Raw genomic sequence first — 57,671 nt, 5'->3', positions numbered from 1 at the left:
AACAAAAGCCCCGTAATCATACATCATCTGCAAAAGATTATTATGGGCATGCATTTTCCCCATCGCTCCAACTTCAGACCATTCGCCATTACCAAACAAATTTAACTGTCTCAGGTACACTTTCCATACTTCATCCCTGCCGCTCAGAAAAAAATTAATTCCTCTCCCAGAAAGTTTCTGGGAAATCCGTTGCAACAAAGGTAATTTTTCACCTGCTGCATATACATGCATAGATAAAAAAGTGTTATCTGACAACAAATACAAATCTCCGGGAAGTGAAACAGCTGTATTTAATAATCCTGCCACTTTCATAAGACACCATTTTCCTAAAGTTACCATTAATACAACATTTAATATCAAAAGCCCCAAATTTATAATTCTATTCTTCCTGTAGTTTTTTTCTTTCCTGCTTTTTGACATTCGCCATAAGAACAAAAGCCATTCAAAAATATATACCGTTGTTCCCGTAATACTCTGAGTCAGCAGAAGAAAACAACACACACTGGCAATTCCTGCTCCATTTCTCATCATCCTCCCACATTTCAGGTTCTTTTCATTAAGTCCAGTTGCCGCGTAATCCAGAAACACCAGATTCACAGTCACAAGAAATCCCGCAAAGGTATTTGGATTATTAAATATTCCCATATAACGATTTCCAATGGTATATGGCCGGCAAAAGATGCAAAAGATACAGGCCAGCCAGTAAAACATCTCCAGAGCTTTTTTTAAATCTCTCAACCATTTTTCGGGATGTTCCATCTGATTCCAGGAGAGCAGCAATGGCCCCACTGCTGTCAGCATAAAAATTCCCACATGGCTGAAAGATTTCTTTACAAGAAAATCAGATATAATACAGAGTATCCACTGGATAAACCAGGCATATACCAATGGATTTTTCCAGCATACAGAAAATTCCCTCTTTTCCCAGGATAACGCTGCAATCAGAAACAGACAGATCCCCAATAACAATACCATTTTGTTCTGAGTAACCGGCCGCCATCTCCATCGTAAAGTTACCATAAGATACAAAATCAGATAACAGACAAAAAAAAGAACCGTACGGATTCGAACAATGGCTTTACAGGAAACTTTCTGACGCAAACATGCTCCCTGGTTCAGTATGGAACTATAAATTTTCTGCACCTCTTCTATCCACAGGCCTTTTGGCTGTTCAGTCTTCTTCCTTTTCCAGAACCGTCTGTATAATTGAATGATTATCAGGTACAGGACAGAAACAACCGCAAACACCATCCAGAATTCTTTCCAGCCAAAGGTCTGCTGTCTTTCACGAAACTGCATCTTCGGAATGGAAAAGGTCAGCCCTTTCTGATTTGTAATCACAATATTGATGGCATAAATTTCTTCTTTGGGAAGTTCCAGAATATTCAGACCATTTTTCACAGGCTGGCTGATGACACCGGTGGCCTCATAATCTGCATTTAAAAACTGAATATCCCAGTCAGACTCCTCCTCCAGTTCATCCAGTTCCAGATACAGATAATTCCAGTTCTTCTGCTGAACCGTAATGGCAAACATCTGATTTGCAGCATCATCTAAAATATTGATACATCCGGTACTATTATCATACACCCAGTTGTTTCCTGCATAAGTGCGCTCTGTTTTCCCCACATCATAAATCTCTCCCACGTCATAAAAGCAGTTCAGATTAATGCTTTTCGTCAGACACATCAGGGTGATTATCACACAGACCATAAGCCCAAACAGACAGGCCATACTGTTTTTTACACTCCATTTTACCGTCTTAATCATTTCTCACTCCAAAAAAACAGTTTCAAACTGGTACAGATCCTTCATATAGGTTCCCTGTTCTCCAAACACATCCATGTCATCTTTATGTTTCCCGGATACGATTATTTTATCACTCAGAAGAAACAGGATTTTATGGCGGAATGAGCCGTATGCCAGGACTTTTCCGTATTTTCCGGCTTCTTTTACTGCAGGACAGGATTTCTCTGAGACAAAATACATGCGTGTTCCTGCTTTACGTTTTTCCGACAGATACTGAACTGCCGGAACGGGAGATTCCTGACACTGGCTGAGATTATCGGCTGCTAGCCAGATTTCTTTCTTCTTTAATTCTTTCAAAAGCATATACCACTTCCGGAATGGAATCAGGTTTTTCCTGCCCGTCCGGGCCAGCGTGGACTGGTAAGCCTTCTCATACTCCAGACGTTCCCGCCGTCCCATATGTTTACAGATTAATCTTTTTTTATCTTTTCTGATCAGACAGAAATTCTGATAATAATAAGAGGTTTCCTCGTCATTCAGGGGAATGGTGCTGTCAAAAGCAAATCGGACTTTTTTCCGATAAATATTACGGTACCAGATACTGAAGGTCAGGTCCCATTCTTTTTTGCCCACAGGGATTTCCAGCCGGAATCCCCTGCCTTTATGGCAGACTCCGTCCAGTCCCATTTTATCAAATTCCTTTAAATCAAAGCAGGAAAGAGGGCTTCTCTTACCTTTGACTTCCGTATAAATTTCGTAATCCTCCTCCGGAAGCCAGGTGTTTACCCTGCCTTCCAGGCAGACGGTCTGGTCTTTCACTTCCATGGAGGTAAGGATGATAATATTGGAAGTCTGGGACAGGTTCAGCAGTTCTATATTGTGGAACAACAGTTTTCCCATATCGTAAATGATTTCTTTGCGGATATCTCTGTCATATTTCAGGGAAAGAGCATAAATCATGGCGTCTTTATACATGATTCGCTGATTCATAATAACCCGTTCCTCAATATACTGCAGGATTTCCTGAATATGCTTTTTATAGGATTCTGCTCTGTCATCGGTCACATAAGAGCGGATATCTTTGCGGATGCGCCAGCCCAGATCATACATCACAGCGTACTGAATGAATTCCGGCACGGTTTTGTACTGCTCCAGCGATTTTTCTATCAGGGCTTTATGATAATATTTCGGTGAATTTACATAATAGCTGTCTGATTTCAGCTCATTCTGCAATGCTGATGTTTCGTTTTTACGTTTCCGGTAATAATGCAGCGCTTCACATACCAGACCCAGCGTGCACTTTTCCAGCAGCACTTCATTGATAAAAGCAGAATCTTCCCCGTACTTCAATTCCGTACAGAATCTGTGACGTTTAAGAACTTCGGCTTTTACAAAGGACGAGGTCACGTCAAGCTGCACATAATCGTACTGAGTCTGCAGATATACCACTTTTGTGGTTTCAAATTTATAGTCAAGATGATGGTAGTCATTCCGTCCTTCAAAAAAACGTTTTCTTGCTCCCACCACATCTGTTTTGTTCTGATTTTTTTCAAAAAAAGGATATATGATTTCAAAGGCATCTGCTGCCCATTTATCATCGGAATCCAGAAAGTTCACGTATTTTCCCTGAATATGGGGAAATGATTCGTTTCTGGCGGAACTGACACCGCCATTTTCTTTTTTCAGATATATAATATTGTCCGGATATTGTTTCTGATACTTCAGACAGATTTCCTCACTGCGGTCGGGACTTCCGTCATTGACCAGTATCATCTGGATATTTTCTTCAAATCCGATGGTCTGGTTTAAAACTGATTCAATAGTTTCTTCCAGATATTCTTCCACTTTATACACAGGCGTGACCACAGTAAATTTATACTGGTATGCTTTTTGTGCTTCCATTGCAATAATTCCTTTCTCTCTATGTATACAGCCGCTTTCTTCTGAAGTAAGATGAAATTTTTGCACGTAATGCAACAGGGAATCCTTTCCCCTGACGGAGCAGTCTGTCCATTCCGCCAAAGGGAACGAAGATTCCCCATTGTTATACTTTCTTACGGCAGTACCTGCCCGAAATTATTTTACCACTGTTTCTGCGTATACGGTATTTCCGCCTGCAGCTGCTGCCTGAACTTTTAATTTTGTTCCTTTTTTCAGCTTTGCAGTTTTGATGGTATAGCTTCCGTTTCCGCCTGCTTTTGCACTGTAGGTTTTCTTGCCGATTTTAACAGAAACTTTTGCATTGGAAGGAGCAGAACCCTTAATACTGGTTCCATTCTTCTTTGCTGTGCTGATGGTTACCGGCTTCACATCGCCCACATTGGATGTGGAACCCTGAATGCCAATCTCTTTTGGTGCAGCCGGATTGCTCAGGGTGTTTTTCTTAATATTCTTACATGTAGAACCGGGATACAGAACAATTCCGTATTTTTTGTGTCCCGTAATGGTGTTTTTCTCTATTTTAGTAACAGAGGCTTCCTTGCAGTAAATACCGTATTCACCATTATTCTTAATCTTATTGCCGGACAATTCGGACACTTTTGCCTTTGCCTTTATCTGAATTCCGGAACTCTTATTGCTGCTGATGGTGCAGGACTGAACCTTTGCTTTTCCGCCCTTGATATTCATTCCGTAAATTTTATTTTTGCTGATATTGACTTTTTTTACGGTAACATCAGCATTTTTATCTGTCACAACCCCACACTCTTTATTGGACTGGAGCTTACCTCCGGTAATGGTGGCTTTGGACTTGTCATACACATAAATGGCATTCTGTCCGGATTTGCTGATGTTATTATTCTTAACAGTAGCTTTAGATCTTACTCCAACACAGATTCCGCACTGTTTGTTGCCGCTGATTTCATTGTTCTCTATGTTCTTTCCGTTACTCTTGTCGTTTACCATGATACCATGATTCTTATTGTCTTTAATGGTATTTCCTTTTACTGTGAGGGTAACGGATTTTCTTCCGCCTATGCCATGTCTTCCGTTGTCCTGAATCACACATTTTTCAATGGTGGCAGAAGTGCCGGCACCAAAAGGAGACACACCGCATACGGAATTGTCTTTCATTGTGGCCTCTTTTAACACCAGTGTTGCTCCTGAGAACACACCTACGCCATGGCCGGATTCTCCTTCGGAAGAAGATTTGGGATTACGTCCGTTCTTGCTGTAATTACCATATTTAATCGTAACTTTGGAGTCTTTTCCGGTAATGGAAACACCGCTCCAGTCATTGTTTTCCACTGTATTGGCAGTCTGTTTCGTACAGGCCATATCCACTACGGTATCGGAAATGGTAACGCCGTGCCCGCCATTGTAAGTAACTTTGGAATTTTTGAATACGCTTTCGCCGCACTTGGAAAAAGCAATTCCTGTGCCTTTATTTTTCATGGTGGTAAGGCCTTCAATCACTGCCTTGCTCTTATCACCGGTAATGGACACCCCGTTTTTAGTATTGCCCTCTGCTGTGGCGCCGGCAATTTTTATCTGGGAATCTCCGGTAACAGCAATTCCGTGTTCTTTATTTTTTTCTGCCTTCACACCGACAATATTGTTGGCCTTTGCCTTGTTATACACTGCCAGCCCATGCTCTCCGTTTCCGGAAAAAACAGTATTGGACAGTTCACTGACGGTAATTCCGCTGGCTGTCATTCCGGTGGCTCCGTTAGAAGAAATGGTACATCCCTTTATGGCAGAAATCACCGTATTTCCAGTGGCATAGATACCGCTGCCGGCATTTCCGCTGACGGTACAGCCTTCCACAAGGGTGATACTACTGTCCCCAATCCGGACACCGTTCCCTTTTCCGTTATTTACCGTACAGTTTTTCAGGGTAATATTTTTACCGGTGTAAAATATGAATCCGCTCTCTGCCTTTTTCCCGCAGTTCCAGGTTCCGCCTTCCACCGTAACGTTTGATGTATTTCTGCCGGAAACTGTCCGCAGCATGGTATCTATGTTTGCAGAAGCATTGATTGTGGCTCCCGTTGCTACAATATTTACATTGGATACCAGGCTGACAGCCTCGTTCCATTTATAAGTACCTGCAGGAATGACAATGGTGGTCACTTCTGTGGTTCCGCTTTTTTCCACTTCTTTCAGAGCAGCCTCCAGAACTGCCGCTGCATCTGCGTTCTGTACCGGATTCAGAGTAACTGTATTTGCTCCTTTTACGTCAGTCATGACCGCTTCCGGAGCATTTTCTGAAAATCTGGAAATTTTCTCCATTTCCAGAGTCTCCTCTGTACTCTTTGCAGCCTCTTCTGTCACTTCCGGCTCTGCCTGCCGCGGAAGAGTGATCTCTTCCTGTTCTGTCACTTCCGGCAATACAGTATTTTCAGGTTCTGCTGCCTCTTCATCTGCTGTTTCTTCTGAAGCATCCTCTGTTTCCACGTCAGAAATATCTTCCTGTTCCGGAAGTTCCTCTGAACCGGAAATCACATTTTCCTCCGTCTGTTCCGGATTCACCACAGACGCTTCTGCCACCGGTACTCCCATTGGTCCTGAAATTCCCACACTGATACACAGTAAAGCAACCAGCACACGCTTTTTCATAACCTGTTTCTCCTTTCACTATACAATCTTTTTCTTTACCAGTTTCTGGTAAATCCGCGTCAGATTTTTCCCGTCGCTGAATTCATTGATGGTCTGATAGCACGCTTCGTCTCTGGAAGTCCGCGCTTTATCCAGAATAATCCTGCCATCCTGAATAATATTCTGCAATGTCTCCTCCAGAGCCTTCAGGTCAAACACTCTGGCACCAATGTATTCGTCATCTGAGGGAATCAGCCTGCCGCTTTCCATTTCATATAATTCCAGATCAGGCTGGTAAAATACCACCCCGGCACCCTGGTAAAATACATTATAACATACGGAAGAATAATCTGTCACTAAAAGTTTTGTCACACCCAGAACTTCGGAAATGGGTTTCTTCCACACAGAATCTTTCATATCCGTATGGGCCAGCAAGTCCATTACCTTTGGATGGGGCACAATAATAATTTTTGAGGGTTCCAGATATTTGCTGAGAATCTGATAAATACGGATTACATTTTTATAGTATTCCGACTGTTCAAAATCCTGCAGATGCTCCTCATAGGTTTTCCAGGTCAGCATAATTACTGCGGTATCCTGAGAATCCTGACTGATGTGTTTGTAATCTATTTTGCTGAAAATCGGCAGACCTGTGTTCCAGATTCGTTCTTCCGGCAGTTTCAGCATATCGCACACCGCATCTTTCTCTTTCTCGCTTCCCACAATAATATACTGAGGCTCTCCTTCCTTCCCTGCCACAAAAGTGGAGGTTGGGCCCTGACATTTCAGGTAGGTAACCCCGTGCTGCAGAAAGATAAAGGGATGTTCACAGGTACTTTTCCGAAAATATTTGTTGTTTGACCGCAGGAGATTCAGATGGGCCGGGGCTTCTGTGGAAATATAGTAATTTACCCGGTACAGCAGCCAGTAATATTTCAGAGAATATTTCCGAACCACGTTCTTTTCCCCTCTGATCCGCTGATAATCTTCAGAGTGCTCGTCAATGATATAGTAATTTCGGGAGGATTGGCTGTCTCTGGCCATAAGAAACAAATCAAAAGCTCCTTCCTCCGCCTTTTCTGAAAATTTTTCATAAAACAGGTTCACATTTTTCCCATGTTTCCCCCGCCATTTTCCCAGGTGATACAGAAGCCAGGAAATTCCTCTGCTCTCCATAATTTTAAACCAGAGACGTTTTTCCACTTCCTCTTTGGGCCGCTTTACGATAGAAAAATTTCCCCGGTCCGTTCTTCTGACATGAACGGCAAAGTCTTTCAGATACCGGCTTTTATAAGGTGCATAATAATGACGGATATTTGCCAGGCGGTTTCTGAACTTTTTGCCCAGACGGTAATCCAGTTCCAGCCCGTCCACTTTCAACATAATATTCAGCATATTGTTTATCTGGGTATCCTCTGACAGCAGAGAATCCAACGGGATTTTAAAATGTTGGAAATTATGCTGCAAAAGCAGCTTCCATTTAGGAATCAGAGCTGAATCTGTCTTCATGGTGGATTCCTGATAATTGTTTTCGTCAATATAAAACCGCTGACCCTGAATGGGAATCTCAGATCCGGTCTGAAAATATCCAATCATCCAGAGAGACAGATATCGTCTGCTCAGCCCCAGATAAAGGACTTTATAAGAAAACTTTATAATTTCCTTGTATACGCTGCTCCTCAGAAGATAACCATAGTAAATATATTTGTCATTGGACCAGACCGCCAGTACCGATACATCCTTTGCGCCTTCTGCCAGTATGGGCAGGCTGGCAGCATTTTTCACTTCAATCTGCACCGGCTCCATATAAAAGATTTTATTTTTCTGAGATTTGTTTCTGACCGGCATATTGGTTCTGTACTTTCTGCCGAACTCGATCCCATTTACGCTGACAGTCTCTGTATCCTCCGGGGTTATCCTGGTTCTGACACACCGGATTTTCAATACATTATCCTGAAATTCCACACAAATTTTACTCAAAATCTCTTCTCCTATAGCTCAAAACCGGATTTTTCCGGCAGCAGCTTCTGAAATGCCTCCTGCACTTCCCGTTTCTTCTTCTCAAAGTCTTCCGTATAAATAGTATCGTTGATGCAAATCAGTTTATATCTGCCTTCCCGCACCGAATCCACAGCCAGATCATAATTTCGTTCTTTGATATGGAAGCATCGGCCGATTTTCATGGAACGGGGAATAAAGTTTCCGCTGGCAAGCTGCCAGAACTTAATCAGCCACTGGTTGACATTTGACTTGGTGCGGAATTTATCCATACAGGTAGCCCGAAGGGTCTCCTCTTCCAGCCCCCATACCTCTTTGTAGGTACTCTTCAGAAAATTACTGGGAAGGTGACTGTAATAAAATCCCGGAAACCAGGGCCAGATCATCAGCATGGTAGTGCGGACCAGGCTTTTCCATCCATTGATGGGATGATACCATTTCATGAAATTCTTTTTGAAACATTCTTTTTTATCAAAGTGAATATTAATCAGCTCCAGATCATTCCCGTTAAAAAATCCGGCGCTTTTCTTCCCGAAATAAATGCAGTTTAATGCAAATACATCACAGGGCACCCCGTTTTTGAAAAAGTCCTCCGGTTTCACGTGGTCTGTGATAAACATATCATCATTGAAATAGACAAATTGTTCTGCCAGCCCTTTGATTCTGTGAAGATTCATTTCAATGGTATTGGCATTAAAAGTAGGCAGAAATTCCTCCGGAATGTAATCTTTATGATTCACAATATGGAGTTTTGGGTGGTTCACATTCAGCCAGGGAGGCAGATGACCCCAGGTGACAAAATGGATTTTGTTGACCCAGGGCGCAAATTTTTCCACACCCCGGAACCAGTACTGGAGATTATCCCAGCTCCGGTAACGGATGATGGTACTGTCGCCCTTATCATTGCTTTCGTCGTATTTATTCTTTTCTTTCTGCCATTCCGGATCGTTGCCGTCCACCCAGATAAGCACAAAATCAATTTTCCTGCGCTTCGCCGGTCTCTTTGTCGTCTTCGCTGTCTTCGTCCTCTTCGTCTCCTTCATCAGAACCTCCTTCCTGCTCCGGATACACATAGGTATACTTGTTCACCCAGCCATCTTCATAAAAAGCCACAAAGTTCTCATAGGCCATGTCCCATTCCTGGTAGCCTTCCTGTCCCCGCTTATCCGGAAAATGGTATGTGTCGTTCAGATATTTTGAAAAATATTCTGTAAATTTCACCGCTCCTCTGGAATTCAGATGGTGCCGGTTATACAGATCTTCAGAAAAGTTGATACCGATTTCCTCATACATCTCTTCCGTATTATAATTGATGACTTTTGCTCCCTGTTCCTCCAGATAAGCAAGGGCTGCATTTATTTCCGGCTGTTCCTTCTTGCTGAGCTGGGTGGGAGATGCAATAAACAAGATCTCCAGATTCGTCTCTTTCCCGTATTGCAGAATCTCATCCAGAATACCTGTCTGAAGTTCGTTCAGGTCTGCCTGTTCCGTAACCACATACGTGGGATTCACTTCTTCTACCGTAAAGGGAGTATTTTCAAAATCATAAACCCCTTTCATGGTACTTTCAATGGTATCGGTACCCACAAAATCAATTTTCCGAAGGCCCGACTCCCATCTGGAATGATATTTCACAAAAGGAACATGCATGGCCACTGCATCCAGGGGCTCCGGTACCTCTTCTTTATTTTTTTCCAGTTTTTCAAGCACTTCTTCGTTACTGTAATATGCTTTGTGGAACTGAATGCCTTTATTCACAGCCTCCCACTGGTTAGCGGAAAACTTCATACAGTCCGTCACCCTTCGGATTCTGACCTCGTCAGGTCTCAGAGAATTCATTTTGATTCCCCGGACGTCCACCACAGCCAGTTTGATGTCCTGTGTCTTACGCACTTCCGTTAATACATTTGTGGTAAGATACAGAGGCTGCACATCGGTATTCATGGCATACACTGTCATACCGTAATTTTTCCAGGCCAGAGGCGCAATCCATTCCCGGTCCACACAGCTTGTTCCCACCATCACGCAGTCCCAGGTATTTTCCGGCTCTCCGTAAAACTCATTATAACGTTTTTTGATACCAAGGGTATCACCCTCTGCCGGAATCTGAAAGATACCCAGAAGGGGAAAGAAAAGAATGCCCAGAATCAGCAGAAATAATACAATTTTTAATCCCTGTTTCTTTGTCATACCGTGTTCTCCTTAAAACTGCTGATAGATAAATTCGCTGGCGGAATAGCCGCCTCCGTAATAGCCGAATACCAGCAGCGTAAGCACTGCTCCCAGATAAATAACCCAGCGGAAACAGATATGCTGTTCTGCAATTTTTTCTCTGATGTGCATACCCCGCTCCTGCATGATTCCAACTACCAGCAATACAAGAATTGAAATAAAAATCACATTATAATCCTTATAGGACAGGCCGAAATTCAGAAAACCATCATTGAAAAACACCCACGGATTGGGAAAAGCCAGGGCACGTACAAACATGTCAATGGCTTTCATGCATGTTTTTCCTCTGGAAAAGAAACGGCCAAAGCTGCACAGTACAAAGGTCCGGAACATCTGGAAAAATTTCCACCCGGCAGATTCCGTGTCAATGTTAAATTTCTGAGCCATTTTCTGATACACAGGCTCCAGAAGAATACTCGACACAATAATGACTCCGTTCCAGATTCCGTAAGCCACATATTTCCAGCTGGAACCATGCCAGACGCCCACCAGTAAAAACACAATAAACATGGACAGAAACGTGGGCAGTTTCTTTCCGATATAATTGCCGAAAATCTTTCTGGTCCGTTTACCCAGATTCGCAAAATTTTTGGACAGGGACAGGGGATAAAATACATAGTCCCGCATCCAGGAACCCAGTGTAATATGCCATCTGCGCCAGAATTCCTCCACCGATTTTGCAAAATACGGACGCTCAAAGTTCAGGGCAAGCTCGATCCCCAGCACCTGGGAAATTCCCCTGGCAATATCCATGCCCCCGGAAAAATCTGCATACACCTGCAGTCCGTATCCGGCTGCGGCAAAGAACAGAATAAATCCTTCATGGGGCGCCGGGTCATCAAAAATAAAATTCACCGCAACAGCCAGCCGGTCTGCCAGAATCAGTTTCTTCATATATCCCCAGAGAATAAGCTGAAACCCCTGAGTCACTCTGGTGTAATCAAACTTATGGGGTTCATACAGCTGGCTGGCCAGATGGTCATATCTGGCAATGGGCCCCTGTATTATCTGAGGAAAAAATGACATAAACAGGGAAAACTTCAGGAAATTCCTGTCAGGCTGATATTTTCCCCGATACAAATCCACAATATAGGCAATGGACTGCAGGGTATAAAAAGAAATTCCCAGCGGCAGCAGCAGATTCAGCAGCGGCACTTTTTCTGCAACCTCAAACTGCGAAAGCACAAGATTAATATTTTTGGCAATAAAATTAAAATATTTCAGAAAAATCAGGATACCCAGATTTACGATTACGGTTCCTGCCACAATCCGCTTTTTGCGCAGTGATATCCGGTTTTTATACTGCTTTTTCTCATCTCTGGACAGCTCTGTCTTATGTTCTTTCAGATACTGCGAGGACTCCTGATTGATATCCCCCAGCTTCCTGCCGCTTACAAAGGTCACCGCTGTGGTAAAAATGAGGAAAATCATCAGTTTTATCCCGGAAAATGCATAGAAAACATAGCTGCCTGCCAGCAGCACCATCCATTTATACTTATCCGGTACAAGAAAGTAAAGACAAATCAGTATAAGGATAAATATCATAAATGTAACTGAAATAAAATCCATCTTTCATTTCCCTTCAAATCAGTGGTTTTCTTACTGTTCACTCCCTGAACAGCACCAATGTTTCTAGCCTTCCTCCTGCAGCTTTTCAAGTAATTCCATCATGGCCTGAACTGTATTGAAATTCACCGGCTCTAAATCCATCACGTTGATCTCCACATCAAACTCGGAATTCAGCTCAGATACCAGGGAAACAATATCAAAGGAATCCAGAATTCCATCGTCAATTAATTTTGTTTCTTTTTCAAATTCCACGTCCGGTCTCAAATCATTTAAAATCTCCAGTAATTTCTCTTTCATTTGTTATTTTCCTCCATTTTTTTCATCTTTTTCAGTGTAATCAATTTTCCGTCTTTCCGGATGCAAAGCTCCCGCTTTGTCTCATCGTATCTGGTTTCCTCCGGTCCTTCCTCCTCGGAAATTTTCCAGGCTTTCCATACATGGACGCCTTCCGGCAGTCTGACTCTGGGTTTTCCAAATACATTTATTACTCCATAATCCATGGCACGCAGAAACCGGCTGATCTGTTCCGGGTTCCAGGACAAATCCAGCCATCCGTCATTGGGAATGTCTTTTGCAAGGTGCGGCTTTCCGGTTCCTGTCCCCTGGGAATCATCAGCCTTATGCTCTTTAAAATCTCCCTGCAGCAATTCCTCCAGCCCTTCCAGGGCCGCTTCATTCAGCTTCGACAAAAGTTTTAATGAAGTCATACGGCTGTCAATTTCCACTTCTTTCTGAAGATAAACAGCTCCTGTGTCAATTCCGGCGTCTACTTTGTGCCAGGTAATTCCGGCTTTCTCATCTCCCTCATAAATAGCCCAGGCTTCCGCATTTCTGCCGCGATGGGCAGGAAGCAGCGCATGGTGAAGGTTTACCACCAGAAGGCAGGGATTCTCAAGGACTTCTTCCGGAAACAGCCAGGGATTCATTACGGATAATACCAGGGTTTTTTCTGTCTCCTGTTTCAGCATGTCCATCAGCTCTGATTTTTCAGAAACCTGATGACAGGGAAACTCTGTTTCTCCTTTTCCAAAACCGTTCTGATTACAGAAATATAACTCAATTTTCTCTGCCCGGCCGCTTTTTTTCAGCATGTCTGCTGCCTGATACAAAAGTCCGGTTCCCCCTGCAATGATTCCCTTCTGATAAATTTCCATCTTTTCCATTCCTTCCCTTACCGTTTCACTTACAGTTTTTCCTTCAACAGGGTACGGTCAATTTTGGCATTTTTATTCAATGGGAGCTTTTCAAAATATTCCAGCCGGTTGGGAAACATGTATTTCGGCAGAGACTGTCCCAGGCTTTTCAGAAGTTCTCTGTCACATTTTTCCGCCGCCTGATAAAACAGGACAATCTTTTCCTGCTTCTCATCGTAAATACAGCAGGCAGCCTCCACAAAGGGCAGCGCATTGATGGCCACCTCAATTTCTCCCAGCTCAATCCGATGGCCCATATGTTTAATCTGGTAATCTTTTCTGGAAATAAACATCAGATTTCCGTCTTCTGCATACCGCCCCAGGTCTCCGGTACAGTAAATCAGCTCCGGATAATCTGAATTCAGAGGATTCTGGATAAAGGCGTCGGCTGTTTTCTCTTTATTGTTATAATATCCCAGTGCCAGGGATGTGCCCCGCACACAGATTTCTCCCGGCTCTCCCGTCGGAACCTCTGCCTTCCTCTCATCATCCAGCAGAAGAATTTCCGTATTCTCAAATGCAATGCCGATGGGCAGCACTTCCTCATCCCGGAAACTTCTGTCTACCTTGTAATAAGTACAGTTGCAGGTGATTTCCGTGGGCCCGTACAGGTTCACATACATTACTTCTTTCAGATAGTTTCTCCAGTAATTCAATACTTTATTAGACATAATTTCCCCGGAAAACATTACTGTTCTCAGGTATTGGGGCAGCATCTGGGAAAATACGTTCAGATTTTCAATAATCCGCAGTGCGGAAGTCGCCCATATTACGGTGTTGATTTTATGACGGTTCAGTGCGTCAATAAGTTTTCCCGGCATGGAAAACATCACTTTGGGCAGCACATACATGGTACCTCCGTTTTTGATGGTGGAGTAAATGTCTTTTACTGACACATCAAAGTCGAAGGGGGCCTGATTTCCCATAATAATGGTGTCGTCAAAGCCAAATTCTTTCTGAAAATTATCAATCAGATCTATGACGGAACGGTGCCCTACCAGCACTCCTTTCGGCACTCCGGTGGATCCTGAGGTGAAAATCGCATACAGGGGATCCGTATCAATTTCCCTGCGGGATATGTCATTCAGCACTTCCTCCTGCACCGGGGTTTCTTTCAGTTCTTCCAGAGCCAGAACCGGCCCTTTAAATTCCACCCTGTCCATGATCTTCCGGGTGCTTTCCGTGGTAATCACTGCAACAGGTTTTAAGGTATCAAAAATCAGCTCAATTCTTTTTGCGGGCATCTGACAGTCCACCGGAACGTAAAAATTCCCACTGTAGATTACGCCGAAAAATCCAATCAGGCTCCTGATGTTTCTTTCTATAAACACTACCACCGGTTTCCGCCGGGCTGTCTGTGATGCTTTTGCCAGCCCTGTGGCCACTGCTCTCGCTTCCTTCCGAAAATCCCGATAGGTGATTTCCTCTGCCTCGTCTGCAAATACAATTTTATCCGGAAATTTCTCTGCGGAGTTTTCCAGATATTCCAGTACACTTTTCTGCATGTTTCCGCCGCCTTTCCCATTCAAAGTTTATGACATGAATTCTTCATAAGCCTCCAGCACTTCACCGGGGCTTCCCTGCATCTTTATCTTTCCTTCATGAAGCCATAAAATACTGTTGCACAGCTTATTCAGGGTATCATTGTTATGGGACACGATAATTACCGTCCGGTCCTCATTGGTGATAAGCTGCTGCATTTTCTTATAACTTTTTTTCTTGAATTTGGAATCTCCCACACTCAGCACTTCATCTATGAGAATCACTTCCGTCTCCAGAATGGCTGTAATGGAAAATGCCAGTTTGGAATACATACCGCTGGAGTATGTTTTCACCGGCCGGTTGATAAAATCTCCCAGTTCCGAAAATTCTATAATTTCTTCTATCTTACTGTCTATCTCGTCTTCCGAAAATCCCAGCAGCATACCAGAGAGATATATATTTTCCCGGCCGGTAAGTTTCTTCTGAAAACCTACGCCGATGGACAGAAGGGACACGGAATGTCCATGGAGGTCAATACTTCCCTCATCCGGTGAAAACACCCCCGCAATGGCCCGCAGCAGGGTGGATTTCCCGCTTCCGTTCTTTCCCACGATTCCCATAATTTCTCCTTTGGGAACCTGGAAGGAAATGCCCCGCACTGCCTCAAAAATCTCGATTTTACTTTTTTTGAGGCTCAAAAGGCTCTTTCGGATTGACATTTTATTCAGACAGCGATAACGGATTTTTAAATCTTTTACGTCAATTACAATATTATTCTCATTACTGTTCCTGCTGTTTTCCATATTAAATCACCTTCACATAACTGTTCTCGTATTTATATATGATTCTTATTCCGATGGCAGATACCAGACAACTGGCCAGAAACCAGAACAGCAGCAGCTTCCGGTGGGGCGTCTCGCAGTACAGCATGGATGCCCGCAGGTCGTCTAAAAACAGGGCCATGGGATTCAGTTTCAGCAAAAGAGAACCGTAAGGCTCTTTCACCCGGTTGCTGATGGAATAAAAAATTCCGGACATATAAAATACCAGCTTTAACAACACATTGATTACATTGGACAGGTCCTCTACAAACACTCCGAAATGCAGCATAATGGTGCTGGCGCCGAAGGTAAACATAATCAGGGTGATAAATATGGGTATAATATAGAGAATATTCAGGCTGAGGGGCACCCGGTAAACAAACATCATAATCACAACCAGGACAAAGGAAACAGCCATTTTAAAGCCATTGGCATACATTTTTACAAAAATCAGAATATGCTTGGGCAGATATACCTTGGACACAATGGAGCTGTTGGAACTCACCAGCTTCACACTCTGTTTGACCGTTTTTTCAAAAAACTTCCAGCTGGACAGGCCGATAAATACAAATACCGGAAAATAAGGCTCTGATGTCCGGAATACAATCACAGATATAAAGGTATACACCATCATAAAGAGCAGGGGGTCTAAAATCCACCACAGCCAGCTCAGATGGGAATTGGCAATTTCTGATTTCAGCTCCGACTTTGCGGAATAAACACTGTATTTGTAATGCTTCTTAAAATCTTCAATAAATCTTTTCATCTCTCACCTCTGCACCCCGGCTTTACAGTTTCCTGATGGCCTGGTAATTCCTCTCACAGTTTCCGGCGTCAAAAGTCTCGTAAAACTCCTCCGCACGCCTTCGGTATGATTCCTCCATTCTGAAATCTTCCTCCAGAATTTTCTCCATTTCCTGAAACAGAAGTTCCGGCGTCCTGCAGACTTTGCCGAACCCATCTTTTTCATAACTGAAGTATCCTTCCGGGTAATGTCCCTTCCGGTACATCTCATAATCAAACTGGAAATAGAGCAGGGGTTTCTTCATATAGGCAAAATCCATGGCAATACTGGAATAATCCGTAATCAGAAGACCAGATTCCTTTAGCAGTTCCTGTACATCGTACTCCGGCCACTTCGCCACTCTGATTTTCGGATGCTCCGGATAAAAATACGCTGCATATTTCTGCATTTCCCTGTGGGGATAAAAAACTAATTCTGCATTAAATTTTTCAAGCATTTCCCGGAGTACAGGGCTGTTCAGAAAACCATTCCAGTTCTTATAATATTCCGTACTGGTGAAATCATCCACGTTTTCATACTGATAGGACTTCGAGGTGGTAATTCCGATCCAGTTTCTCCAGGTTGGCATCACCAGAATCTGCCGCTTTCCCTCACTGGTATCTCTCAGATTGTCAAACCGGCAGAAGCCCAGTTTCCGTACCCATCCCTTTGGATACCCAAACCGGCTTTTCACATATTGATATTCCCGCTCCACGGCACAGACAAACAGACGCATTCTGGTATGTTTATAATACAGAAACTCCATATCATCCTTGGTGATTCCGTGCTGCAGAAAAATTCTGGTATTCTTATAAAACCCGTAAACCTCCAGAAAGTAGCAGACTGCCGCATTGGGCTTTCCGCTCTTCTGGGAACTGATATTTTTTTCTGCCGATAAGTAATATATCCAGTGGGTAAAACTGCCAAACTGTATGACTTTTCCCAGTCTGGCCACCCTTCGATAATCCGGAGAACGCCTGTTGATAGCATAGACCACCGGCTGCTCCGGATGGTGTTTCACGATATGGCGAAACAGCCAGTACCCGTTATCTCTGGCCTCATTTTCACTGTCGCAGATCAGCCACATGTGTCTGTGGAATCTCCGAAATACCAGTGAAACCGGCAATGCCAGCAGAAATAAAAGGATATGCCGCAGGTCTTTCCATTTCACTCTCTGCATTTTCTGCCATAAAGTCTGTTCCATTTTTCTCCTTTCACATTATACATGCCCGTTTTCAAATATGCAATACTTTTATGAAATGAAGAATGCGGCCTCAATCCTGCTTATTCCCTGCCCGAATCATACCTGTTTTCGAAATTACACGCCTGTTATTGTAGCGGGTAAATGTGATGGAAGTTTGAGATTACACTCTTCTTTTTATCGCGTTTAAAATATAGTGACTGAAATAATAGCTGCTTTTTATCAGGGACAGATGTTCGCATTCCCGATACATTTTCCAGGTTCCCCAGGCTGCATCCAGCTTGTTGGAAGACCTGCTGCCCGGATATCTCCGGTAAACAGACAGAGGTTCGTCAATTCCATAAGCCACATACCCATGCCGCAGAATTTTCCACCAGGTGGCCGTATCCTCTCCTCTGGCATTCAGAGGCATGGTCAGCACATCCGTGGGAATCTGATTCCGGTCAAACATAACGGTTATAGTGGAAATTGTGGTGCGCTTCAACGCCCCTTTATAGTCAATCTTTTTGGGAACATGAACCACTTTTCCATTCCGCACTCCATCCGGGCCTGCAAATTCATAACCGGTAAAACAGAATGCACAGCCGGTCTTTTTCATAAACCGAAGCTGCTTTTCCAGTTTGTCCCGGTCACACAGATCATCTGCGTCCATATAGGCCAGATACCGGCCGCAGGCTTTTGCAATTCCCTGATTCCTGGTAAAGGCAGGCCCCATGTTCTGTTTATTCCGGTACAGATGCATCCGGCTGTCCCTGGCCTGATGGGATTCAATAATCTGAACGCTTCTGTCCTTTGAACAGTCATCCACAAAAATAATTTCCCAGTCCGGACAGGTCTGCGCCAGAATACACTGAATGGTTTCTTCTATATATTTTTCTGAATTATAAACAGGAATTACGATACTGATTCGGTCATCCTTCCATTCTTTTTCCGTACGCTCCATGTTCGCCATGTGTTATCTCCATGTGTTCTTTCTGTTTCAGTTCTGCCTCCGAATGGCTGTTTTCTGCTTTTTGTCAATTCCTTCCGTATTTTCCTTCTGGAAAATAATCTTAAAGGTCATCAGCATCAGTTTGATGTCCAGCCAGAAGGAATAATTCTCGATATATGTTAAATCCAGTTTTAACTTATCATAAGGAGTAGTGTTGTATTTTCCGTAAATCTGGGCATACCCCGTAAGTCCCGCTTTGACTTTCAGGCGGAAACTGAACTCCGGTATCACCGTCTCATACTCTTTCGCAATAATTTCCCGCTCAGGTCTGGGACCTACAAAAGACATTTCCCCTTTCAGAATATTGAAAATCTGAGGCAGTTCATCAAAATGAGTTCTGCGGATGATTCTGCCCACCGGCGTAATCCTGTCATCGTCTTTCCTTGCAAGCTGCGCTCCTTCCCGCTCGGAATCCATCCGCATACTGCGGAACTTGATAATCCGAAATACTTCTCCGTCTCTGGTCAGCCGCTCCTGTGTGTAAAATACCGGGCCTCTGTCGTATAATTTGATACTCAGGCCAATCAGAAGCAGCACAGGTGAGGAAATCACAATGGCAATCAGCGACAGAACAATATCCATGGCCCGCTTTACAAACCGCTGTTCAATGGGCAGCCCCCGGTTTCTGGACAGCATCAGGGGCGAGTCAAAGAGATGAATCTGCTCCGTACCCGTGAGAATAATGTCTGAAATCTTCGGCGTAATATAGGTCCGTTTGTTCTGATCAAAGCAGAATTTCAGAATGGGATTGCGCATACTGGTGGGCAAATCACAGAGCACCACCGCCTCATATTCCAGAATTCTCAGATAGAGCTCCTCATATCCCAGATACACGCTGGCTGTGGCACATACATTGTACTTGTCTTTCCGGGCATTGATTTTATCAATCAGTTCCTGGGGAGAATGCTCTCCGTAAATCACAATCATTTTTCTGGGCGGATAAAGCCTGGTGTAAATAAATCGCACCAGATATACGCCCGGCAGTATAACCATCAGCTCCGTCCCGGTCAGCATCAGCATGGGATGGGCCGGCATATAGTCGTTTGCCACCAGACATACCTGCAGATAGCCAATCACATTGGCGCAGAAAATGGAAAGTATCTGGGACAGGCAGATATCGGTAATCCGCAGATAACCGATGCGGTATCCCCCAAAGGTTCTGGTAAAAAAATACAGAATCAGCATGTAGATCCCGATTACCGCCCAGTTTCCCCTGTGCCAGGGCCGGTTGGCTTTCTCCAGCATGGGATAATAAATCTCATACCACAGATATCCAAACATAACCGCTTCCAGAGCCAGCATTATGCAGTTTGCCGCCAGATTCAATAAATGCTTGTACTGTTCTCGTCTTCTCATACCTTTATCCTTTTGCAGTTTACTCTGTTACAGATTCTCTCTTTAAGGTTCCTGCCCTCTGAGCAGACCCCGTACTTTCTTTTTCATCCTTCCCCTGGTGTTCAGTCTGTCCATAAGCATCCATGCCGTTTCCTCCTCCAGAACACTGATACGCCAGGAAATTTTTATTCTTCTGTTTCCCGCAGGGATTTCTTCTATTATAATCTTTGGGTCAGAATTGTCAAATAAATAACAGTTTTTTTCCATTTCAAACCCGGTAGTGGTGTATTTTACCGGTACCGCTTCTCCCTGGGTACCACCCCAGGACAGCGCCACATCTTTTAAAATACAGGGACTCAGGGCCGGGTCAATCCAGACGCCGGATACTCCCTGGGGAATCATAATTTCAGCTGTAATCTCCTGCTGATATCCCTGGTCCACAAAAAAAGACTGCTCCTCAAAAAATCCCTGTCCGTAATCCAGGTACACCTGAATTCTCCTTTTATCGGTCTCAGCCAGAATTTCTCCCAGAGGAAGCGCCTGCTTTCCCATCATGCGGTACAGCTCTCCTGCCGGAACATAATCTTTTCTGATGTATGCCTGGAAATTCTGCTCCATTATTTTGTACTGTTCTTCTCTGTCTCCCGAAATTCCAAATTTTTCACGGAAAGTTAAGTTTTCTTTTAATTTTTTTCTCCCCGCCGCTCCTTCCGTATAATAATGGAATGCGCGCCAGAGAACATAGCCCGCCGGAACCGGAAAGAAAAAGGTCCATTCATAATCCAGCACATGCCAGGTCCCGTCTTCTTGAAGAAGCAGATTGGAAAAAATCAGGTCCACATCTGCCACAGGAAAGGCCGGTTCCGGTTCCGGGAAAGATACCTGGCCAAATACCTGCTGAAATTCCGGCGTTATCTGAAACTCCTGTGTGGGCGTGCCGGCCAGTATTCTGTCAAAGGCTGCTTCCATCCACTCCCAGACCTGCTGTTCTCCCTGTTCCAGCAGCCTGTCCAGTTTTTCCTCCAGGGTAGTCCCCTTCAGATATTCGAAAAATATCCGGTCCTTTTCCAGTCTGCATCGGTTGGGCCGCAGCATATCTTTCTCTTCCCAGAGCTTCCTTAGTTCTTTTTCTGCCTCTGCCACAGACCGGATATGTTCCTGTCCCGCAGGATATTCTGCTGTTTTATACAGAAAAGGTTCTCCCTGAGCATCTTTTCCAATGCAGGTTCGGATGGCAAACTCCGGCGCCCGTTCCGTAGAATATTTCGTATAAATTACCTGTTCCTGCCCGGATGTACTGTGCTCCGGAGATTTTGTTATTTCCACAAAAAATGAATTGGCATACAGTGGAAACAGCCCGTCTTCCAGAAGCTGGTCAAATACCTTTCCTTCATCCATCAGCACCAGACGGTTTCGGTCAAAATTGCAGATATTCCGGTTCAGCTCTCCTGTCCTGGGCAGATATTCATCGGAATAAATCACCGTGGGAAATTTATAATCCGGACAGGGATAATAAAACCGGTAATTTTCATATCCGCATTCTTCCATAATCCGAATCAGTTCTGGTCTGGAAAAAGTGCGGACTCCTCCGGTATTGTGATAGCCTTCCAGCCCTTCAAAAAAAGTTCCGGTATGGTCTTCCCGGCATCCTGCCCAGTATTTCAGCCCCAGCTTATTTTCAATGGCAATCAGCAGTTTTCCGCCGGGCCTGATATGGTTCATCACCGTGGTCAGAAACTTATGATAGGGTTTTTCCCCTTCCATGTAACCTCTGCCATATTCAAATACGCCAATCAGCGTTGCATAGTCAAAATCCTGTTCCAGTTCTTTTTCAATATCCTGAAAGTTCCCCACACAGATCCTGATATTGTCCTGGTTCTGATGGCGCACTCCATTGATGGTACTTCGTTTCATGGACAAATCCACACAGGTCACCAAAGAAGACGAAGCTGAGACAGCTCCCGTGACAGCACCGCAGCCGGAGCCGATTTCCAGCAGCTTCGCCCCCTGTTCAAAGGGATACCAGCTCAGAATGTTGCCCCTCTCATGGGCCAGATGGTACAGTACCGCCCAGTCCTGCTCTCTGGCAATCACCTGATTATATTCTTTTTCCGGATACTTCCTGGCCAGTTCCAGAATCCGGTCTTCCACAGCCCCGTCACTGTATAAATCCTCTCCCGGATAACAGGCGGTATCCAGCAGAACTTTTCCGATTTTTTCCATAGTATCCTCCGTTCCGGTATTTTATCTGTCAGCGTATGCCTTCTCTCTGATTTTTGCAGATTATATCTGTTTCAGTGAAAAATCAGCTTTGGACAGGGTCAGATTGGGATTGTAGTAAGGATCCCCTCTGTCCATAAATTCCTGCCATTTTGTGACAAAATATTTCATTTCTTTATAATAACGCTCCTGCTTCTTTGGAGAATCTTCCAGTCCGCGGGATTTTGATTCATAGTGAAAAAGCTCCGCATATGGGTTATATACTATCAGCTTTCCAAATTTTCTGACTTTCATGCAGTAGTCAATATCATTAAAAGCCACCACCAGTTCTTCCGTCAGACCGCCCACTTGCTGATACAGTGATTTTTTCGTCATCATGCAGGCTGCCGTCACCGCGCTGTAGTTCTGTGCACAGATAATTCTGGAAAAATATCCGTTGGCCTTTCCGTCAAATCCGATAAAGGTATGGCCTGCAATTCCCCCAAAACCAATCACAACTCCCGCATGCTGAATGGTTCCGTCCTCATAATAAAGTCTGGCTCCGGTAATCCCCACGTCCTCCCGCATACAGGGGCCTAAAAGCTCCCACAGGCAGTCCGGGTTCCGGATTTCCGTGTCGTTATTTAACAGCAGCAGATACTCGCCTCTGGCAGATTCTGCTCCGAAATTATTGATGGCCGAAAAATTAAATGCTCCATCCCAGTAAACCACCCGGACTTTTTTGTTTTCCTGTTCCAGCTTTTTATAGTACGCAAAAGTCTCCGGCAGTTCGCTGTTATTTTCTATAATAATATATTCATAATTTCGATAGGTGGAGATCTCTTCAATGGAGCGAATACACTTTTCCAGATCCTCCGTATGGTCCTTGTTGGGTATCAGTATGGAAATCAGAGGCTGTTCCTTCCACTGATAGCGTGTCCGGTACAGTCCGGGATATTCTCCCATCTCAACCCTGGCAGGAATCTCCAGCCGGTCAAAATGCGCCTGTACCGCCCGCATGCCGGCTTCAAAGGCATACCGTTTGCTCTCGGGATTTTCCGCCGTGGAATTTTCATGGGCACGCCAGTGATACAGCACTTTGGGTATGTGGTAAATAGCCTGGGTGTGCTCCGTACAGCGCAGCACGAAATCGTAATCCTGCGCCCCGTCAAAGGCAGAGTCCAACATACCGGCTTTTTCAATCAGAGTTTTTTTTGCCACCACAAGATGGCAAAAGTAATTCATGCTGCAGATAAGATCCGGATTATAGTCTGATTTGAAATGAGGCTGAAAATAATGTTTTCCATTCATGGAAATTTTGTCTTCATCGGAATAAATCAGCTCTGTATCCGGATGCTTCTGCAGCGCTTTTGCACATTCATACAAAGCGTCCGGGGTAAGCAGATCATCATGGTCGGCAAACACCACAAAATCCCCCCTGGCTGCTTTCAGCCCTTCGTTGGTATTTTCTGATATCTGCAGAGGTTTGCTGTTATAAATAACTTTTATCCGCGCATCCTGATTTTCCAGTTTTTTCAGATATTTTTCCAGCGGAGAATCTTTCCCGCTTCCGTCGGACAGACAAAGTTCCCAGTTCCCGTAAGTCTGCCTGCGGACTGACTCCACCAGCTGTTCCAGATATTTTTCCGGCGTTTTATACAGGGGCACCACAATGGAAAAAAGCAGAGCAGGAGAAAAAACTTCTTTTCTCTGTTTCTCCAGTTCCTCCTTTGTGGGCATCACTGCCTGCCGGTATTTCTCATAATCGCCCTGAGGGACGGCTTTTTTCGCCAGCACCTGCATGGTTCGGGTACAGAACTGTTTGAAGCCATGGCGCTGGAGGAATCTGGCCCCTTTGCCCAGATAGCTGTTTCCCAGTACATTCTCAAAAAAGAATGTGGATACAATGGGAACCTTCACCTGACTTCTCCGGCTTCCGTCAGAAAGCTCCAGACTCACCCCGGACATTCCGCGGTGGGGCAGTACCACCTCAAATCCGCTGTCCGGCAGGGCAGAAATCTCCCGGTAAACCTGATTCACATCTCTGCGCTCATGCCAGGAAACTTCCCGGTCCAGAAGCCTGCCGCCCGGCCCTTTCACCTGAATCTCCACAGGAACTGCCGAGGCTGCCCAGCCTTTGATATAACAATGTTCCTGATCCAGTGTCACCTGTTCCAGGAAAAAATCAATTTCATTCTGAAGTTTTTGCAGATGAGGTACTTTTTCCCGGTAAACTGCGCGTTTCTGTTCTCCTTGGGAAGCCTTTTCACCATCCACCACCCAAAGTACCAGCTCTTTTTTTCCGTCCAGGGACTCCGGCAGCGTCACATAGAGAAAATATTCCTCCTCAATACCCAAATCATAAATCATATAGCGCTGCCGCACTTCCATTCCGTCATAGCTTTTCTGAATCCAGGGAAGCTCTTCCCCGTCCAGAGTGATTACCAGTCTGTCCTCCGGCTTCCTGTTATACTGCCAGCCCTGTATTACCAGTGTCTGCTTTTCTTCTATATGAAACCGGACTCTTACCACATTAAACTTTTCCATTCTGCTCTGTTCCTTATCTGATTTCCTGTAAATTATTGGAGGTTCTGCTCTGTCTCTCCTGCATTTCCCACTGAATTTTTCAGGATTTATTCTGTCTCCACCTCAGATTCCATATCAAAATACCCTACGGTATTTTTATCTGAAATAACTGCAATACTGCATACATCATACAACCTGTGGTGCACCTTAAATTCTTCCTGTTCATATCCGGTGCATCCAAAAGACAGCAGGTATTCGCCTCCCTGCAGCCTCATATTCTGGGTGAAGCTGACTGTCTGAAAATCTCCGGCCTTTTTCGGCTCTATGGGTTCACATTCTAACATGGTATTGGTACCTGTCAGTTCAATGCCCATCAGGTTTTTCAGTGTAATGGCAAAAATGGGTTCTGCCACATCCGCCAGAAACTTTACCTTCATTTTAATGGTAAACCTGCTTCCCTTTTCAATCACATTGGAAATTTTCCCTGTTTTATCCACCACTGCAAAATCAATAATTTCGGCTTTTTTATCTCCATATTCCAGCGTCTCCGGATTCACCGGCAGGCTGTCCCGCCATTTCTTCCCGGTATGGTCCGGCTGCCACAGAGAAGAATTTTCCCTGCGCTGCTCTTCCTCCTGAGCCACCAGTGCCATTTTAAACCGGTCCACCGCCTCTTTTGGAGTGCCTTCCATTACTTTGTCCCCCTTATTCAGGAGTACCGCCCGGTCACAGTATTTGGTAATACTGCTCAGATCGTGGCTTACAAACAGGATGGTCTTTCCCATCTCCTTAAATTCTTCAAATTTCCGGTAACATTTGGACTGAAAGAATACATCTCCCACAGACAGCGCTTCGTCCACAATCAGAATTTCCGGCTCAATATTGATAGCCACCGCAAAGGCCAGGCGCACAAACATTCCGCTGGAATACGTTTTCACTGGCTGATGTACAAAATCCCCGATATCTGCAAATTCCAGTATGGAGGTCATTTTTTTATCTATCTCTTCCCTGGAAAATCCCATCATGGTTCCCTGAAGATATATATTTTCAATTCCGGTATATTCGTTGTTAAATCCCGCACCCAGCTCCAGCAGAGCAGAAATCCTTCCGTTTACTTCCACAGTTCCCTGGGTCTGGCTGATAACACCTGTAATAATTTTCAGAAGGGTGGACTTTCCGGAACCGTTTGTGCCGATAATCCCCACGGTCTCTCCCTTTTTTATTTCCAGTGTGATATCATGGAGGGCCGCGTGCTCCCGGTATACCTTTCTGCGGGAAAGCCCCAGGGCGTCTTTCAGCCGGGCAGAGGGCGTATCGTATAACTTATATATCTTGCTGACTCCGGTTATTTTAATTGCTGTCTCCTGCATGTTTTTCTCCTTTATGCCTGCTTAAAATATACTCGCAGGACAGTATTTCTGAAAACTCCTACAGTACATCTGCAAAATGTACCTTCAACCGCTTAAATACTTTCACTCCCAGCAGACAGACCACCCCGGTAAAGGCCCAGAAATACAAAGTCATTCCCGGATGTTCCCAGAACCAGACTTTGTCAATAAATGCTTCCCGATATCCCATCACGATATAATAGAGAGGATTGCATTTCAGCATAATCAGGAGGAAAGAAGGGATCTTCTCCCTCATATCATCAATATTCCACATAATGGGAGTCATCCAGATCCCCACCTGCAGGGCGATATTTACAATCTGGCGCATATCCGGGAAAAACACCGACACTGCGCTGGTAAAATAACTCATGCCCAGGGCCAGCAGTAAAACCCCTGCACTGTAATAAAGGGTCTGCAGTACATAGAAATCCGGCGGATAGCCATAACACAAAAACAGCGCCGCCATAAACAGTACAAAAAATACATGTACGAAAATGGACGCGAACACCTTCACCACCGGCAGAATGTCTATATTAAAAACCACTTTTTTTACCAGATAATTATATTCCACCAGTACGGATGTACCAGCACTGATACAGTCTGAAAAGAAAAACCAGGGCACAATTCCGGCCACCAGCCACAGCACATAGGGCAGGGGCAGCTGGCTTCGCAGGGAAACCCGCATGCCTATGGCCTTGTCAAATACGAACCAGTAAATCAGTACGGTGACCACCGGCTGTACAAAGGCCCAGATGGTTCCCAGGTAAGAACCTGCAAATTTGGTTTTGAAATCATTTTTGGCCAGACTTTTGATAAGCTGGCGGTTTTGGACTATTTCCTTTAGGATATTTCCTGATGTATCGTTCATAAATTAATCCTGTTCCTTTTTATTTATAGGTGAGAAAAATTCTTTTTCCCTTCCTTTATCGCCTTCAGGGCTCCTCCCAACTTTGTTGGGCCACTCCTCTTTCGCCTTCAGGACTCCTCCCAACTTTGTTGGCCCCTCCTCTTTCGCCTTCAGGACTCCTCCCAACTTTGTTGGGCCACTCCTCTTTCGCCTTCAGGGCTCCTCCCAGCTTCGTTGGGTCCCTCCTCAAGGCATAGCATAGCATATTATACCATCATTCTCCAAAATAAGCAAATTTTGTCATCTCTTAATAATTCTTAATAATTCTCTTACCCTGACGCCATTGTTTTTTCCCAATAAATATGATACCTTTATTATTAACGCAAATGTTCTGTTTCACTCAAATATTTAATGGGAGGTCTTTATCTATGAAAAAAATACTGAAAAAATCTGTCTCTCTGCTGCTTGCACTGACAGTTGTGGCAGGCAGCCTGCTTTTTCTTCCTTATAAAGGAGATACCGCAGAGGCCGCTTCTGCCTGGTATATTCCCACTTCCTGTAAAAATATGGTGTTTTACTGCGCACCCGATGATCTTCCGGCTACTTATGTGACATTGAAGGTCTACCGTCAGGGCAGCAGCAAAAAGCCGAAAGCCTCCAGTATCAAATCCCTGACCACCAGCGATTCTTCCATTGCAAGACCCTGGATTGACAAAGCCGGTGACATTCGGATTTACTTTTTTAAAAAAGCCGGAACTGCTGATATTTCTTTTCAGATTGGCAGACAGACCCTGTCTTCCAGAATTACCGTGAAAGAGTACACCAATCCCCTTGCTTCCTTTAAAGTAGGCAAAAAGGATTTCACATCCCGCTTTAATTATGCAACAGAATATAATTATTTCCATACTTCCGATATGAAAAAGGAAATGGTTTCCATCAAAGCTGCAAAAGGCTGGAAAATTTCTTCCATGAAAATGCAGTATGGTTCCGGTACTTATGAAATCAGTTCCTGTAAAAAATCTTCCTTTTCCAAAAAGGTGGCATTTAAAGGAAACCTGGATTATATTACCGTAACCATGTATCATGCAAAAACAAAATCCTATGTTACACTGACCTGGAACTGTATCAGAGAATAATCTTTATTCATTGTTTTCTGTTTCTTTTTATCTGCATAATTCACCGGTTGATCCCTGGACTTTTCACTGATTTGTGGTATAGTTTACCTCAGACAGAACGAAGGGCTGAAAATGAAAAGATACGTGTTGCGAAACTATTGTGATATAAACAAAAAATCCGAACCCACAAAAACTCCTCATAATATTACGGAGGTGACGCAATGACAGATAATGAATTATTACTTGCCATATCAAAAATACTTGACCCTGTCAGGGAAGATATACTGGAGCTCAGAAATGATGTGCAGGGGCTTAAAGGCGATATGCAGGAACTCAAAGATGATGTGCAGGAGCTTAAAGGCGATGTACAGAAACTCAAAGGCGATGTACAAAAACTCAAAGGTGATGTACAGGAACTCAAAGATGATGTGCAGGAACTTAAAGGCGATGTACAGGGGCTTAAAGGCGATGTGCAGGAACTCAAAGATGATGTGCAGGAACTCAAAGTACGTGTGAAAAAGATTGAATTAACACAGGAAAATCTGATTTTACCGCGGCTGAATACCATAGAATCCTGTTATACATCAACATTCAGCAGATACCGGGATAGCGTTGAAACTTATGAAGCAATGAAGCAGGATCTGTCTGTTATAAAAAATGTTGTAGCTGAACACAGTGACAAACTTCAGAAAATTTCATAACTGCACAAAGCAGCGAAAAGGACGGGTAAAAGCAATGACTTACCCGTCCTTTTTCTGCCGCCTTTATGGCTGGTTTCCCATTTACCTGCTACTTCTGAATGGCAACCGTCTTTTTCTTACTCCAGGAGCCATACACCTTATTTCCTCTGGAATCCTTCTTGTATGCCCTTGCCTGTACATAATATGTTTTTCCCTTTTTCAGATTCTTTATGGTCTTGCCGGTGGATGTGGCAGTCACACGTCTGGAAGATTTCATTTTGGAATTCGTGGCATAACGGATTTCATATCCTTTGGCGCCGCTGACCTTCTTCAGGGTAACCTTCATTTTCTTTCCGGAAACATTTGTGACTTTGCTGATGGTCACCTTCTTTACAGAAACCTTTTTCCACTTCGCATAAAGGGTCATGTTTTTCGTAACTTTTTTGCTGAAATCCCACTTTGTCTTATACTTTTTACTGGTATACCAGCCTTCAAAGGTATATTTTTTCCGTTTGGGATTAGACGGTTTCTTTACCTTTTTGCCTGCTGTAACCTGCTGTGCGGATACCTTGCTTCCGCCTCCCGTATCAAATTTTACCGTATAGGTTTTTGTCTCTGCCCTGGCTGTGGTAATTCCGCTGTCCCAGAGTGTGTCACAGACAGCCACAGCATTGATAACAGTGTCCGGTTTTGCCGTAAACGTCCCTCTGTAATAAAAACATCTGGTGGCAGAAGAAGACGGAACGGCAGAGTCAATGGTATAATAAATTTCCGCTCCAGGTGTGGCTGAAGTCAGCGTTACAGCCACCTTATCATCTGTATACTGCTGAGTAATCACCGGTGCAGCCGTCTGGGCTGTGGGGGTTACATAGGAACCGATACTGTCTGCAGTTGCCCCGGAATCCTGGGTACAAACCGGCACCATACCATTATAGTATGCTTCCATTCTGTGGGATCCCTGTTGATCCAGAGCCCCGGTAATCATGGCTGTGCTGCGGTTAAAATATCCATACATCAGATCCCGTCCATACTCGCCGTCCATATCATCCCAGGTACAGTCAATCTGATACCAGGAATCATTGATGGAAACCAGATTCCAGGCATGATTATAACTTGTAACACTTATGGCGTCAATACCGGCTCCGTTCACCAGAAGAGTAAAGGCTTTGGTGTATCCGGCACATACGGTATAATCCGTAGCAAACACACTGTAAGCGCTCTGATGATAAGGATTCTGAGTCTGAGAAGCCTCCGGATTATCCAGGTTGATTCCATGATCGTACATCACTTTACGGATAATCAGATCATGGGCAATCTGAATCTTTTCCAGCTCTGTGGTTCCCGCTGCAATCTGAGCTTCCATGGCGTCAATCTGAGCCTTTACTCTGGCCGTTTCCGCCGCCCTTGCTGTTCCATTGGCAAAAGCCTCATAAATGACAGGCACCATGAAACCTTCCCCTGTATTGGAAGTTCCCAGCAGGGCACCTTCTCCCAGAAAATAATACTGAGGATTGGAATAGGTAAACAGCATAAACAGCTCGCTCATTCTTTCTTTTGAAATTCCCAGACGTTCATAAACAATCATCTCTCCGGGACCATAATAATTCCCATCTTCATCCTTAAGCAGGAGCTGTGCATTCCATGTGCCGGTCAGATATTTCAGAGAGACAATATCCAAAGCATCCCAGAACGTCCTCTCATTTTCATTCAGCCGATTATAAATATAATTGGAAGAATAGATATCCCAGGGGGAACTGTACTGCTGGGAGCCCAAAACCTTTGAGCGATACAGCAGTTCTCCATCTGCATTTTCTGTCAGATCCACGGTATCCAGAGAATCTGCCGCGCCCTCCGGCAGTTCAATTACTTTCGGCTGCTCCATTCCACCCACAGGGGGCGCCCAGTCTTCCGGAAGTTCTGTTTCCTCTTCAGGCTTAGTCTCTTCCGGCACCATCCGTGGGGCCAGTTCCTCCGGCAGTTCCAGCGGCTCAGACATATCTGAAAACATCTCTTCTGCTGCACCGGTATTGCCGTCTCCGAGAGAAACATCTTCTGCTGTGTCAGCAGCATTCTCTTTTTCCGGAATCATTTCTTCCGTTTCCGTGTCCGTGGTTAATTCCCCAGGGGTTGTTGCAAATGCTTCCGCGGAAGCCATGGTAAAAGTCATAACTCCTGCCAGAAATAAGGCCAAAATCCTCTTTTTCATTCCATCCTCCTACCTTTCTTTTTTGCTGCTTTTATACTCCTCAATACCACCCCAGACTCTGTCCTTGTCTGACAAAATCAGATCTTCTTCCCTCATGCCCTCCGGCATGGGCCACTGAACTCCGATATTACTGTCATTCCACAACAGGCCTCCCTCGTCATTGGGATGATAAAAATCGGTTACCTTATAACAAAATTCCGCATAATCGGACAGTACCACAAATCCGTGGGCAAATCCCTTTGGAATAAAAAACTGCTTTTTATTCTCCTCAGATAAAATCACTCCAAACCATTTTCCAAAGGTCTCGGAGTCTTCCCGCAAATCCACAGCCACGTCATACACCTGGCCTCTCACCACCCGGACCAGCTTATCCTGGGGATAATTAATCTGAAAATGCAGTCCCCGCAAAACGCCCTTTCTGGAGGCGGACTGGTTATCCTGCACAAAGGTACAGTCAATACCTGCCTCTGCAAAATCATTGTAATTGTAAGTTTCCATGAAATAGCCTCTGGCATCACCGAACACCGCCGGCTCAATCACTTTCAGTCCTGCAATCCCATTGCAGTCATCCGTCACTTTAATCTTTCCCATTACTTTCTCCTTCTGCCTTTCCTCTCGCCCTACAGCCCGGCAGCAACTTCCATCAGATACTGTCCGTATTCTGTCTTCAGCAGAGGCTCTGCCAGTTTTTTGAGCTGTTCCCCGTCAATAAACCCTCGTTTGTAGGCGATTTCTTCAATGCAGGAAATGTACATTCCCTGACGTTTCTGAACAGCAGATACAAAATCGGCCGCTGCCAGCAGCATATCATGATTCCCGGTGTCCAACCAGGCAAATCCCCGGCCCAGAGTTTCCACTTTCAGGTTTCCCCGGTTCAGGTATTCGTTATTGACGCTGGTAATTTCAATTTCCCCTCGTTTGGAGGGCTTTATTGTTCTGGCAATCTCCACCACATCGTTATCGTAAAAATACAGTCCCGGCACCGCATAGTTGGATCTGGGATGCTCCGGTTTTTCCTCAATGGAAACAGCTGTTCCTTCTTCATCAAATTCCACCACGCCATACTCCCTGGGATCCCGCACATAATATCCGAAAATCGTGGCCCCGGGCTGAGTTTCCGTTCGTTTTGCCGCATTTAACAGCACCTTTGAAAAACTCTGTCCGTAGAAAATATTATCTCCCAGCACCAGTGCCACCGCATCTTTGCCGATAAAGTCGGCGCCGATAATAAAGGCATCTGCCAGTCCTCTGGGCTCTGTCTGTACTGCATATGCAAATTTCATGCCAATCTGCCTTCCGTCTCCCAGCAGTTCCTCAAACACCGGCAGATCTCTGGGTGTGGAAATAATCAGCACCTCCCGGATACCTGCCAGCATCAATGTAGACAGGGGATAATAAATCATAGGCTTGTCATACACCGGCATAATCTGTTTGGAAATGGCCTTTGTCAGCGGGTACAGTCTGGTTCCGGCGCCTCCCGCCAGAATAATTCCTTTCATGCTTCTCCTCCTGATTTCATTCTGTACAAATAGCCCTGCGTCCTGCTGCAGGACACAGAGCCAATGGTTTACTTTGTATACATTTCCTCATAATATTTCTGATAATCGCCGCTGGTTACATTTTTCATCCATTCCTCATGTTCAAAAAACCATGCAATCGTCTTCCGAATTCCTTCTTTGAACATGGTTTCCGGTTCCCAGCCAATTTCAGCTTTGATTTTATCCGGAGCAATGGCATATCTTCTGTCATGGCCCTTCCGGTCTTCCACATAGGTAATCAGATCCTTGCTTACCAGCTTCCGCCTTGGATCCTCTTCCGGCAGCATTTCCTGTAAAGTTTCAAGGATAATATTGATGATTTCAATGTTCTGTTTCTCATTATGACCGCCGATATTGTAGGTTTCTCCCAGCCTTCCATGTTCCTGCACCATGTCAATTCCTTTGGCATGATCATCCACATAGAGCCAGTCCCGCACGTTTTTTCCGTCTCCGTATACCGGAAGTTTCTTTCCCTGCAAAGCATTGTTGATAATCAGGGGAATCAGCTTCTCCGGGAACTGATAAGGCCCGTAATTGTTCGAACAGTTGGTAATGTTCGCCGGAAAATGATAGGTGTCAATATAAGCCTTTACCAGAAAATCGGAACTGGCCTTGCTTGCGGAATAGGGACTGTGGGGATCATAAGGCGTCGTCTCATAGAAATAAGCCCCGTCTTCTTCCAGGGAACCGTATACCTCATCTGTGGAAACATGCAGAAATTTCTTTCCCTCTTTAAAACTTCCGTTTTCCTGCTCCCAGGCTGCTTTCGCGCAGTTCAGAAGCACTGCTGTTCCCAGCACATTGGTCTGCACAAACACTTCCGGATTTCGGATACTGCGGTCCACATGGCTTTCTGCTGCAAAATGCACCACCCGGTCAATGTCATTTTCCTCAAATATTCTGCTGATACTTTCTTTGTCACAGATATCAGCTTTTACAAAGGTATAGTTGTCTCTGGATTCCACTTCTTTTAAATTTTCCAGGTTACCGGCATACGTCAGTTTATCCACATTGATAATCCTGATTTCATCGTTATATTTCCGGAACATATAGTGAATATAATTCGAGCCGATAAAGCCGGCTCCTCCGGTCACCAGATAAGTTCTCATTTTTGTTTCCTCCTTAATTGTTATATATACAACCATTCGCTCCTGTCAGTAAATCTGAACTGTCTGCTTTTGTCTGTATTGGCTCCGAATGGTCACACATTCCGATACATTTTCCGGAGCCTGTTGAATTTGTATCCCGGCACAATTTTTTTCCAGGAAGCGGCTCCTATAATGGACAGATATTTCTTTGTATATTTATTTGTCTGTGAAGTATCCATATATTTGAATACTTTAAAGGCCTCTTTTCCGTAAATGCCCATTTTCAGTCCCTGGGCAACTTCCACAGGATGATCGGAATAACTCCGGATAATAAAAGCGTCAATCATGGGATTGCAGGCTGCAATATAATAACTGTAAGCAAGAGCCGCCGCCTGATTGGTCTCTCCCCAGGTAGAAGAGTATCCCTGCTCTGACAGAATGATACGCACCGAAGATCCATACTTTTTCTTAATGTATTTTGTCAGTACATCAATATTTTTCATGGTGATATAAGGGGTGCTCACATCTCCTGTAATTCCCAGACCATCCCAGAACTTGGTATAGGTCAGAGGCGTGGAATAGGCATGATAAGCCAGATGCCATTTCAGCCCCTTCTGTATCTTATTGAGCTGTTTGTTGAATGATTCTATCACATGCTTCGCGCTGTAACCGCCCTTTACAGACGTATTCCACAGATTATCGGTGCAGATAAAAATGTGGGCGTTGGAAGACTGGCTTCTGACCGCATAGTACAGCGCCCGGAATCCGTATGCGTATGCTTTGAAATAAGCTGTTTCTGACATACCGCCTTTATAATTCCATCCTGCCGGGTTGTTGACCTCATTTCCCAGCACCCAGTTGGAAACGCTGCAGTTTTTCTTCCCGAATACCATACCCAGGTAACAGAAAATAGCTTCCATTTTCTCTCTGGATTTATTGGTGGTCACATTCCAGGTGTAAAAAGGCGCCACCCCCCGGACTCTGGCTTTGGAGGCAATCAGATCCGTATGGCCTTCGGTCCAGTCCAGCATTACCTGCATGGTCACTGTCACATTGTTCCGGTTACAGTCCATGACAATCTCCCGGTAACTGTCCATGGGATTAAAATAATACGTTTTCCCGTTGTACACATAGGGCACCGTCCCGTTGTTGCATACCATGGAAACCGTAACATTCAAAAAAGTCTGTTTTGCCCCGCAGTTATAGACTTCCTGCAGGTTATCGGAAAACTGGATCCCCTTTTTCGTCTGTCCGGGATTGTATTTGGACTTGTTTTTTGCTGCCTTCTCCACATTTTTAACATAGGAAGTATTGCTGATCAGTTTATATTTCCCGCTCTTTTTGACAGCAATGCCAAAGGTGGAAGTGGCATATCCCTGGTTCTCTGCCGTTTTCAGATTAAATGTTATATTTTTCTTCTTGTAAACTTTGGAAGCTACTTTATATATTTTCTGATTCATGGGGTTAATATACATCAGATAGTAGTAATCATCGGAGCTTGCCACTCTTTTTTTGATGGTGGCTTTCACACTCACCTTTCCGGAGCCTGTAGCTTTGCAGGTGGTAAGTTTGGCTGAATCCGATTTTGCTTTCTCCGTACATTTTACCCATTTGGCATAGACCACCAGATTTCCGGTCTGACCCGCTTTTATTTCTCCGATTCTGTTCTTAAAGTTTGCCTTTTTATACCAACCGTCAAAATCATACCCCTTTCTGGTGGGCCTTGGCAATACAAAAGGTTCATCTGCTGTGTACGTTTTCCTGCTGGAGGAAGACAGCTTTCCGCCGTTCGTATGGTATTTAATGGTGTAGGTAATGGGCGTCCAGGAGGCATACAGGATCACTGTCCCGTCCTTTTCCGTGGTAAGGTCGTAAACCTGTGCCCCGTCGGAAAAAGCCCTTCCGGTTCCGTTCTTCTCCGTATTCCAGCCTGCAAACAGAAAGCCCTTCCGCTTAAAATTGTTCCGGTTCAGAGAACTGAATGTTCCGTACACATGGCTGCTTTCCGTCATGCTCCCGCTGGTGGCACCGTTTCCGTTGTAATTTACCCGGTAAGGATTGCCTTCCCACATGGCATAAAGAACCACCACTCCGCCGATTTCTTCCGTCAGAGATTTTACTTTCTGCTTATTCTGATAGGAAATTCCTGTTCCGTCAGGCCTTGTGTTCCACCCCATAAAGGTATAGCCCACCCGCTTGTATTTGTTATTCAGCAGAGCCTTGTTCTGGGTATAGGTAAATTCCTGTTCGTCCATTTCTCCGGTTCCGCCGTTGGCGTCATAGCGTACCGTATAGGATCCCACTTTCCAGACAGCTTTCAGGATAATCACCGTTCCGTCCTGATCTGTCAGGTTATTGACGGGATTCGCATCCTGATATGTAATATTCATGTCTTCCCATTTCCAGCTGTCAAATGCATAGCCGGGCCTGGTAAACTGACAGGCTGCCAGATTCTGGTCTTCGTCATACCGGAATACCTGGTCTGCCATTTCCCCGGAACCGCCATTTGCATCAAAATGAATGGTATAGCTAATCGGAACCCAGCATGCACTCAATGTCAGAGCTGAAGTGATTTCCGGCAGACTCTCAGGATGTTCAAAATCATATGGAACGCCTCCCTCATCCATCCAGTTCTCCAGCTTATATCCCTTCTTTACCGGTCTGGGAACCCTGGCGGCAATAGAAGCAGCTTCTTCTCCTTCTGACACCGTAATCTGACAGGAAGTATCTGCACTTCCCTCCACCATACCTCCGTTAAACTGAAAGGTAAGGATATACTCCGCCGGACTTTCCTCGCCGGCCCTGGCGGATAGCTCCCCGGAAGATTCTTCTTCAGAGGGCGTCTCATTCTGCCCGTTATCGTCTGTTCCTGTTCTGTCTTCCAGTTCTGTCCCTGGCTGCTGCATTTCAGATGGTTCCAGGGCATATAACGTTTCCACTTCTGTCTGAAACAGAAGCATTATTGCTAAAAACAGCGTCATAATACGTTTCTTCATAGTTGTCCTCTCTTCTGTCTCTCATATCTTTTTCCATTGCATATAGTTACTTATCATTATATCATTTTCATTACAGAAAACACAAGTAAAATTTAAAAGGCCCTCTGCCAGCAGTCAGTTTTAATTTTCAAGGTACAGTCCTGTCCCTTCTTTATACTGAAAAAATGTGATACAAATATGATAAACTGCAGAGCACAGTAATTTTTCCCTGTGGTAAAAATTACTGTGCTCTGTTTTTCCTGACTGTTCTTAAGCCTGTTGCAGACAGGTTATTTTCTGTTTTCTGTTTCTGCTATAAACACTTTATCATTCTCAAAAACCCAATGGAAAGAATCAAAATAGTCCTGATGAAGCAGGTATACCGGATGGGTTTTGCATATGACAAAATGCTTCGTTTCCTTATGATTCAGCTTATCCATAATATCATTCATTCCAAAATCCCAGGTATAGTAATCGGAAGAATCCTCTCCGGTCAGAGCCTCGTACCAGTAACAGTATTCGTAATTGTCAATCAGGGAAATCAGCGGAACATTTTCCGTCTTTCCCATATTCTCCATTACATAATTGCAGGCTTCCAGATAATCCTTGTCAAAAACAATCTTCCGGTTTCGATACTCTGTTACATTGTGATAATAAATATCAAACAGTTCGGAGGTACGGTCTCCATAGCCAATCCCCCTGTTCTGCACCCGTTCCTCCAGATTGGTTACGCTGATTCCAAGCAGGATGACTGCTGCAAAAAGCCCTGACAGAAGCAGATCCCTGGCTTCGTCGTAAATCTCCACCACTGCCTGGGCAGTGATAATAAATCCCAGCATCCAGACCGGATAGTAAAATTTAAAATAGTAATAAGCCGAGGCTTTCTCCAGTACTGCAAGCACGCCGATGGAAAGCACCATGGCCAGAAAACACAGGAAAAATATCATAATTTCATCCAGATGCTTTCGTTTGACAGATTTGATCAGCCTGTAAATCACAAAAGGCATCACCCATATAAAATTGATGAACAGCTCTCCGTAAATTCCTCCCTGCAGATTTAAGGCATCACCGATGGAAAGATTCTGCTTCTTTAAAAACAGAAAATAGCAGTAATATACGGACATGATACAGGGAATCAGGAAAATCTGTAAGGATATTTTTACCGTATCCCAGGAGAATAACGTATTCTTTTTGCAAAACCACACACAAAGACAGACAAATACCGCCACATAGCTGACCGGACCAAACAGCATATAACACATGGTAATGGAAGTACAGCCTGTCATCATAAGAAACAGCCCCGTTTCCTTTCGGATATTTCCCGCCGCAAATTCCTTTACCAGCGTAATAATATATTCAATCAGCAGAACTCCAATGCCCCAGTAAAAAAAGCATAACAGATAGCTGTGCATGGGATAACCGAACACATAGGCAAATCCTATGGTAATCCCCAGTATTTTCAACACGGTTTTATTCAGGTAATCCCGGATCATGGTCATAAAAAACACTGCTTCCAGAATAAACATTGCCCCGTCTACCATCATAAAAACCTTATAAGTGCTCACCTTTTCAATGAAGGGGAGAAAGATTTCCGTAATCAGCGCATTGTGCATGGGAGCAAAATACATGGTATCCAGTTTCCCGGTTCTCACAATGGTCAGAGAATTGCGCATATGCACTGCCGCGTCACTGTTATTAAACACAAAATCCATATGTATGGTAATACGGTTCAGCAGAAGCAGGAAAATCACCCCTGCAAAAATACAGGTATAGATAATATCGTATTTTTTCCATTCATAATTCTGGGTTTCCCCGTCCTTTTTTATCTTAAAAAACACTGCCGCCGCCGAAACAAGATAAATGGCGCCCATACTGACAATATTTACCGGTATATGCAGCATATTGATGATTCCGCCGCAAAAAGCACCCCAGCACAGCAGGGAAATGAAATTCATCATCACCCAGATTACCCCGTTTAAAGGATTCTCTGATTTTTTTATACGGAATATTCCCACATACAGCAAACTGACACTTACCACAAAAAAAACTGAGCTTATGATCGAACCTTCCATGTTGTATTCCTCTTATCCTTTCTTCTTTCGCACGCTTCCATTACTTTTTCATCTCCGGCTGCTGCCCGAACCGCCTGCCCAGAGGCTGCTCCACCAGCCGGTTCAGCAGAAATCCCCCCAGAACAGCTGCCGGCAAAGTCAGCACTGTATTGAGATATGGATTCATCCGGCCGCCGAAAGCCTGACAGAGCATCTGCTGAATGGGCCAGCCCAGAAGATACATGCCATAAGAAACCTCTCCTCTGCGGGCAAAACCGCTGAACTTATGTTTCGTTCCGAATCCCAGCCAGGCCAGCAGATAAGGAAGACAGAAGAAAATCACAGGCTCCAGAAGATGGACCCCGGCGGCTGCCGCAAGGAAAACCGCACAGACTCCCGCCAGCCAGGGACGAATCACAATTTTCTCCCGGTATATGTAATATATCATTCCTGCAAAAAACAGCCCCACCGGGCGCAATGCCGCACTCAGCACGCCGGAACCCGCCAGCAGTTTTACCGCTCCCAGATATCCTGCAGCAAACAGCAGGATCATCCACCTGGCATTTTTTTCATTCAGAAAATGAAGTTTCCATGCCAGAAAGCACATGATGTAGCACAGAAATTCCACCGGCAGAGTCCAGAGAGGCCCGTTTACTGTGGGGTTATAAATATTGTCCTGAAATACTCCCGGCAGCTCGTGTACCAGTACCATCACAGAATTCAGCAGGTATTTAAAAGTGCCTGCATCTGTAAAATATTCTCCAGGACTCAGCTTTGTCAGAATGGGGCCTGCCAGAAAGGTCAGCCCGAAAGTCACCGCTGCCAGACAGGGAATAATCCGAAGGAGCCTGGCTTTGAAATAAGGCCCGGCCCCCTGCAGCCGCTCTGCGCTTTTGCTGATAAGAAATCCGCCGTAAAAAAAGAAAATACAAACCGCCAGATTTCCAAAATGTATCTGGTCATCGGTAATTCTCCCCAGAATGTCCACATGCCCCTCTCCAAGGCTGACAGGAAAGGCATGGCAGAGAATGACCAGCGCTGCCGCGCAGAATCGGATAATGTCCAGATTATTCTCTCTCCCTCCGGTTATTTCGCTTAATTTCATAACTCCTCCTGATTGTGGACAGTCAATAATACTTCGCTGTCTTTGAGTAAAAATGCATGATAATCTTTACCACCCATTTTGGCCAGAAACGGCCCAGGATTTCAGATTCTTCCTCATATCTGGCATTGGTATGGGCAAAGAGCTTCGCAGTGGCATTTTCTTTATTCATCCGGTGATACAGCAGTACCTGGCTCACATACACAAAATCCCCTTTCTGTCTGGAAAGGCGCTGCCACAAATCCCAGTCCATAGAGGCTTTGTACCGTTCCCGGAACAGTTCATGGGGCATTTCCTTCATTACACAGACCACCGTAGGATGGGTAATGGGATCTCCCATACACTGAATCAGCCATTTTCCAAATCCGGTGCCACCCAGTCCCGGTACTTTCAGAGGAAGGAGCATAATCCGTTTGATTTTCACCATAGTGGAGGGCTTTTTGTCCACCACATCCTCATGCATTTCCAGATAATCTGAAAAAGAAATAATGGGTCTCCTGCTGTGATTCAAAGCATCCAGATTTTTCTCCACAAAGGTTTTTGCAATTAAGTCATCCTGATGAGCCAGCATACACAGGTCTGTCTGCGCCTGTTTCATGGCAAAATTGTAGTCCTTTACATGGCCGCCGTCCGGATTGACCCTTATTTCAATTTTATATTTTTCCGCCAGTCCCCGGATATGGTCATTGGGAGTGGAGGTGGAAATCAGCACCCTGGGCTTCACCGTCTGCCTTTTAACGGCCCGGATACAGTTTTCCAGATATTCACAGGTTCCGTAGGCACAGATAACAACTGTGATATCCCTGCCTGTATAGTTATGATACTGTCTCATGGTTCTGTCCTTTCTTCTCTCAGAAATCAACCGGGCAGTTACTGGCTGTCCATAATCTTCCGGATCTTTTCATTATCCCCCCATACAGCCGGGGAATCATAGGGCCGGTCCGGAAAGGTTCCGTATTCCAGCCGGATATCATATCCGTGGCTTTTGATAAATTCTTCCACCTTTTCTCCCAGAGAAACGGGAACTCCGGTACAAACATTGATAATCCCCGTTATTTCCTCCTGAAGACTGGCTTTTACAATCTGCTCTGCCAGCCGGTCAATATGAATAAAATCAAATTTATTTTTTCCGCTGGTAAAAGGAAAGGTCTTTTTCCCGTCCTCCACCGCCTGCACAATTTTGGCAAAAACGGAGCTTCCCCTTGCGTCGTCTCCGTAAATATAATAGGCCCGCAGCCAGTGCACCGTCGTATCCGTATGTTCTGTATACTGTAACAGAAACTGACGCAGTGCATTCTTTGCAATACCGTACATGGACTGAGGACTGCAGGGCGTGTTCTCATCAATAGCCCCTTCCCAGTATCCCACCTCATGCATGCTTCCCATAACGGAAACAGATTTCAGGCCGCCGTCAATCATGTGCTGCAGGAATTCCGCATGGGCAGACAAATCTTTCATATGGGCATCGGAATTGTGAACAAACCCGTCCCTCCAGGCCAGATGAACCAGCAGATCCGGTTCTCCCATCTGCTTAAAAATATCTCTGTCTCCGGAAAAAATATCTGCTTCCTGCCGTTTTGCCCGATCGTCCACTCCTTTGTAATTCAGATCATTTACCAGAACCTGGCAGCCGGCCTCCAGAAAGGCCCGCACCACATGGCGCCCCATATACCCGGCTGCTCCGGTAACCAATACTGTTTTTATTTTCATATTATTTTCCTTCCTTACTGCCTGCTGTTTCCTTTTCCTCCAGCTCCCGGATACGTTTTTCCAGCAATGCCTGATGCTGTACCAGCTGCTTAATCCGGTCCGTCTGCTTTGACACAATGGCCGTCATGGACATTAAAATCACAATGATAAACCCTATACAGACCAGAAATACCCCGTTTACCGGAACGGAAATTCCAAAAGCGCCCATCAGAGTATACAGCGCATCCGGCCAAATGATAAATACTGCCAGACAGATTCCGGCCAGAAGCCAGACCAGACTGTATTTCAAATCTATCAGCCTGCGCTTTAAAAAGTATATGACCAGAATAAAATAAATCAATACCCCTGCGCCCAGTGCGCACCTTAAAATTCCCGACATATTACTTCCCTCCTCGCGGCTGTGAAATCCTGCACAGCAGAATTGCCAGTGTAACTTTTATCATATAGTAAACAGATTTTCCCATGCGGATTGAGGACACGCCTCCCTGTCTCTCCCGCATCAGCACCGGGATTTCCACCACTTTTTTCCCTTTGCATAAAATATCCACCACGCTCTCCGGCTCCGGATAATCCCGTGGATAAGACCGGGCAAATAATGCAATCACATCTTTTCCAATCATCCGAAGGCCCGATGTGGGATCTGTGATTTTCGCTCCCGTCAGCAATCGGATCAGGCAGGTAAAATAGCGGATTCCAATGCGGCGGGTAACGGAAGACTGAAAGCCTTTGCACTCAATAAACCTGGAACCAATCACCATATCCGCCTGTTCTTTTTTCAGGGTATCCGCCATCTGCTCCAGAAAAGACGGATCATGCTGTCCGTCACCGTCCACCTGGACCGCAACGTCGTAGTCATTTTCGTAAGCATAGAGATAACCTGTCTGGACAGCTCCGCCGATTCCCTGATTGATGGGAAGATCTATATAATGAAACCCATGTTCCACACAGATTTTTCTGGTATCGTCACCGGAACAGTCATTGACTATCACATAATCGAAATCCGGCGCTGCTTTCTCTATTTCCTTTACCGTATTATAAATGCTTTCCCCTTCATTATAAGCCGGTATAATGACTAACTTTTTCATCTGTTTTTCCCTTCTTTGTCTGTCTTTTCCTTCCTCGTACTGATTTCGCATACAGCAATCAGGTAAATAATATATACTGCATATGCGCCAATCTGCAGGATGCTGACCCCGTTTTTTTCATAAATACCCACTACCGGTTCTGCCGCCAGTACACAGACCAGAAAATCCCCGATCATACCGATGAGCAGCCATTGAATTCTCCGAAGGGCCACCACCAGCGAAGACAGAATCCAGATTAATGCCGTTAATATGGTACACCACACAATGGGCAGAAACAACCCGTAATGCTCCAGAATATCCGGCCCGAACAGTATCTTAAGCCCCACCTTTCCAAAAAGCACAGCCCCCAGCGTTACCACCAAACACATGGCAGCCAGCACCACCAGAGATTTATGGAACATGTTCCGGAACCGTTTCAGCTCTCCCTGCTGATAAGCCAGAGAAAAGGCCGGAAGAAAAGGGTTAAAAGCCACAGAGGCAAACACCTGTACCACCAGAGTGGGAGAAGCCATGGAAGAATAAATCCCAAGCTGATCTCTGCCGTACTGCTCCTTCAAAATGGTTTTGGGAATCAGGTTTTCCAGACTCAGCAAAAAGGAAAATACCACAATGGGAACGCAGGCTGTCAGCAGATTCAGAATTTTCCTGTCTTTCAGACAAATAGAAAATCCTTCCAGCTTTCCGGTATTTCTCCAGTCATAGAGGATGGCTGTCAGCAGATTCAGTCCCGCCATAATCATCAGAGTAACCATGAGATTTCCCACCAGAGCCATTCCGGCACAGAAAGAGACTACTGTAAAAATTCCGCGGATCATATAGGATTTGCCAATCAGATCATACCGCATATATTTCTGGTTGATGCCGTGAAGCACGTCCACCACTGCCTCCGCCACACGAATTACCATAAAAGCCCCAATGCACAGCACTTCGTAGGGCGTATTGCCGGAAAGAAGAGAAACCGCCAGACAGCTGATTACCGCCGCCCCGCAGGTGAGAATCCTGCTGCTTACATACTGCCCGGCAGAATATTCCTCCGTCACATCCGATACCTGAAAATTGCGCATACTGAACAGGGCAATGGCCGAAAAGCTGCTGCTGGTGGTCATGGCCAGAGAAAGGTCTCCTGCTGCACCATAGCTGTCCAGCCACACTACCAGAATGGTAATCAGCCACTGGCAGACACAGTAAAATACACTGCCGCAGGTATTCCAGGCTATATTTTTCTTCATGTCGTCCATACTGTCACTTTCCTTATATCCGCAGCTTTCCTTATCCGCAGATAAGCTGCGCTATTTCCTTCCAGCTTTCCAGACAGAATCTGTCCGGCCCGAAACTCCCGTTCTTTCCATACAGAATCCCTGTCACCGGTTCCCGGCTGCAGATACAGAGATCCCGCTCCTTATCTCCTATGGCGTAAGATTTGCTCCAGTCAATGTCAAATTCCTCTGCCGCCTGATAAAACATACCGGTTTCCGGTTTCCGGCAAAGGCAGCCGTCTTTTTCTCCATGGGGACAGAAGTATACCCTGTCAATCCATACATCCTGCTCCTTTAACCTGTCCAGGAAAAATCCTTCAAATTCCCGGTACTGTTCCTCCGAAAAATAGCCTCTGGCAATCCCCGACTGGTTAGTAATGATTATCAGGAGAAATCCTGCCTGCCGGATTTTCTTCAGAGCCTCTGCCGCCCCCGGCAGAAATTCCAGTTTTTCCTTCTGATATACATAGCCGAAATCCCGGTTGATAGTTCCGTCCCGGTCTAAAAATACCGCTTTATTCATGTCTGATTTTCCCTATCAGATTTGTGGTGGACAGTCCCTCCTCCAAATCTATAAATTTCACGGTTCCGCCATAGCTTTCCACCACGTGGCGCTCCGGAATATTTTTGTGTTCCCAGTCTTTTCCCTTTACGGTAACATCCGGATGAAGGGCCTGAATCAGCGGCACCGGGGTGTCGTCTTCCATCAGTATCACATAATCCACGCATTCCAGTGCACAGAGCATCCGGATTCTGTTCTGCTGTTCCACAACAGGGCGTTCCGGTCCCTTAAGCCGTTTTACAGAGGCATCGCTGTTTACTGCCACAATCAGTACATCTCCGAATTTCCGGGCCTGCAGAAAAGAAGCCAGATGGCCTGCATGCAGCATATCAAAACAGCCGTTGGTAAAGACAATTTTCTTTCCTTTTTCTTTCAGGCTGGCCAGCACATATTTTGCTGTGGTCACATCCACCAGCTTAAATTCTCCGCTGTTTACCATCTGCTCCATCAGTTCATTGAGGGAAAGTGTCGCTGCGCCGAATTTGGAACACACAATGGAAGCCGCTGTGTTAGCCAGAACACAGCATTCTTCCGGAGAAAATCCTGCTGCCATCATAAGGGCCACTGCAGATACCACCGTATCTCCGGCTCCCGTCACATCCACCACATCCTTGCTGGCCGCCGGAAAATCCTGCCTGCCCTGCTGGCCGTCAAACAGGGAAATCCCCTTTTCCGAGCGGGTCAGCAGCAGATATTTCAGATGGATCTGCTCTCTGAGTTTCTGTCCTGCTTCCAGAATCTCTTCTTCCGTATGGAGTGGTTTTCCCATTACATCCCCCAGTTCTTTCACATTAGGGGTACACACATCCGCATTCTCATATTTGCTGTAATCTGTCCCTTTCGGGTCGATAATCACGGGAATATTCCGGCGGTGAGCCCCCTCAATCAGAAATTCCGCCCCTTCCTTCGTCACGGCTCCTTTTCCGTAATCAGAAATAATCACTGCCTGAATCCCCTGAAAGAGAACTTCTTCCTGCTGCCGGATTTCTTCCACGTAAGCATCCGGAATATCCTGAATTTTTTCTTCATCGTATCGTAAAAACTGCTGATTTTTCGACACCAGGCGGGTTTTGGAGATGGTCTGCACCTGAGGATATTTTCTCATATAGCCCGTTTCAATGCCTTTTTCGGAAAGTTCTGAGAGAATCCATTCTCCGTCCGGGTCCTCTCCCACACAGCCCAGCACCCGCACACCGGCTCCCAGCGTTATAATATTATTGACCACATTTCCGGCGCCGCCCAGCTTCGTCTGTCTTGAAGTCACCTCCAGCACAGGAACCGGAGCTTCCGGAGATATACGGGAAACCTTTCCATGGATATATTTGTCCACCATAAAATCGCCAAACAGCAATACTCTGATGTCTGCTATTTTATTCAGCTTCTCAATTGTCATCTGTACTCAGTCCCTCCCTTTCAATCAGAGCCTTTATCTCTTTCCAGGCTTCTTCTTTATCAATCCTGTCAATACAGGGGAACAGGTCAAATCCATGATAACGACAGTAATTATTACAGTCAAAGCACTTCATGTTCCTGCACACCAGCAATGGATTTTTACATCCTTCCTTCTCATAATCGTATTTTGCATAACGATGATAGGTATACCCGCCGCAGATCATAGCCACCGGCACCTGTCTGGCCACTGCAATATGATAGGCGCTGGTATCGTTGCTGACCACCAGAGAAGCCCTTCCAATCAGTTCCACAAACTGCATAATGTCTGTCTTCCCAATGTAATCAGCCACCTCCACATCAGAAGACAGCAGTTTTCGAAATTCTTCCATGCCTGCCCGGTCATGTTCTGTTCCGCAAAGTACCAGAGGCATATGGGTTTTTTCATATATTTTCTCCGCTATATACGCATACCGCTTTGGAGGCCACTTTTTCACAGCCATACTGGCCACCGGAAAAATAATGAAAAATTTCTCCGGCGTCTCAAAAGGAAGCTCCACATGGGGCAGCTTTGCCGGTCTGGCCACACAGGAATCTGCTCCCAGCTTTTGAAAAAATGCCCCGTAATACCGGATTAAATGGATGTGTTTCTGATTCAGTTCCACAACCCGCCGGTATACTTTTCTGCGGAGCCAGTCAGGCGCCTGATGATTCTCCATGGAAACGTCCAGCACACCGATCTTCTCTTTTCCTCTGGCTGCCCGTGTCACAAACACATTTGTGGTACAGTCCTCACATCCCACCGGGTCCACCACAATATCATACGTTTCTTCCCGGAGTTTCTGAAACAGTTCTTTTCTCTTTTTCAGATTTACCACCGCTCCGGAAAAATCAAGGGGCAGCACCTTATCATAAATCCCGGTGCTTTCATATAATGAAGAAAAGGCCGACTGGCATGTTATGGTGATTTCATACTGCTCCTTCGGCCATATTTCGCGCAGATATTGAGAAACACCGCAAAACATAATCCCATCTCCCAGCGCCATATTATATACAATCAGAACTTTCCTGCGGGACCTTTTTTTGCCCCCGCCGTTCTTTTTTCCCCTGCAAAATAACAGCAGAACACCGTCTGCCCAGTAAAACAGTACCCGGATGTGCTGCAGAAAAGATTTTTTCCATAAAAGCTGATTAAATTTTAAAAACAAGTTCGATATACTGTACAGATTTTCTTTCTTCTCTTTCATACCTGTCCTGCCATTTCCTCAGACCGGTTTCCGGTCATCCCTTCTTCCACCAGTTCACACATCATATGAACTGTCATGGTGTGAAATTCCTGAATTCTGGGCGTCTCCTCCAGAGGCACCGTCATATCATAATCACAGAGTTCTTTCAGTTTTCCTCCATCCATGCCTGTCAGGCAGATGGTGGTAAGTCCCAGCTCCTGCGCTTTTTTGACAGCCCGGATGATATTTTCTGAATTTCCGCTAGTGGAAATTCCGATCAGCACATCCCCCGGCCTGCCCAGAGCCTCCACCTGCCTGGCAAAAATTTCTTCGTATCCGTAATCATTTCCAATGGAAGTGAGAATGGAAGTATCGGTGCTCAGAGCCACTGCCCCAAGACCTTTCCGCTCTTTCAGAAACCGTCCAACCAGTTCTCCTGCAAAATGCTGGGCGTCTGCGGCGGAACCGCCGTTTCCTGCAATCAGTATTTTATTTCCCTGCTTCAGGGCCTCAAGCTGAACCTGAATGGCACTGGATACCTGTTTTGCATATCCGCTCTCCCGGACCTTCTCAATATTTTCCTTCTGCTGAAGCAGAATTTCATCTAATCTATGGTACACAGATTTACCTCCAGTCGCAACAAATTACACATTTTTCCTTTAAAACCGCTTCATTATACCATCTTTTGGTGTATAATGCAAATTTCTGACAGATCAGGCTGTCTCTGTTTTCAGCGGGAGGAACGGGTATCTTTATATTTATTCTGCAGGAAATCCGGAGGAATTTTCAATCGAATAAATATAAACACCGTTTTCTTCATACAGAGATTTCACCGGCAAATCCTCCAGTTCTTCCAGGGAATGTGAGGAAAAAAGATAGGTGATGCCCAGCTTTTTCAGGTCCTGGCAGGACAGTTTTAAATTAATCAGGTCTGCCTGCACCAGCTCCATCTCTGTTTCCTCTTCGGTCAGATATACCAGAATATGAGCATAACGGTTATATATTTCTTCCTTTTCTCCCTTTGGATCCAGTTTCTTCCACAGCTCCATATTGGGAATATAATTTACGGAATTAATTGCAGGAGCTCCGCAGGCAATCAGAAAATTCCCTGCCGCAATATTTTCCACTGCAAGCCATTTTCCTGTACTGTCCTGTTCTGTAATTTCGGCTACTGCTTCTGCCGCCGGCTTGCTTCTGATGGCATCCAGACCGCACATCAGAGGATTGACCCTGAGCCCTGTCACAATAAGCAGAAGGCTCAGTCCTGCCAGGGCCCACTGACGGACGTTTTCCCCAAAACGGGAAATCAGAGTCAGCAATGATCCGAATACCAGAATTCCCAGGAATACAAAGTAAATCCATTTTGGATATTCCGGGCAGCACTGCCTGCCATACCATACCGTCACAATTCCGGTCAGCACTACCGTTAAGATTCCCGCCGGAAGACTCAGGCCTTCCCTCTCTTCAAATCGTGACACGGTTACCAGCAGCAGCAGGATCTGGGCAAATCCCAGAACCAGTGCCGTACGCTCCGGTGTGGAATAAGTGAGCAGAGAAATCCGGGCCAGAAATCCGGGCAGTTCCACCATACAGTATAGAGAGAGAAAGGTACTTCCTCCCAGCAGCAGCCCTGTGAGCAGGTCTTTTTTTCTGCTGCGCACAAAAACCACCAGGGACAGGGCCCAGGGAATGGGGAAGAAACTGACAAATCTGCCTGCCTCGCTGGGATTGGCATAATGTTCCAGTGAAGTAAGAAAAGTGGGAAGATATCCCAGGAGCTGCTGAATACTCCTTCCCCCATAGCTAACCCGCTGTCCCGGATACTTTGTATTCATAATATCAGTGAGATATTCCATGTCATTCAGAAGATATGCTCCTGCAATGCTGAATAAAAATACCAGACAGCCCACAGCCATCAGCCAGTCTTTCCACCTGTAACTGCGTATATCCTGCCAGTGTTCTGCAATCATCCAGATTAAAACCAGCAGATAGAGATATCCTGCCGGCACCTGCCAGGCGGGATATAAATCCACCACCAGGAAACAGGAAGCCGACACAGCCAGTCCCAACCCCCATAAAATCCGTTTCCGTCTGTCCCGTTCTTCCAGAAAATACCATACAAACACCAGTGCGGCTTCTCCTGCCAGAATCCAGTTCATGGTGGACCACCACATATTGCAGCTGGAAAACCAGATCAGAGACGCTCCTGCCAGTGACAGCAGCCTTTTTCTCCTGGTTAATATCAGGCAGAATTCGTACGAAAACAAAAAGCCGAATACCATTTTAAAGCACCAGCGAAAAGACAGTCCAATCTCCGAACCAAAGAGGTAAAACCCCCAGTCCATGGGCTGGGCCAGTGCAGAATAACTGCGGTACAATCCGGAGGCAGAAAGATTTGTGGTTTTTTCTGCACGCACTATCTGATTATATTTTCCATAATCACTGTATTCCGCTGACAGAAACCGGGGGACTCCCAGCATCCATTCATCGCTTCGAATCGCTCTTGACTGACCGGCAACAGGCGCCGCATACTGGGAACCATCTCCCGGCTGAATGTACTGGTCAAACTGTCCAATGGAGGAAAAATGATACCGGTTTACCACCAGAAACGCAAATACTCCCAGAGAAATCCACACTCTTTTTTCAAATATCCACTGATACATGCTTCGGATATTCAGAAGACAATGAGCGCCCAGAAAGGAAAACAGAAGGATCAGAAGCACCGCTCTGTGCAGGAACATGCCCCACTGATATTCCATCTTTCCCTGATATGCAATGCGAAATACCAGATCCCCTGACTGCTGTTCTCCATTGATATACAGTTCCCCCTCCTGATACTGGTCTTCCAGGGAATTCCAGATCGTAACGCCGTTTTGGAACCTGCCTGTATCAGATGTTATCACAACGCGATATTCTGCAGGCGCGGAAACTTCAATTTCCTCCTCAAACAGAAAATGATACAGTGCATTATCCTCTACAGAACCTGCATAATATGTTTTCTCTGCCAGAACCTGTCCATTTTTTTCCTCCAGAAGTTTTACATGAATCCCTCCATACACCCTTTTATCAAAAGTGGCCATAAGCAATGAGACTCCGGAAAAATTTCTGTCGGCAGTAAAGGTCTGGGCAATTTCCGTTCCTTTCCGGATTTCTCCCACATTTGCCTGATTCTCTATTCTCAGACTGCTGGTTTTAGCCTCTCCTTTCCAGCTTCGCTGAGACTGCAGTATGATACATCCTGCCATGGTAAGCATCAGCAGCAGAAATACTGCCCAACGTATCTTTTTTTTCATTCTGGAATCTCCTTACTTTTGTCTGCTGCAGAACGATAACTGGAAAGCTGTAAACTGTCAGAATTCCAGGTTTCCAATTATCTGATTTACTGTAACTCGTCCATATATTCCTGTAATGCTGTCTCCCAGTCTGCCATCCGGTAATCGGTGGTCAGACGCAGCATATAGTTGTCCAGAACGGAGTATGCCGGTCTTTTTACCCTTGCATTATATTCTTCTGTGGAAATTGGAATTACTTTGGTGGCTTTTCCGGCCATTTCAAAAATTTTTGCCGCAAAGTCCGCCCAGCTGCACTGTCCCTCACAGGTCGCGTGGAAAGTTCCATAATTCTCTCCCGGTTCCAGAAAATGAATCAGCCTTGCCAGTTCTTTTGCACTGGTGGGATTGCCGAACTGGTCATTTACCACCCTGACTTCCTGATTTGTTTCAGAAAGCCGGAGCATGGTTTTCAGGAAATTTTTCCCATCCCCGTAGAGCCAGGCTGTCCTCAGAATAAAATGTTTCGGTGCAAATTCCTTTACAAACCGCTCTCCTTCCAGTTTTGTCTTTCCATAAACGCTGTCGGAACATGGTTCGTCAAACTCCGTATAGGGCCTTGTGCCATTCCCGTCAAACACGTAATCGGTGGAAACCTGTATGAGTTTTGCATCCACCTGGGCAGCGGCAATGCTCAGGTTCCGTGCTCCGATGGCATTAATGCGGTAAGCGAGATCTTCCTGGCTTTCACAGAGTTCTACTGCTGTGTGAGCTGCACAGTTGATGATAACATCCGGCTGTTCCTCCCGCACCATTTTTAAGACTGCATCCACATCTGTAATATCCAGGGCTTTTCTTCCTTCTCCCTCCGTCACATCTGTGTTAATCAGGCATTCACTATTATAAATCTGATTCAGTGCCCGTCCAAGCTGGCCGTTGCAGCCCGTAATTAAAATTTTCTTCATAGTCGCCTCCATCTTTAATTTAACAGAAATCGGAGACCAGCTTCACATTTTATAATCTGAAGCCGGCCTCTCTTTTATTCTCCAAGTCCATTTTCCACTGCTGTCACTACCGCCTGCAGTGCTTCTTCTTCATCCTCCCCTTCACAGACAAACTCTATGGAATCTCCGGATTTGATACATGCACCCAGTACACTTAACACACTTTTGGCATTTGCAGTACCTCCCTTAAAATTAAAGGTGATCAACGCCTGATATTTCACTGCTTCTTTACACAAAATCCCCGCCGGTCTTAAATGCAGGCCCGTAGGATTCTTAATCGTCACTTTCTGACTAACCATCTTCGTTCCTCCAATACATTTTTCTGCCAGGTTTTTCCTGTACTGTCAGGTAACCATAAAGACTCCTCCCAGTTTACCTGGACGTTGGGATAAATAAACCAGGTCCCTCCTCATGGCAAATTACAACATATTTTTCATAATCAGATCAGCCAGATTTTCTGCATCCTGATTAATCTCTGTCTGATCCTTCCCTTCAATCATAACACGAATCAGCGGCTCTGTACCGGAAGGGCGAATCAGAACTCTGCCTTCTCCTGCAAACTTCTGCTCCAGCTCATGAATTGCCTGGGCAATTTCCGGATATTCCATAAAATGTTCTTTCTTGTGGTTGGGCACTTTTGCATTCACAAGGGCCTGAGGCAGTACCTCCATAATCTGAGCCAGCTGTGAAAGGGGTTCCTTTGTCTCCACCATAACTTCCAGCAGATGGAGCGCGCTTAACAGACCGTCTCCTGTGGTATTTTCATCCAGAAAAATAATATGTCCGGACTGCTCTCCTCCAATATTATACCCATTTTCTCTCATATTTTCCAGAACATAGCGGTCTCCCACCTTTGTCTGTTCAATATGAATTCCCCGCTGTTTCCCCATCAGCGTAAACCCAAGATTACTCATAACCGTTCCCACAATGGTATTTTTCTTCAGATTTCCATGCTCCTTCATGTAATTTCCGATAATGGCCATCACCTGATCACCGTCTACCACGTCGCCTTTTTCATCTACAGCAAGCATACGGTCTGCATCACCGTCAAAAGCAATTCCCACATTGGCCTTTTCATAAACCACCCTTGCCCGCAGTTCATCCATATGGGTAGAGCCGCAGTTGGCATTGATATTGCTTCCATCGGGACTGGTATGAATTGCCACCAGATTTGCACCAAGACCCTTTAATGTCTCCACCGCTGTATAATGAGAAGCCCCTTCTGCACAGTCCACTACAATTTTCAGGCCGCTTAAATCCACCGGAACTGTTTTTTTCATGAAAAATACATATTCCTCCCTGGCGTCAAAGCGGTAACTGATATTTCCAATTCCGGAACCAAGGGGCATGGCAACATCCTTCATACCGTTTTTTATCAGGGCTTCTATCTCATCTTCCAGTTCGTCGGACAGCTTATATCCTTCCCCGTTGAAAAACTTAATTCCGTTAAACTCCATGGGGTTATGGGAAGCGGAAATAACCACACCTGCCTCTACCTTGTGTTTCCTGGTCAGATATGCAATGGCCGGCGTGGGCACCACCCCCATGTAGACAGCATTCGCCCCTACGGAACAGATTCCCGCCATCAGAGCATTCGCCAGCATTCCACCTGAAATTCTTGTATCACAGCCTACAATAATCGTGGGCTGATATGATTTTTCTTTTGTCAGTACATAGGCACCCGCCTGCCCCAGTTTCATGGCCAGCTCAATCGTAAGCTCTGTACCGGCCACACCTCTCACACCATCTGTTCCAAACATTCTTGCCATATATTATTTTCCTCCATTCTGTATGCATCCTGTCATACCATGGTAAATGAATCTGTCAGTCTTCCTCTGAATCTCTGTTATTCTGATTCGTTCCGTTTCCGCTGTTATTCCCGTTTGGGCTGTTATTATTGCCATTGCTGCTGTTATTGTTGCTGTTTCCGCTGTTGTCATCTCCAGGCTGTTCTGTCTCATCCTGATTTATTTCCGGCGGGGCATTTTTATCTTCAATGGTAACCTGGACGTTAATGGTGTCCGGCAGCTCAAACTTATCATCTGGCAAAGTCACGGTAAGAGGGAGCGTATGGACCCCCGGCTCCAGATCCTCAACATCCAGCTCCGCCTTAATACTTCCATTCTGCAGCGTATCCATGTATTCTTTCAGGGCTCTGACCGTAACAGAAACGGTACTTCCCTGAAAAGACAATTCATAATCCTGTTTCAGTCCGTTGATTTTGATACTTTCCACCGGCAGATGGAATACTTTGGATTCTTTCTGTTCAATCAACACTTTTACAACCACCTGGTTGGCCGTATCATCCACCAGAGAGACGCCTCCGTCCCCCAGATACGGAGTGATATCCACAGTGGTTTCAATATCTTCCTTTGCCCCTTCCAGACTGATTACATCGTCCGGGATATCAATAGAAGTGATCCCGTTCAGCAATGCGGCCTCTCCTTTAATCAGAATCGTTTCCGGGGTTAATTCCACGCCCCGGTACTCATAGCCTGCTGCCGGTGTACCCCTTACCTGACAGCGGACAGGCACACTTTTCGTTCCCAGAATTCTGGCTCTTATAGTCACTACATTCTGATTCATTTCCAGCAGTTCGGAAGAAATTACTTCTCCGTTCTCATCATATAAAACAGGTTTCACACTGTCTGTCACATCACTGGAAATTCCATCCACATTGATGGAAGCTGACACACGATTAATCCGCGATACCACAGATTCCGGGCCTGATACCTGCAGAAGATTCGGGACTACCTCCACATCTCCAATGGCGCAGCCTTCCGCCGGCGTTCCCGTAGTTTCCGGAGAAATTACAAATTTCTGTTCCGACAAATCCTCCAGTGTAATCTGCATGTTCACGGTTTTTTTTATGATTTCAATATGTTTTTCATTTTTTTTCGCAGTGATTTCAATGGGCACCAGTTTTGTCTCGCCGTCCTGGCTCAAATCCATCTGGCTTAAATCTGCTGTCACGCTGAAATCATCGCTGTCCATGTCCTCCACATAGCTTCGGGGACCGGAAATATAAAACACGGCAATATCCGTATCCCCTACAATATCCGGAACCTTTCCCATGGTCCGAATCACATCTTTATTCAGAATTTCCACCGGAACGGAAAACGGTTTGGTAAAGTCCGGATCCGCCATTTTCACCACTACCATCCACAGTACAACAGACAAGAGGACGGACAGAATTTTCAGCCCCGGATTATTCACCAGATGCTTCATCATTTTCCTGAACATGCTTCATCCTCCTTTTCCATATCCGGAACCTTGCCACATCCATGGAGCCTTTTCGGATAAAATTCAATTTTCCTTTTAAATATTCCGCATCCACGTTTCGGTACAGTTCTCCTCCCACAGCAATGGACACATTTCCCGTTTCCTCCGATACCACAATGGTCAGTGCATCACAGACCTCACTGATGCCCACAGCCGCACGATGTCTGGTTCCCAGCTCCTTGCTCAGCTCCATATTATCGGAAAGAGGAAGGTAACAGGTTGCCGATACCACCCGTTCTCCCCGTACAAGAATAGCTCCGTCATGCAGAGGCGTATTGTGCTCGAAAATATTAATCAGAAGCTGACTGGACACCAGAGAATCCAGAGGAATTCCGGTTCTCTCGTATTCCCTGAGTACCACATCCTGCTCTATGACAATCAGTGCCCCTGTCTTCACTTTGGCCATTTCATAAGTTGCTTTTACAATTTCGCTGACTACCCGTTCGCTGAACCGCTCCTGATTCTTCTGGGAGTCAAAAGAAAATACCGATGTAATAAAATTTTTCTGTCCAAGCTGCTCCAGCGCACGCCGCAGCTCCGGCTGAAATACAATGATAATTGCGATTACCGCCACATTGATGGTTTTCCCTGCAATCCACAGAATATTATTCATCTGGAACATTGCGGCCAGCATTACAAATATCAGCACCACAATAATTCCCTTCAGCAGATTCCATGCCCTGGTCTGCTTCACCCAGACAAGAATATTATAAATCAGGAATGAAATAATAATAATTTCCGCAATATCTGTTTTCGTTATACTGTGTCTGTCTATCCAAAACAGGTATTTCGATGCAAATGAATTCATCATTGCGAATAAATCCTGTATCATTTTTTCATCCCCTTTCTTTTTGCGGTTTTCAGTTTCTGTGATCTGTCAGCCGGCAAATACCGGTGGTTATTTCATTTATTCCAGCAAATCCTGGTCAATCTCCAGTTCTCTGGCCAAATCCCTGCGGTTGACGGTGGTACGCTTTTTCGGCGTAATCCGCTTCACCCTTTTTTCTTTTTTCGTCACGAATACTTTCGGAACAGCCTTTACAAAATAATAATACTCATCATCTTCAAATTGTACCCGTTCTACCCTGGAATAATCCAGATTATAGAAAAAGAATTCCAGAATCAGAGAAATTCCAAGAGAGATCAGAATTCCCACTACGACCCACAATATCCGGTCCGTCATATCCAGCAGAATATATCCTACCAGCAAAATTACCAGCTCCAGCATATTACCTGTAAACAATGCAATTCGCCATGCATAATTGATGGACTGGCGGCGGATGACATATACCACCAGCGATGTAATCAGAAAAGCTGCCAGTACCAGATACATTTCCTTATTCCCGGTTAAAATCCGCAAAGCCGCTGTAAATTTGGCAAACCCTTCCGTCTCTTCTGTAGATGTGAAATTCACAAGATTCTCCTGCACGCCTCTTACATAATAGTAAGTGACAGCTCCGCACAATACTGATAAATATGCAGAAGGCCCTTTCAACATTCCTGCTGCCACCGGCATAACATGCGGCACCCGGAAAACACAGAGCACAGAAGTCAGAACGGCACTGTAGCCATTTTGGGGTGCAAACTTCCCATAAAGAAAAAAAAGCAGCAGGAACAGACACAGGCCAATCACGCATGCTTCCAGAGACAGCGCCGACAGATGAAGCAGAATCATCCCGCAGGCCAGTACAATCATTGCATTGACGGGCAGAAAAGCACACCCAAGGGACAGCATCAGCACCACCGCCGGATGATCCAGCCGCTCCATATAGCCAAGCTGGCTGTTAATCATAAAAAAAACCACCAGGCCCAGAATAAATTTTATGCCTGCCGTCACATACAATTCAAACTTTCCGTAAAAAATACGCAGTTTTTCCCTCATTTCCAACAAACCTGTCATTTCCATATCCTCCAAAAGTTATAATCGTTCTTCCTTCTCCTGGAGTTTTTCTACCTTCTTCAAGGTAGTGTAATACTCCCTTACACTGGCGGTTGCTCTCTTATAACGTCGGGTGTATACAATAAAGGCAATGACCTGGTAGACGCAGATAAATATTACATACCGGACAATAAGCCATCTGGCCAGTTCCGGCAGATCCCTGCCCCTGAGAAATTCTGTCATATCTTCCATCTTATATACCAGCCAGCACACAAATAAAATCCCGAAAGATATGGTGGAGGTGAGAAAGGTTTTCAGCATCTCATATCCCACATAATCCTTCCGGTAATATTGTTTCACCGGCAAATTTTCTTTTCCTTCTCCTGCTTCATAGGCAGCCATTTTCGTCATAAGACGAATTCTTTCTTCGTTTAACATAGCGCACCGTCCATTTTCCGAAATTAACCAGCCTTATTATAGCACACATTTGCTGTGAGGAAAAGCCTTTCCTGATGTACGGATGTGCATTTTCTTTTTCCTGCCAGGGAGATTTTACCGGAAATTTCCATAAGAACAAAGCGGCCAGGTCCGCAGGGGCTCCCTGAATCCCTCACTCATGAGGGACCTGGACGGTTTGCTGCTCCGAGTGCGGTCACGCAGTGACATTTTCTATTCGCACGAGTGTGCATATTATTTTTATTCTATAGGAAGATACTTTCGCGCTTTAGCGTGACAGGGTCCTCCTGTAGAAGAACAAAACCGGCAGAACATGCCCCGGCGAACCGTACCTCTCTGGCACCCGTCCGCAAACACATATCCTGCCGGCAGTTTCAGTTGTCCAAAAACCTCATTCTGTCTTTGGTAGAGCCATTCTTTTTCGGCGCCACAGTGGCAGTGGGGCGTTTCATCGCACCGGAAAGTTCATTCTGCAGATGTGATCTGCAGTTATTACAGAACCTTCCGCTCAGAACTCTTGCGCCGCATGCTTCACATTCCAGAGTAATCTGTGATTCTTCTGTGAATGCAAGACGCTCCTCTCTCACCCACTGTTTGATCTGCTTCACACTGACCTCATTTGTCTCTGCGATCTCGTTTAACGGTGCTTTTGGATGTACCCGCAGGTATTCCTTTACCTCCTGAAATTTTTCTTCCAGTTCTGCCAGGCAGCCCGGACACAAAGGCTGTCCCTGCAGATAATTAAAGAGTCTTCCACATCCCCTGCAATTTCTTACTTCCATATCCTCTTTCCTCCTAATATCCTCTGCCGATACTGATGCTCAGGCAATAGACCTGTTCTGCCCCGGCCCGCTTTAATTCCTTCGCGGCCTCGTTCATCGTACTTCCGGTCGTATAAATATCATCTATCAGTAAGATATGGTTTAATTGTACCTTATTTTTTCTGG

At 45.2% G+C, this 57,671-nt stretch carries 48 protein-coding genes (2 of these 48 running past the window's edge); 2 read left to right on the top strand and 46 right to left on the bottom strand.

The genetic code is table 11. The features are described 5' to 3' along the window. From C805_RS09290 to C805_RS26260, 20 genes are all read right to left on the bottom strand, one after another. Window positions 1-1,770, bottom strand: partial view of an O-antigen ligase family protein gene (locus tag C805_RS09290; protein ID WP_016213570.1) — the 5' portion only. Its footprint begins 225 nt before the window's first position; the window shows 1,770 of its 1,995 coding nt (coding positions 1-1,770); its start codon is at window positions 1,768-1,770; the stop codon falls past the left edge of the window. A 3-nt stretch (window positions 1,771-1,773) separates the two neighbouring features. Further along, on the bottom strand, window positions 1,774-3,651 hold the full coding sequence (locus C805_RS09285; protein WP_016213569.1) for a glycosyltransferase family 2 protein: 1,878 nt from the start codon (window positions 3,649-3,651) through the stop codon (window positions 1,774-1,776). Window positions 3,652-3,825: 174 nt separating this feature from the next. Next, window positions 3,826-6,306, bottom strand: a complete 2,481-nt coding sequence (locus C805_RS09280) for a right-handed parallel beta-helix repeat-containing protein (RefSeq protein ID WP_016213568.1) — start codon at window positions 6,304-6,306, stop codon at window positions 3,826-3,828. Between the two features lie 18 nt (window positions 6,307-6,324). After that, on the bottom strand, window positions 6,325-8,265 hold the full coding sequence (locus C805_RS09275; protein ID WP_016213567.1) for a CDP-glycerol glycerophosphotransferase family protein: 1,941 nt from the start codon (window positions 8,263-8,265) through the stop codon (window positions 6,325-6,327). 11 nt (window positions 8,266-8,276) lie between these two features. Then, window positions 8,277-9,326, bottom strand: a complete 1,050-nt coding sequence (locus tag C805_RS09270; protein ID WP_022750907.1) for a Stealth CR1 domain-containing protein — start codon at window positions 9,324-9,326, stop codon at window positions 8,277-8,279. After that, the gene (locus tag C805_RS09265; protein WP_016213565.1) at window positions 9,259-10,473 is read right to left on the bottom strand and encodes a hypothetical protein; all 1,215 of its coding nucleotides are present in this window, start codon (window positions 10,471-10,473) and stop codon (window positions 9,259-9,261) included. The genes C805_RS09270 and C805_RS09265 overlap by 68 nt, the downstream gene beginning before the upstream one ends. A gap of 12 nt (window positions 10,474-10,485) precedes the next feature. Beyond that, on the bottom strand, window positions 10,486-12,084 hold the full coding sequence (locus tag C805_RS09260) for an MBOAT family O-acyltransferase (RefSeq protein ID WP_016213564.1): 1,599 nt from the start codon (window positions 12,082-12,084) through the stop codon (window positions 10,486-10,488). Window positions 12,085-12,147: 63 nt separating this feature from the next. Beyond that, window positions 12,148-12,381 carry an acyl carrier protein gene (locus C805_RS09255; RefSeq protein WP_016213563.1) on the bottom strand — a complete coding sequence of 78 codons (234 nt, stop codon included), beginning with the start codon at window positions 12,379-12,381 and terminating at the stop codon, window positions 12,148-12,150. Then, complete coding sequence (locus C805_RS25040; RefSeq protein ID WP_016213562.1) at window positions 12,378-13,238, bottom strand: formyltransferase family protein; 861 nt, start codon at window positions 13,236-13,238, stop codon at window positions 12,378-12,380. Before C805_RS25040 ends, C805_RS09255 begins: the two co-directional genes overlap by 4 nt. A gap of 29 nt (window positions 13,239-13,267) precedes the next feature. Continuing rightward, window positions 13,268-14,782 (bottom strand): amino acid adenylation domain-containing protein, encoded by a 1,515-nt coding sequence (locus C805_RS09250; RefSeq protein WP_016213561.1) that lies wholly within the window; start codon window positions 14,780-14,782, stop codon window positions 13,268-13,270. Window positions 14,783-14,809: 27 nt separating this feature from the next. Continuing rightward, complete coding sequence (locus C805_RS09245; RefSeq protein WP_016213560.1) at window positions 14,810-15,562, bottom strand: ABC transporter ATP-binding protein; 753 nt, start codon at window positions 15,560-15,562, stop codon at window positions 14,810-14,812. Between the two features lies 1 nt (window position 15,563). Then, on the bottom strand, window positions 15,564-16,346 hold the full coding sequence (locus tag C805_RS09240) for an ABC transporter permease (protein WP_016213559.1): 783 nt from the start codon (window positions 16,344-16,346) through the stop codon (window positions 15,564-15,566). 22 nt (window positions 16,347-16,368) lie between these two features. Further along, a complete protein-coding gene (locus tag C805_RS09235) occupies window positions 16,369-17,568 on the bottom strand; it encodes a CDP-glycerol glycerophosphotransferase family protein (RefSeq protein WP_016213558.1) in 1,200 nt (399 codons plus the stop codon). A gap of 160 nt (window positions 17,569-17,728) precedes the next feature. After that, entirely contained in the window at window positions 17,729-18,517 is a 789-nt protein-coding gene (locus C805_RS09230; protein ID WP_016213557.1) for a glycosyltransferase family 2 protein, read from the bottom strand. Window positions 18,518-18,544: 27 nt separating this feature from the next. Then, the gene (locus tag C805_RS09225; protein WP_016213556.1) at window positions 18,545-19,912 is read right to left on the bottom strand and encodes an exopolysaccharide biosynthesis polyprenyl glycosylphosphotransferase; all 1,368 of its coding nucleotides are present in this window, start codon (window positions 19,910-19,912) and stop codon (window positions 18,545-18,547) included. Between the two features lie 42 nt (window positions 19,913-19,954). Beyond that, window positions 19,955-22,114, bottom strand: a complete 2,160-nt coding sequence (locus tag C805_RS26265; RefSeq protein WP_016213555.1) for a class I SAM-dependent methyltransferase — start codon at window positions 22,112-22,114, stop codon at window positions 19,955-19,957. 60 nt (window positions 22,115-22,174) lie between these two features. Continuing rightward, window positions 22,175-24,637 carry a glycosyltransferase family 2 protein gene (locus C805_RS09215; protein ID WP_016213554.1) on the bottom strand — a complete coding sequence of 821 codons (2,463 nt, stop codon included), beginning with the start codon at window positions 24,635-24,637 and terminating at the stop codon, window positions 22,175-22,177. 86 nt (window positions 24,638-24,723) lie between these two features. Continuing rightward, window positions 24,724-25,986: an ABC transporter ATP-binding protein gene (locus C805_RS09210; protein WP_016213553.1), complete on the bottom strand. Its 1,263-nt coding sequence runs from the start codon at window positions 25,984-25,986 to the stop codon at window positions 24,724-24,726. A gap of 58 nt (window positions 25,987-26,044) precedes the next feature. Then, a complete protein-coding gene (locus C805_RS09205; RefSeq protein WP_016213552.1) occupies window positions 26,045-26,872 on the bottom strand; it encodes an ABC transporter permease in 828 nt (275 codons plus the stop codon). Window positions 26,873-26,875: 3 nt separating this feature from the next. After that, window positions 26,876-27,037, bottom strand: coding sequence for a hypothetical protein (locus C805_RS26260; protein WP_022750904.1), 162 nt, complete (start codon window positions 27,035-27,037; stop codon window positions 26,876-26,878). 242 nt (window positions 27,038-27,279) lie between these two features. On the opposite strand from C805_RS26260, the gene C805_RS09200 reads away from it, so the two are divergent. Together C805_RS09200 and C805_RS26255 are read left to right on the top strand one after the other, a co-directional pair. Then, the gene (locus tag C805_RS09200) at window positions 27,280-27,987 is read left to right on the top strand and encodes a hypothetical protein (RefSeq protein ID WP_016213551.1); all 708 of its coding nucleotides are present in this window, start codon (window positions 27,280-27,282) and stop codon (window positions 27,985-27,987) included. 200 nt (window positions 27,988-28,187) lie between these two features. After that, entirely contained in the window at window positions 28,188-28,667 is a 480-nt protein-coding gene (locus C805_RS26255) for a coiled-coil domain-containing protein (RefSeq protein WP_016213550.1), read from the top strand. Between the two features lie 88 nt (window positions 28,668-28,755). On the opposite strand, the gene C805_RS09195 is transcribed toward C805_RS26255, so the two are convergent. The 26 genes from C805_RS09195 to C805_RS09075 form a co-directional block, all read right to left on the bottom strand. Further along, the gene (locus C805_RS09195; protein ID WP_016213549.1) at window positions 28,756-30,852 is read right to left on the bottom strand and encodes an InlB B-repeat-containing protein; all 2,097 of its coding nucleotides are present in this window, start codon (window positions 30,850-30,852) and stop codon (window positions 28,756-28,758) included. Window positions 30,853-30,861: 9 nt separating this feature from the next. Next, window positions 30,862-31,443 (bottom strand): dTDP-4-dehydrorhamnose 3,5-epimerase, encoded by a 582-nt coding sequence (rfbC, locus tag C805_RS09190; protein WP_016213548.1) that lies wholly within the window; start codon window positions 31,441-31,443, stop codon window positions 30,862-30,864. Window positions 31,444-31,472: 29 nt separating this feature from the next. Next, a complete protein-coding gene (gene rfbA / locus C805_RS09185) occupies window positions 31,473-32,351 on the bottom strand; it encodes a glucose-1-phosphate thymidylyltransferase RfbA (protein ID WP_016213547.1) in 879 nt (292 codons plus the stop codon). Window positions 32,352-32,419: 68 nt separating this feature from the next. Further along, window positions 32,420-33,499 (bottom strand): dTDP-glucose 4,6-dehydratase, encoded by a 1,080-nt coding sequence (rfbB, locus tag C805_RS09180; protein WP_016213546.1) that lies wholly within the window; start codon window positions 33,497-33,499, stop codon window positions 32,420-32,422. A 92-nt stretch (window positions 33,500-33,591) separates the two neighbouring features. Next, window positions 33,592-36,474, bottom strand: coding sequence for a DUF5722 domain-containing protein (locus tag C805_RS09175; protein ID WP_016213545.1), 2,883 nt, complete (start codon window positions 36,472-36,474; stop codon window positions 33,592-33,594). A 269-nt stretch (window positions 36,475-36,743) separates the two neighbouring features. Beyond that, entirely contained in the window at window positions 36,744-38,525 is a 1,782-nt protein-coding gene (locus C805_RS09170; RefSeq protein ID WP_016213544.1) for a hypothetical protein, read from the bottom strand. Window positions 38,526-38,565: 40 nt separating this feature from the next. Beyond that, window positions 38,566-39,609, bottom strand: a complete 1,044-nt coding sequence (locus C805_RS09165; protein WP_016213543.1) for an acyltransferase family protein — start codon at window positions 39,607-39,609, stop codon at window positions 38,566-38,568. A gap of 22 nt (window positions 39,610-39,631) precedes the next feature. Then, window positions 39,632-40,438, bottom strand: a complete 807-nt coding sequence (locus C805_RS09160; protein ID WP_016213542.1) for a glycosyltransferase family 2 protein — start codon at window positions 40,436-40,438, stop codon at window positions 39,632-39,634. A 38-nt stretch (window positions 40,439-40,476) separates the two neighbouring features. Further along, window positions 40,477-41,316 (bottom strand): NAD-dependent epimerase/dehydratase family protein, encoded by an 840-nt coding sequence (locus tag C805_RS09155; protein WP_016213541.1) that lies wholly within the window; start codon window positions 41,314-41,316, stop codon window positions 40,477-40,479. 1 nt (window position 41,317) lies between these two features. Then, a complete protein-coding gene (locus C805_RS09150) occupies window positions 41,318-41,695 on the bottom strand; it encodes a DUF2304 domain-containing protein (RefSeq protein ID WP_016213540.1) in 378 nt (125 codons plus the stop codon). A 1-nt stretch (window position 41,696) separates the two neighbouring features. Further along, the gene (locus C805_RS09145; RefSeq protein WP_016213539.1) at window positions 41,697-42,401 is read right to left on the bottom strand and encodes a glycosyltransferase family 2 protein; all 705 of its coding nucleotides are present in this window, start codon (window positions 42,399-42,401) and stop codon (window positions 41,697-41,699) included. Continuing rightward, window positions 42,398-43,639, bottom strand: a complete 1,242-nt coding sequence (locus tag C805_RS09140) for a lipopolysaccharide biosynthesis protein (protein WP_016213538.1) — start codon at window positions 43,637-43,639, stop codon at window positions 42,398-42,400. The genes C805_RS09145 and C805_RS09140 overlap by 4 nt, the downstream gene beginning before the upstream one ends. A 31-nt stretch (window positions 43,640-43,670) precedes the next feature. Continuing rightward, a complete protein-coding gene (locus tag C805_RS09135) occupies window positions 43,671-44,180 on the bottom strand; it encodes a D-glycero-alpha-D-manno-heptose-1,7-bisphosphate 7-phosphatase (protein WP_016213537.1) in 510 nt (169 codons plus the stop codon). Continuing rightward, complete coding sequence (gene rfaE1 / locus C805_RS09130; protein WP_016213536.1) at window positions 44,173-45,612, bottom strand: D-glycero-beta-D-manno-heptose-7-phosphate kinase; 1,440 nt, start codon at window positions 45,610-45,612, stop codon at window positions 44,173-44,175. Before rfaE1 ends, C805_RS09135 begins: the two co-directional genes overlap by 8 nt. Next, the gene (locus tag C805_RS09125; RefSeq protein ID WP_016213535.1) at window positions 45,602-46,855 is read right to left on the bottom strand and encodes a glycosyltransferase family 9 protein; all 1,254 of its coding nucleotides are present in this window, start codon (window positions 46,853-46,855) and stop codon (window positions 45,602-45,604) included. The genes rfaE1 and C805_RS09125 overlap by 11 nt, the downstream gene beginning before the upstream one ends. Continuing rightward, window positions 46,852-47,454, bottom strand: a complete 603-nt coding sequence (gmhA, locus tag C805_RS09120) for a D-sedoheptulose 7-phosphate isomerase (protein WP_016213534.1) — start codon at window positions 47,452-47,454, stop codon at window positions 46,852-46,854. The genes C805_RS09125 and gmhA overlap by 4 nt, the downstream gene beginning before the upstream one ends. A 138-nt stretch (window positions 47,455-47,592) precedes the next feature. Then, window positions 47,593-50,127, bottom strand: a complete 2,535-nt coding sequence (locus C805_RS09115; RefSeq protein ID WP_016213533.1) for a DUF7657 domain-containing protein — start codon at window positions 50,125-50,127, stop codon at window positions 47,593-47,595. 86 nt (window positions 50,128-50,213) lie between these two features. Further along, window positions 50,214-51,068 (bottom strand): dTDP-4-dehydrorhamnose reductase, encoded by an 855-nt coding sequence (gene rfbD / locus C805_RS09110; protein WP_016213532.1) that lies wholly within the window; start codon window positions 51,066-51,068, stop codon window positions 50,214-50,216. 74 nt (window positions 51,069-51,142) lie between these two features. Then, window positions 51,143-51,406: an HPr family phosphocarrier protein gene (locus tag C805_RS09105; RefSeq protein WP_016213531.1), complete on the bottom strand. Its 264-nt coding sequence runs from the start codon at window positions 51,404-51,406 to the stop codon at window positions 51,143-51,145. Window positions 51,407-51,526: 120 nt separating this feature from the next. Continuing rightward, the gene (gene glmM, locus C805_RS09100; protein ID WP_016213530.1) at window positions 51,527-52,876 is read right to left on the bottom strand and encodes a phosphoglucosamine mutase; all 1,350 of its coding nucleotides are present in this window, start codon (window positions 52,874-52,876) and stop codon (window positions 51,527-51,529) included. A gap of 55 nt (window positions 52,877-52,931) precedes the next feature. Further along, complete coding sequence (locus tag C805_RS0104335) at window positions 52,932-54,350, bottom strand: CdaR family protein (protein WP_016213529.1); 1,419 nt, start codon at window positions 54,348-54,350, stop codon at window positions 52,932-52,934. Next, on the bottom strand, window positions 54,316-55,221 hold the full coding sequence (gene cdaA / locus C805_RS09095) for a diadenylate cyclase CdaA (RefSeq protein WP_022750903.1): 906 nt from the start codon (window positions 55,219-55,221) through the stop codon (window positions 54,316-54,318). Before cdaA ends, C805_RS0104335 begins: the two co-directional genes overlap by 35 nt. 75 nt (window positions 55,222-55,296) lie before the next feature. Then, window positions 55,297-56,289: a hypothetical protein gene (locus C805_RS09090; RefSeq protein WP_016213527.1), complete on the bottom strand. Its 993-nt coding sequence runs from the start codon at window positions 56,287-56,289 to the stop codon at window positions 55,297-55,299. 18 nt (window positions 56,290-56,307) lie between these two features. Beyond that, the gene (locus tag C805_RS09085) at window positions 56,308-56,706 is read right to left on the bottom strand and encodes a hypothetical protein (RefSeq protein WP_016213526.1); all 399 of its coding nucleotides are present in this window, start codon (window positions 56,704-56,706) and stop codon (window positions 56,308-56,310) included. 392 nt (window positions 56,707-57,098) lie between these two features. Beyond that, a complete protein-coding gene (locus C805_RS09080; protein ID WP_016213525.1) occupies window positions 57,099-57,506 on the bottom strand; it encodes a flagellar operon protein in 408 nt (135 codons plus the stop codon). A 13-nt stretch (window positions 57,507-57,519) separates the two neighbouring features. After that, window positions 57,520-57,671, bottom strand: partial view of a ComF family protein gene (locus C805_RS09075; protein WP_242832657.1) — the final stretch only. Its footprint extends 553 nt past the window's final position; the window shows 152 of its 705 coding nt (coding positions 554-705); the start codon falls outside the window, past its right edge — the gene reads right to left on this strand; the stop codon is at window positions 57,520-57,522.

It is taken from the genome of Eubacterium sp. 14-2, assembly GCF_000403845.2.
Taxonomy (GTDB): domain Bacteria; phylum Bacillota; class Clostridia; order Lachnospirales; family Lachnospiraceae; genus Petralouisia.
This window is presented reverse-complemented; position numbering and strand designations above follow the sequence as displayed.

Excerpts from the sequence above, each read along its gene's own strand:
- C805_RS09285 (WP_016213569.1), bottom strand. The coding sequence starts at position 3,651 with ATGGAAGCACAAAAAGCATACCAGTATAAATTTACTGTGGTCACGCCT.
- C805_RS09280 (WP_016213568.1), bottom strand. The coding sequence starts at position 6,306 with ATGAAAAAGCGTGTGCTGGTTGCTTTACTGTGTATCAGTGTGGGAATT.
- C805_RS09270 (WP_022750907.1), bottom strand. The coding sequence starts at position 9,326 with ATGAAGGAGACGAAGAGGACGAAGACAGCGAAGACGACAAAGAGACCG.
- C805_RS09265 (WP_016213565.1), bottom strand. The coding sequence starts at position 10,473 with ATGACAAAGAAACAGGGATTAAAAATTGTATTATTTCTGCTGATTCTG.
- C805_RS09260 (WP_016213564.1), bottom strand. The coding sequence starts at position 12,084 with ATGGATTTTATTTCAGTTACATTTATGATATTTATCCTTATACTGATT.
- C805_RS09255 (WP_016213563.1), bottom strand. The coding sequence starts at position 12,381 with ATGAAAGAGAAATTACTGGAGATTTTAAATGATTTGAGACCGGACGTG.
- C805_RS25040 (WP_016213562.1), bottom strand. The coding sequence starts at position 13,238 with ATGGAAATTTATCAGAAGGGAATCATTGCAGGGGGAACCGGACTTTTG.
- C805_RS09250 (WP_016213561.1), bottom strand. The coding sequence starts at position 14,782 with ATGCAGAAAAGTGTACTGGAATATCTGGAAAACTCCGCAGAGAAATTT.
- C805_RS09245 (WP_016213560.1), bottom strand. The coding sequence starts at position 15,562 with ATGGAAAACAGCAGGAACAGTAATGAGAATAATATTGTAATTGACGTA.
- C805_RS09240 (WP_016213559.1), bottom strand. The coding sequence starts at position 16,346 with ATGAAAAGATTTATTGAAGATTTTAAGAAGCATTACAAATACAGTGTT.
- C805_RS09235 (WP_016213558.1), bottom strand. The coding sequence starts at position 17,568 with ATGGAACAGACTTTATGGCAGAAAATGCAGAGAGTGAAATGGAAAGAC.
- C805_RS09230 (WP_016213557.1), bottom strand. The coding sequence starts at position 18,517 with ATGGCGAACATGGAGCGTACGGAAAAAGAATGGAAGGATGACCGAATC.
- C805_RS09225 (WP_016213556.1), bottom strand. The coding sequence starts at position 19,912 with ATGAGAAGACGAGAACAGTACAAGCATTTATTGAATCTGGCGGCAAAC.
- C805_RS26265 (WP_016213555.1), bottom strand. The coding sequence starts at position 22,114 with ATGGAAAAAATCGGAAAAGTTCTGCTGGATACCGCCTGTTATCCGGGA.
- C805_RS09215 (WP_016213554.1), bottom strand. The coding sequence starts at position 24,637 with ATGGAAAAGTTTAATGTGGTAAGAGTCCGGTTTCATATAGAAGAAAAG.
- C805_RS09210 (WP_016213553.1), bottom strand. The coding sequence starts at position 25,986 with ATGCAGGAGACAGCAATTAAAATAACCGGAGTCAGCAAGATATATAAG.
- C805_RS09205 (WP_016213552.1), bottom strand. The coding sequence starts at position 26,872 with ATGAACGATACATCAGGAAATATCCTAAAGGAAATAGTCCAAAACCGC.
- C805_RS09200 (WP_016213551.1), top strand. The coding sequence starts at position 27,280 with ATGAAAAAAATACTGAAAAAATCTGTCTCTCTGCTGCTTGCACTGACA.
- C805_RS26255 (WP_016213550.1), top strand. The coding sequence starts at position 28,188 with ATGACAGATAATGAATTATTACTTGCCATATCAAAAATACTTGACCCT.
- C805_RS09195 (WP_016213549.1), bottom strand. The coding sequence starts at position 30,852 with ATGAAAAAGAGGATTTTGGCCTTATTTCTGGCAGGAGTTATGACTTTT.
- rfbC (WP_016213548.1), bottom strand. The coding sequence starts at position 31,443 with ATGGGAAAGATTAAAGTGACGGATGACTGCAATGGGATTGCAGGACTG.
- rfbA (WP_016213547.1), bottom strand. The coding sequence starts at position 32,351 with ATGAAAGGAATTATTCTGGCGGGAGGCGCCGGAACCAGACTGTACCCG.
- rfbB (WP_016213546.1), bottom strand. The coding sequence starts at position 33,499 with ATGAGAACTTATCTGGTGACCGGAGGAGCCGGCTTTATCGGCTCGAAT.
- C805_RS09175 (WP_016213545.1), bottom strand. The coding sequence starts at position 36,474 with ATGAAGAAACGTATTATGACGCTGTTTTTAGCAATAATGCTTCTGTTT.
- C805_RS09170 (WP_016213544.1), bottom strand. The coding sequence starts at position 38,525 with ATGGAAGGTTCGATCATAAGCTCAGTTTTTTTTGTGGTAAGTGTCAGT.
- C805_RS09165 (WP_016213543.1), bottom strand. The coding sequence starts at position 39,609 with ATGAAATTAAGCGAAATAACCGGAGGGAGAGAGAATAATCTGGACATT.
- C805_RS09160 (WP_016213542.1), bottom strand. The coding sequence starts at position 40,438 with ATGAGACAGTATCATAACTATACAGGCAGGGATATCACAGTTGTTATC.
- C805_RS09155 (WP_016213541.1), bottom strand. The coding sequence starts at position 41,316 with ATGAAAATAAAAACAGTATTGGTTACCGGAGCAGCCGGGTATATGGGG.
- C805_RS09150 (WP_016213540.1), bottom strand. The coding sequence starts at position 41,695 with ATGTCGGGAATTTTAAGGTGCGCACTGGGCGCAGGGGTATTGATTTAT.
- C805_RS09145 (WP_016213539.1), bottom strand. The coding sequence starts at position 42,401 with ATGAAAAAGTTAGTCATTATACCGGCTTATAATGAAGGGGAAAGCATT.
- C805_RS09140 (WP_016213538.1), bottom strand. The coding sequence starts at position 43,639 with ATGGACGACATGAAGAAAAATATAGCCTGGAATACCTGCGGCAGTGTA.
- C805_RS09135 (WP_016213537.1), bottom strand. The coding sequence starts at position 44,180 with ATGAATAAAGCGGTATTTTTAGACCGGGACGGAACTATCAACCGGGAT.
- rfaE1 (WP_016213536.1), bottom strand. The coding sequence starts at position 45,612 with ATGACAATTGAGAAGCTGAATAAAATAGCAGACATCAGAGTATTGCTG.
- C805_RS09125 (WP_016213535.1), bottom strand. The coding sequence starts at position 46,855 with ATGAAAGAGAAGAAAGAAAATCTGTACAGTATATCGAACTTGTTTTTA.
- C805_RS09115 (WP_016213533.1), bottom strand. The coding sequence starts at position 50,127 with ATGAAAAAAAAGATACGTTGGGCAGTATTTCTGCTGCTGATGCTTACC.
- rfbD (WP_016213532.1), bottom strand. The coding sequence starts at position 51,068 with ATGAAGAAAATTTTAATTACGGGCTGCAACGGCCAGCTTGGACGGGCA.
- C805_RS09105 (WP_016213531.1), bottom strand. The coding sequence starts at position 51,406 with ATGGTTAGTCAGAAAGTGACGATTAAGAATCCTACGGGCCTGCATTTA.
- glmM (WP_016213530.1), bottom strand. The coding sequence starts at position 52,876 with ATGGCAAGAATGTTTGGAACAGATGGTGTGAGAGGTGTGGCCGGTACA.
- C805_RS0104335 (WP_016213529.1), bottom strand. The coding sequence starts at position 54,350 with ATGTTCAGGAAAATGATGAAGCATCTGGTGAATAATCCGGGGCTGAAA.
- cdaA (WP_022750903.1), bottom strand. The coding sequence starts at position 55,221 with ATGATACAGGATTTATTCGCAATGATGAATTCATTTGCATCGAAATAC.
- C805_RS09090 (WP_016213527.1), bottom strand. The coding sequence starts at position 56,289 with ATGACAGGTTTGTTGGAAATGAGGGAAAAACTGCGTATTTTTTACGGA.
- C805_RS09085 (WP_016213526.1), bottom strand. The coding sequence starts at position 56,706 with ATGTTAAACGAAGAAAGAATTCGTCTTATGACGAAAATGGCTGCCTAT.
- C805_RS09080 (WP_016213525.1), bottom strand. The coding sequence starts at position 57,506 with ATGGAAGTAAGAAATTGCAGGGGATGTGGAAGACTCTTTAATTATCTG.